The organism is Streptomyces tendae, from assembly GCF_014650435.1.
Taxonomy (GTDB): Bacteria; Actinomycetota; Actinomycetes; order Streptomycetales; family Streptomycetaceae; genus Streptomyces; species Streptomyces tendae.
The window spans coordinates 729,796-785,930 of sequence record NZ_BMUY01000002.1 but is presented as its reverse complement, the minus strand read 5'-3'; the positions used below and the strand labels follow the sequence as shown (position 1 = coordinate 785,930).

General features: G+C 71.6%; 49 protein-coding genes, 10 tRNA genes, 1 other RNA gene and 1 riboswitch (1 of these 61 running past the window's edge). Of the genes, 26 read left to right on the top strand and 34 right to left on the bottom strand.

What is annotated here, in order from left to right:
- On the top strand, nucleotides 1-471 hold the final stretch of the coding sequence (gene lhgD, locus IE258_RS08710; protein ID WP_189741024.1) for an L-2-hydroxyglutarate dehydrogenase. It extends 759 nt beyond the left edge of the window; 471 of the gene's 1,230 nt are visible here — the last part of the coding sequence; its start codon lies beyond the left edge, outside the window; it ends in the stop codon at nucleotides 469-471.
- 52 nt (nucleotides 472-523) lie between these two features.
- Here lhgD and IE258_RS08705 read toward each other — a convergent pair whose 3' ends face one another.
- Entirely contained in the window at nucleotides 524-934 is a 411-nt protein-coding gene (locus IE258_RS08705; protein ID WP_189741021.1) for a Dabb family protein, read from the bottom strand.
- A 118-nt stretch (nucleotides 935-1,052) separates the two neighbouring features.
- Here IE258_RS08705 and trmB point away from each other — a divergent pair, with 118 nt between their 5' ends.
- Together trmB and IE258_RS08695 are read left to right on the top strand one after the other, a co-directional pair.
- Nucleotides 1,053-1,868 carry a tRNA (guanosine(46)-N7)-methyltransferase TrmB gene (gene trmB, locus IE258_RS08700; protein WP_159330667.1) on the top strand — a complete coding sequence of 272 codons (816 nt, stop codon included), beginning with the start codon at nucleotides 1,053-1,055 and terminating at the stop codon, nucleotides 1,866-1,868.
- A gap of 10 nt (nucleotides 1,869-1,878) precedes the next feature.
- Nucleotides 1,879-3,273 carry a PrsW family intramembrane metalloprotease gene (locus IE258_RS08695; protein WP_189741018.1) on the top strand — a complete coding sequence of 465 codons (1,395 nt, stop codon included), beginning with the start codon at nucleotides 1,879-1,881 and terminating at the stop codon, nucleotides 3,271-3,273.
- A gap of 40 nt (nucleotides 3,274-3,313) precedes the next feature.
- On the opposite strand, the gene IE258_RS08690 is transcribed toward IE258_RS08695, so the two are convergent.
- The 6 genes from IE258_RS08690 to IE258_RS08665 all read right to left on the bottom strand — a co-directional run bounded on the left by IE258_RS08690 (nucleotide 3,314) and on the right by IE258_RS08665 (nucleotide 8,952).
- A complete protein-coding gene (locus IE258_RS08690) occupies nucleotides 3,314-4,258 on the bottom strand; it encodes an aldo/keto reductase (RefSeq protein ID WP_189741014.1) in 945 nt (314 codons plus the stop codon).
- A gap of 176 nt (nucleotides 4,259-4,434) precedes the next feature.
- Nucleotides 4,435-5,478, bottom strand: a complete 1,044-nt coding sequence (locus IE258_RS08685; RefSeq protein ID WP_189741011.1) for a M23 family metallopeptidase — start codon at nucleotides 5,476-5,478, stop codon at nucleotides 4,435-4,437.
- Nucleotides 5,479-5,489: 11 nt separating this feature from the next.
- Nucleotides 5,490-5,647: riboswitch (cyclic di-AMP (ydaO/yuaA leader) on the bottom strand.
- Between the two features lie 224 nt (nucleotides 5,648-5,871).
- Nucleotides 5,872-7,092 (bottom strand): PP2C family protein-serine/threonine phosphatase, encoded by a 1,221-nt coding sequence (locus tag IE258_RS08680; RefSeq protein WP_229891988.1) that lies wholly within the window; start codon nucleotides 7,090-7,092, stop codon nucleotides 5,872-5,874.
- Between the two features lie 217 nt (nucleotides 7,093-7,309).
- Nucleotides 7,310-7,383, bottom strand: a tRNA-Met gene (locus IE258_RS08675).
- 70 nt (nucleotides 7,384-7,453) lie between these two features.
- Nucleotides 7,454-8,584, bottom strand: coding sequence for a dihydrofolate reductase family protein (locus IE258_RS08670; protein ID WP_189741006.1), 1,131 nt, complete (start codon nucleotides 8,582-8,584; stop codon nucleotides 7,454-7,456).
- Between the two features lie 68 nt (nucleotides 8,585-8,652).
- On the bottom strand, nucleotides 8,653-8,952 hold the full coding sequence (locus IE258_RS08665) for a hypothetical protein (RefSeq protein WP_189741003.1): 300 nt from the start codon (nucleotides 8,950-8,952) through the stop codon (nucleotides 8,653-8,655).
- A 405-nt stretch (nucleotides 8,953-9,357) separates the two neighbouring features.
- Between IE258_RS08665 and IE258_RS08660 the strand changes: the two genes are divergently transcribed.
- Both IE258_RS08660 and IE258_RS08655 read left to right on the top strand, forming a co-directional pair.
- Nucleotides 9,358-9,648, top strand: a complete 291-nt coding sequence (locus tag IE258_RS08660) for a winged helix-turn-helix domain-containing protein (RefSeq protein ID WP_189741000.1) — start codon at nucleotides 9,358-9,360, stop codon at nucleotides 9,646-9,648.
- 46 nt (nucleotides 9,649-9,694) lie between these two features.
- Nucleotides 9,695-10,654: a MerR family transcriptional regulator gene (locus tag IE258_RS08655; protein WP_189740997.1), complete on the top strand. Its 960-nt coding sequence runs from the start codon at nucleotides 9,695-9,697 to the stop codon at nucleotides 10,652-10,654.
- Here the strand turns inward: IE258_RS08655 and IE258_RS08650 are convergent.
- From IE258_RS08650 to IE258_RS08640, 3 genes are read right to left on the bottom strand one after another with little or no spacing between them, the layout of a single operon-like run.
- Nucleotides 10,635-11,021, bottom strand: coding sequence for a hypothetical protein (locus IE258_RS08650; RefSeq protein WP_189740992.1), 387 nt, complete (start codon nucleotides 11,019-11,021; stop codon nucleotides 10,635-10,637). The genes IE258_RS08655 and IE258_RS08650 overlap by 20 nt on opposite strands.
- A 6-nt stretch (nucleotides 11,022-11,027) precedes the next feature.
- A complete protein-coding gene (locus IE258_RS08645; protein WP_189740988.1) occupies nucleotides 11,028-11,420 on the bottom strand; it encodes a hypothetical protein in 393 nt (130 codons plus the stop codon).
- Between the two features lie 11 nt (nucleotides 11,421-11,431).
- Entirely contained in the window at nucleotides 11,432-12,112 is a 681-nt protein-coding gene (locus tag IE258_RS08640) for a TetR/AcrR family transcriptional regulator (protein ID WP_189740986.1), read from the bottom strand.
- 116 nt (nucleotides 12,113-12,228) lie between these two features.
- Between IE258_RS08640 and IE258_RS08635 the strand changes: the two genes are divergently transcribed.
- Nucleotides 12,229-12,900 (top strand): CatB-related O-acetyltransferase, encoded by a 672-nt coding sequence (locus tag IE258_RS08635; protein WP_189740983.1) that lies wholly within the window; start codon nucleotides 12,229-12,231, stop codon nucleotides 12,898-12,900.
- Nucleotides 12,901-12,917: 17 nt separating this feature from the next.
- Nucleotides 12,918-13,664 carry an SAM-dependent methyltransferase gene (locus IE258_RS08630; protein WP_189740980.1) on the top strand — a complete coding sequence of 249 codons (747 nt, stop codon included), beginning with the start codon at nucleotides 12,918-12,920 and terminating at the stop codon, nucleotides 13,662-13,664.
- Nucleotides 13,665-13,704: 40 nt separating this feature from the next.
- On the opposite strand, the gene IE258_RS08625 is transcribed toward IE258_RS08630, so the two are convergent.
- From IE258_RS08625 to IE258_RS08605, 5 genes are all read right to left on the bottom strand, one after another.
- Nucleotides 13,705-13,777, bottom strand: a tRNA-Lys gene (locus tag IE258_RS08625).
- A 130-nt stretch (nucleotides 13,778-13,907) separates the two neighbouring features.
- On the bottom strand, nucleotides 13,908-15,443 hold the full coding sequence (locus tag IE258_RS08620; protein ID WP_159330680.1) for an amino acid permease: 1,536 nt from the start codon (nucleotides 15,441-15,443) through the stop codon (nucleotides 13,908-13,910).
- 129 nt (nucleotides 15,444-15,572) lie between these two features.
- Nucleotides 15,573-17,771 (bottom strand): DEAD/DEAH box helicase, encoded by a 2,199-nt coding sequence (locus IE258_RS08615; RefSeq protein ID WP_189740977.1) that lies wholly within the window; start codon nucleotides 17,769-17,771, stop codon nucleotides 15,573-15,575.
- Between the two features lie 327 nt (nucleotides 17,772-18,098).
- Nucleotides 18,099-18,659, bottom strand: coding sequence for a hypothetical protein (locus IE258_RS08610; RefSeq protein WP_189740974.1), 561 nt, complete (start codon nucleotides 18,657-18,659; stop codon nucleotides 18,099-18,101).
- A 130-nt stretch (nucleotides 18,660-18,789) separates the two neighbouring features.
- Nucleotides 18,790-19,140, bottom strand: coding sequence for a metallopeptidase family protein (locus IE258_RS08605; RefSeq protein ID WP_011029427.1), 351 nt, complete (start codon nucleotides 19,138-19,140; stop codon nucleotides 18,790-18,792).
- A gap of 71 nt (nucleotides 19,141-19,211) precedes the next feature.
- Between IE258_RS08605 and IE258_RS08600 the strand changes: the two genes are divergently transcribed.
- The 7 genes from IE258_RS08600 to IE258_RS41135 all read left to right on the top strand — a co-directional run bounded on the left by IE258_RS08600 (nucleotide 19,212) and on the right by IE258_RS41135 (nucleotide 25,922).
- Nucleotides 19,212-20,879, top strand: coding sequence for a metallophosphoesterase family protein (locus IE258_RS08600; protein ID WP_189740971.1), 1,668 nt, complete (start codon nucleotides 19,212-19,214; stop codon nucleotides 20,877-20,879).
- An 80-nt stretch (nucleotides 20,880-20,959) separates the two neighbouring features.
- Nucleotides 20,960-21,032: transfer RNA gene (locus tag IE258_RS08595), tRNA-Glu, on the top strand.
- Between the two features lie 34 nt (nucleotides 21,033-21,066).
- Nucleotides 21,067-21,141, top strand: a tRNA-Asp gene (locus tag IE258_RS08590).
- A gap of 24 nt (nucleotides 21,142-21,165) precedes the next feature.
- Nucleotides 21,166-21,239, top strand: a tRNA-Phe gene (locus IE258_RS08585).
- 118 nt (nucleotides 21,240-21,357) lie between these two features.
- Nucleotides 21,358-25,341: an ATP-dependent RNA helicase HrpA gene (gene hrpA / locus IE258_RS08580; RefSeq protein ID WP_189740968.1), complete on the top strand. Its 3,984-nt coding sequence runs from the start codon at nucleotides 21,358-21,360 to the stop codon at nucleotides 25,339-25,341.
- A 104-nt stretch (nucleotides 25,342-25,445) separates the two neighbouring features.
- Nucleotides 25,446-25,520, top strand: a tRNA-Asp gene (locus IE258_RS08575).
- A gap of 207 nt (nucleotides 25,521-25,727) precedes the next feature.
- Entirely contained in the window at nucleotides 25,728-25,922 is a 195-nt protein-coding gene (locus IE258_RS41135) for a DUF6274 family protein (protein ID WP_159330515.1), read from the top strand.
- A gap of 453 nt (nucleotides 25,923-26,375) precedes the next feature.
- Here IE258_RS41135 and bldC read toward each other — a convergent pair whose 3' ends face one another.
- A complete protein-coding gene (bldC, locus tag IE258_RS08570) occupies nucleotides 26,376-26,582 on the bottom strand; it encodes a developmental transcriptional regulator BldC (protein ID WP_003949541.1) in 207 nt (68 codons plus the stop codon).
- Between the two features lie 533 nt (nucleotides 26,583-27,115).
- Nucleotides 27,116-27,967: a DUF8083 family protein gene (locus IE258_RS08565; RefSeq protein ID WP_189740965.1), complete on the bottom strand. Its 852-nt coding sequence runs from the start codon at nucleotides 27,965-27,967 to the stop codon at nucleotides 27,116-27,118.
- A 239-nt stretch (nucleotides 27,968-28,206) separates the two neighbouring features.
- Here IE258_RS08565 and IE258_RS08560 point away from each other — a divergent pair, with 239 nt between their 5' ends.
- Together IE258_RS08560 and IE258_RS08555 are read left to right on the top strand one after the other, a co-directional pair.
- On the top strand, nucleotides 28,207-29,301 hold the full coding sequence (locus tag IE258_RS08560; RefSeq protein WP_189740962.1) for a Leu/Phe/Val dehydrogenase: 1,095 nt from the start codon (nucleotides 28,207-28,209) through the stop codon (nucleotides 29,299-29,301).
- A 321-nt stretch (nucleotides 29,302-29,622) separates the two neighbouring features.
- Complete coding sequence (locus IE258_RS08555; RefSeq protein WP_159330509.1) at nucleotides 29,623-29,877, top strand: DUF3073 domain-containing protein; 255 nt, start codon at nucleotides 29,623-29,625, stop codon at nucleotides 29,875-29,877.
- 96 nt (nucleotides 29,878-29,973) lie between these two features.
- Here the strand turns inward: IE258_RS08555 and purM are convergent, their stop codons facing one another.
- From purM to IE258_RS08525, 6 genes are all read right to left on the bottom strand, one after another.
- The gene (purM, locus tag IE258_RS08550) at nucleotides 29,974-31,041 is read right to left on the bottom strand and encodes a phosphoribosylformylglycinamidine cyclo-ligase (protein WP_189740959.1); all 1,068 of its coding nucleotides are present in this window, start codon (nucleotides 31,039-31,041) and stop codon (nucleotides 29,974-29,976) included.
- Nucleotides 31,042-31,116: 75 nt separating this feature from the next.
- Nucleotides 31,117-32,643 (bottom strand): amidophosphoribosyltransferase, encoded by a 1,527-nt coding sequence (gene purF, locus IE258_RS08545; protein ID WP_159330505.1) that lies wholly within the window; start codon nucleotides 32,641-32,643, stop codon nucleotides 31,117-31,119.
- Nucleotides 32,644-32,705: 62 nt separating this feature from the next.
- Entirely contained in the window at nucleotides 32,706-33,494 is a 789-nt protein-coding gene (locus IE258_RS08540) for an META domain-containing protein (protein ID WP_229891987.1), read from the bottom strand.
- Between the two features lie 141 nt (nucleotides 33,495-33,635).
- Nucleotides 33,636-34,433: a maleylpyruvate isomerase family mycothiol-dependent enzyme gene (locus IE258_RS08535; protein WP_189740951.1), complete on the bottom strand. Its 798-nt coding sequence runs from the start codon at nucleotides 34,431-34,433 to the stop codon at nucleotides 33,636-33,638.
- Between the two features lie 9 nt (nucleotides 34,434-34,442).
- On the bottom strand, nucleotides 34,443-35,288 hold the full coding sequence (locus IE258_RS08530; RefSeq protein ID WP_189740948.1) for a M23 family metallopeptidase: 846 nt from the start codon (nucleotides 35,286-35,288) through the stop codon (nucleotides 34,443-34,445).
- 100 nt (nucleotides 35,289-35,388) lie between these two features.
- Nucleotides 35,389-35,871, bottom strand: a complete 483-nt coding sequence (locus IE258_RS08525; protein WP_189741201.1) for an ArsR/SmtB family transcription factor — start codon at nucleotides 35,869-35,871, stop codon at nucleotides 35,389-35,391.
- 148 nt (nucleotides 35,872-36,019) lie between these two features.
- Between IE258_RS08525 and IE258_RS08520 the strand changes: the two genes are divergently transcribed.
- Nucleotides 36,020-36,604, top strand: a complete 585-nt coding sequence (locus tag IE258_RS08520; RefSeq protein WP_189740945.1) for a Uma2 family endonuclease — start codon at nucleotides 36,020-36,022, stop codon at nucleotides 36,602-36,604.
- A gap of 63 nt (nucleotides 36,605-36,667) precedes the next feature.
- Here IE258_RS08520 and purL read toward each other — a convergent pair whose 3' ends face one another.
- Genes purL through purS form a run of 3 tightly spaced genes read right to left on the bottom strand, consistent with a single transcriptional unit; the run spans nucleotide 36,668 to nucleotide 39,872 of the window.
- Complete coding sequence (gene purL / locus IE258_RS08515; protein ID WP_189740942.1) at nucleotides 36,668-38,926, bottom strand: phosphoribosylformylglycinamidine synthase subunit PurL; 2,259 nt, start codon at nucleotides 38,924-38,926, stop codon at nucleotides 36,668-36,670.
- Complete coding sequence (gene purQ / locus IE258_RS08510) at nucleotides 38,923-39,603, bottom strand: phosphoribosylformylglycinamidine synthase subunit PurQ (RefSeq protein ID WP_189740939.1); 681 nt, start codon at nucleotides 39,601-39,603, stop codon at nucleotides 38,923-38,925. The genes purL and purQ overlap by 4 nt, the downstream gene beginning before the upstream one ends.
- Entirely contained in the window at nucleotides 39,600-39,872 is a 273-nt protein-coding gene (purS, locus tag IE258_RS08505) for a phosphoribosylformylglycinamidine synthase subunit PurS (protein WP_003974895.1), read from the bottom strand. The genes purQ and purS overlap by 4 nt, the downstream gene beginning before the upstream one ends.
- 350 nt (nucleotides 39,873-40,222) lie before the next feature.
- On the opposite strand from purS, the gene IE258_RS08500 reads away from it, so the two are divergent.
- The 8 genes from IE258_RS08500 (at nucleotide 40,223) to IE258_RS08465 (ending at nucleotide 44,977) form a co-directional block, all read left to right on the top strand.
- Entirely contained in the window at nucleotides 40,223-40,540 is a 318-nt protein-coding gene (locus IE258_RS08500) for a histone-like nucleoid-structuring protein Lsr2 (RefSeq protein WP_159330493.1), read from the top strand.
- 195 nt (nucleotides 40,541-40,735) lie between these two features.
- Nucleotides 40,736-40,807, top strand: a tRNA-Gly gene (locus IE258_RS08495).
- An 80-nt stretch (nucleotides 40,808-40,887) separates the two neighbouring features.
- Nucleotides 40,888-40,960 (top strand) — tRNA-Gly (locus IE258_RS08490).
- A gap of 144 nt (nucleotides 40,961-41,104) precedes the next feature.
- Entirely contained in the window at nucleotides 41,105-42,109 is a 1,005-nt protein-coding gene (locus IE258_RS08485) for an ABC transporter ATP-binding protein (protein ID WP_189740936.1), read from the top strand.
- Nucleotides 42,106-42,921, top strand: a complete 816-nt coding sequence (locus IE258_RS08480; RefSeq protein WP_189740932.1) for an ABC transporter permease — start codon at nucleotides 42,106-42,108, stop codon at nucleotides 42,919-42,921. The genes IE258_RS08485 and IE258_RS08480 overlap by 4 nt, the downstream gene beginning before the upstream one ends.
- A gap of 48 nt (nucleotides 42,922-42,969) precedes the next feature.
- Nucleotides 42,970-44,253 carry a sensor histidine kinase gene (locus tag IE258_RS08475; protein WP_189740929.1) on the top strand — a complete coding sequence of 428 codons (1,284 nt, stop codon included), beginning with the start codon at nucleotides 42,970-42,972 and terminating at the stop codon, nucleotides 44,251-44,253.
- A complete protein-coding gene (locus IE258_RS08470) occupies nucleotides 44,250-44,864 on the top strand; it encodes a response regulator transcription factor (RefSeq protein ID WP_189740925.1) in 615 nt (204 codons plus the stop codon). The genes IE258_RS08475 and IE258_RS08470 overlap by 4 nt, the downstream gene beginning before the upstream one ends.
- A gap of 37 nt (nucleotides 44,865-44,901) precedes the next feature.
- A tRNA-Gly gene (locus tag IE258_RS08465) sits at nucleotides 44,902-44,977 on the top strand.
- A 71-nt stretch (nucleotides 44,978-45,048) separates the two neighbouring features.
- Here the strand turns inward: IE258_RS08465 and IE258_RS08460 are convergent.
- The 6 genes from IE258_RS08460 to ffs all read right to left on the bottom strand — a co-directional run bounded on the left by IE258_RS08460 (nucleotide 45,049) and on the right by ffs (nucleotide 54,021).
- Nucleotides 45,049-45,948, bottom strand: a complete 900-nt coding sequence (locus IE258_RS08460) for a phosphoribosylaminoimidazolesuccinocarboxamide synthase (RefSeq protein WP_189740922.1) — start codon at nucleotides 45,946-45,948, stop codon at nucleotides 45,049-45,051.
- 107 nt (nucleotides 45,949-46,055) lie between these two features.
- Complete coding sequence (locus IE258_RS08455; protein ID WP_189740919.1) at nucleotides 46,056-47,531, bottom strand: N,N-dimethylformamidase beta subunit family domain-containing protein; 1,476 nt, start codon at nucleotides 47,529-47,531, stop codon at nucleotides 46,056-46,058.
- A 201-nt stretch (nucleotides 47,532-47,732) separates the two neighbouring features.
- Nucleotides 47,733-49,805, bottom strand: coding sequence for a hypothetical protein (locus IE258_RS08450; protein ID WP_189740916.1), 2,073 nt, complete (start codon nucleotides 49,803-49,805; stop codon nucleotides 47,733-47,735).
- A gap of 333 nt (nucleotides 49,806-50,138) precedes the next feature.
- A complete protein-coding gene (gene purD / locus IE258_RS08445) occupies nucleotides 50,139-51,389 on the bottom strand; it encodes a phosphoribosylamine--glycine ligase (RefSeq protein ID WP_189740913.1) in 1,251 nt (416 codons plus the stop codon).
- Between the two features lie 96 nt (nucleotides 51,390-51,485).
- On the bottom strand, nucleotides 51,486-53,879 hold the full coding sequence (locus tag IE258_RS08440) for a DNA polymerase III subunit gamma and tau (RefSeq protein WP_189740908.1): 2,394 nt from the start codon (nucleotides 53,877-53,879) through the stop codon (nucleotides 51,486-51,488).
- Nucleotides 53,880-53,924: 45 nt separating this feature from the next.
- Nucleotides 53,925-54,021: signal recognition particle sRNA small type (gene ffs / locus IE258_RS08435), an RNA gene on the bottom strand.
- A gap of 73 nt (nucleotides 54,022-54,094) precedes the next feature.
- Here ffs and IE258_RS08430 point away from each other — a divergent pair.
- A tRNA-Ser gene (locus tag IE258_RS08430) sits at nucleotides 54,095-54,182 on the top strand.
- 62 nt (nucleotides 54,183-54,244) lie between these two features.
- Here IE258_RS08430 and IE258_RS08425 read toward each other — a convergent pair.
- Entirely contained in the window at nucleotides 54,245-55,525 is a 1,281-nt protein-coding gene (locus tag IE258_RS08425) for a tyrosine-type recombinase/integrase (protein WP_189740905.1), read from the bottom strand.
- 78 nt (nucleotides 55,526-55,603) lie between these two features.
- Nucleotides 55,604-55,837 carry a helix-turn-helix domain-containing protein gene (locus IE258_RS08420; protein ID WP_125538610.1) on the bottom strand — a complete coding sequence of 78 codons (234 nt, stop codon included), beginning with the start codon at nucleotides 55,835-55,837 and terminating at the stop codon, nucleotides 55,604-55,606.
- Between the last annotated feature and the right edge of the window lie 298 nt (nucleotides 55,838-56,135).

The following is a 56,135-nucleotide window of genomic DNA, read 5'->3' as shown; positions in this document are numbered from 1 at the left end:
GTGCCGGACCCGGCGTTCCCGTTCCTCGGAGTGCATCTGACCCGGGGCATCGACGGCGGTGTGCACGTCGGGCCGAACGCGGTGCCGGCGCTGGCGCGCGAGGGGTACGGCTGGGGCGTGGTGCGCCCCCGTGAGCTGGGCGCGACCCTGGCCTGGCCGGGTTCGTGGCGGATAGCGCGGCGGCACTGGAGGTACGGCGCGGGCGAGCTGCGCCGGTCGCTGTCCAGGAGCGCGTTCACGGCGGCGGTCCGCAGGCTGCTGCCGGCGGTGACGGAAGGCGACCTGGTCGCCGCCCCGGCAGGGGTGCGAGCGCAGGCGGTGCTGGCGGACGGCACGCTGGTGGACGACTTCCTGATCAAAGAGGGCGCCCACGCGGTGCACGTCCTGAACGCACCGTCGCCCGCGGCGACCGCCTCCCTGCCCATCGGCCGCGAGGTGGCGCGCAGAGCGCTGGCGATGCTGGCGGACTAGGGACCCCCGGCCCCCCGCCCGCCCGGCAGGCAGGCCACCGGGCAGGCGCGGGCTAGTCGCGCCCGGGGGCGCTGCTGCCCTCGTACGAGCCGAGGCCCTCGATCAGGGTGACGAGGGCCGGGTCCCCCGCGAAGCGCTCGGCGTGGATCTGCCGGATGCGGTCGGCCGTGGCCGGGTCCTCGTCGTCGGTCAGGTCGTGGGAGACCATGTTGCGCACCAGCGGCAGCCCGATCTCGTCGACCTGCCGGTGCAGCGGGGCGTGCATGTAGGCCCGGTAGCCCTCGATGTCCTCGACGGCGAACATCGCGCCGTAGTCGAAGTCGCCGCCCACGTCGCGCCCGACCGTCCAGTACGTGACGGCATCGATCTCGCGCCCCATCCTGCGGAGCATCTCCAGTGCTTCCTCGACCTTGTCCCGGGGTGCGTCGGGTCGCATGGCAAGGCGGATCTGGTGGTGAATCACGGTGTCTCTCCCCACGGTACGACTGCCGCTTGACACTTCAGCCATTCGCTGACGTTACAGAGTCTAACTACACCTACAAGCTGTCGCAACCACGTGCGCGGTCTAAAATCGACGCATTGTGTCTGACTCCCACCACACCCCCGAGGCCGCATCCGCCTCCCTGCGTCACGTCCGCGCCAAGGGCGAGCCCCGTTTCCCCGACGGCCCGAAGGCCGATCCCGCCGGTTCGCACTTCGAGCGGCGGATCCGCAGCTTCCAGCCCCGGCGGAGCCGGGTGACCGCCGGCCAGGCGGACGCGCTGCAGCGGCTGTGGCCGGTATGGGGGCTGGACATCGACGGACAGCGGGTCATCGACCTCGCCGAACTCTTCGGCAACGCCCGCCCCGTGGTCCTGGAGGTCGGCTTCGGCATGGGCGAGGCCACCGCCCGGATGGCCGCCGCCGACCCGGACACCAACATCCTCGCCGTCGACGTCCACACCCCGGGCCAGGGCAACCTGCTCGGCCTCGCGGAGCGACAGGAGCTGTCCAACATCCGGGTGGGCAACGGCGACGCGATCATCCTGCTGCGCGAGATGCTCGCCCCCGACTCCCTCGCCGGCCTGCGCGTCTACTTCCCCGACCCGTGGCCCAAGAAGCGGCACCACAAGCGGCGGCTGATCCAGCCGGAGTTCCTGTCGCTGGCCGCGACCCGGCTCGCCCCGGGTGCCGTGGTGCACTGCGCCACCGACTGGGAGCCGTACGCCGAGCAGATGCTCGACGTGCTCACCGCGCACCCCGACTTCGAGAACACCGTGCCCGGCGGCGGATTCGCGCCACGTCCCGAACACCGGCCGCTGACCCGTTTCGAGGGCCAGGGACTGGACAAGGGTCATGTGGTGAACGACCTGCTCTTCCGTCGCGTACAGCACAAGGAGCTGCCCCCCACCGGTTAGGGTCCATGCCGTGGCCACCTGTCCCCCGTATCCGACCCGTGCGCACCGGCATACGCACTGGTGGCAGCGCTCCTGGGTGCGTTACGGCGCGCTGATCACCCTGCTCGCGCTCTCCGGCCTGGTGATCCTGGCCCTGGTGCGCGAACAGACGGGTACGCAGGGGTTCCTGGTGGGGTTGGGCCTGGCGGTGCTGCCGGTGCCGCTGCTCATAGCCGCCTTCCGCTGGCTGGACCGGGTGGATCCCGGCCCCTGGCGGAACCTGCTCTTCTGCTTCGCCTGGGGGGCCTGCGCGGCGGCGCTGATAGCGATCGTCGCCAACAGTTTCGCGACGCGCTGGATAGCGACCGCGACCGCCGACCCGGCCGGCGCGGACACCCTGGGCGCCACGGTCATAGCCCCGGTCGTCGAGGAGTCCGCCAAGGCCGCCGCCGTCCTCCTCGTCTTCCTGTTCCGCAGGCGGGACTTCACCGGCATCGTCGACGGCGTGGTCGTCGCCGGGGTCACCGCCACCGGCTTCGCCTTCACCGAGAACATCCTGTACCTGGGCACCGCCTTCGGCACCGACCAGCTCACCGGCGACAGCGGCATCGCCTCCGTCACCGCGGCGACCTTCTTCGTGCGGGTCGTGATGTCGCCGTTCGCGCACCCGCTGTTCACCGTGCTCACCGGCATCGGCTTCGGGATCGCCGCGCTCTCCACGGGCCGGCACCACCTGCGCCGGGCCCTGCTCCCGCTGGCCGGGCTGCTGCTCGCGATGGGCATGCACGCCCTGTGGAACGGCTCGGCCGCGTTCGGCGAGTACGGCTTCTTCGCCGTCTACGCGGCGTTCATGGTGCCGTCCTTCGGCCTGCTGACCTGGCTGGTGATCTGGACCAGGCAGCGTGAACTGGGCACCGTACGGGCCGAACTGCCCGCGTACGTCCTGGCGGGATGGCTCACGCCCGTGGAGCCGTACGCGCTGGGCTCGATGCGGGCCCGCCGCATCGCCCGGCAGTACGCCCGCCGGCACGCGGGGAAGGAGGGGGCGCGGGCGGTGGCGCGGTACGAGGCGTGCGCGACCTCGGTGGCGTTCCTGCGGCAGCGCGGGCGCCGCGGCAGGGCGGGCGCCGACTTCACCGTGCGGGAGCGGGCGCTGCTGGAGGCCCTGTGGCACCTGCGGGGCGTGGCCCGCCCGGCGCTGGACTACGCGGCCCGGGCCACGGCCCCGCCGCCGCCCCTGCCTCGGCCGCTACCGCCGTGGGGGTATCCGTACGGCGGGCCGCACGGTGCGTACGGCCTCCGTACGGATGCCCCCAGTCCCTACGCCCCGCAGGCCCCCTGGCCCCCCTACGCCACACAGGCCCCGCACGATCCGTACGTGCCGCCGTACCACCCGTACGCCCCGCCCGGCCCGCACCGTCCGTAGGTCCCACCGTCCGTAGGTCCGCGACGCGACGGCCGCACGCTCAGGCGGACGCCTGGGTGAGCCTCCCGACCTCGTCCTCCGTCAGGCTCAGCTCGGCCACGCCCAGCAGGGCCGGCAGCTGCTCCACCGTGCGCGCGGACGCGATCGGCGCCGCCACCGTCGGCCGGGCGGCCAGCCAGGCGAGGGCGACCGTGGCGACGGGGGCTTCGTGGGCCGCGGCGATCTCGTCCAGGACGGCCAGCACCCGGCGGCCCCGCTCCGTCTCCAGGTGCTTGGCCGCGCCGCCCGCCCGCGGGCTGTCCACGTCCGTGCCGGGCCGGTACTTGCCGGTGAGGAAGCCGGCCGCGAGGGCGTAGTACGGCACGGCGGCGAGACCGGCCCGCTCGGCGAGGTCGCGCAGCTCGCCCTCGTACGTGTCGCGGGAGACCAGGTTGTAGTGCGGCTGGAGGGCGACGTACCGGGCGAGGCCCTCGCGGTCGGAGAACTCCAGGGACGCCGCGAGCCGTTCGGCGGAGATGTTGGAGGCGGCGATGTACCGCACCTTCCCGGCCTTCACCAGCTCGTCCAGCGCGCCGATGATCTCCTCGACCGGCACCTCGGGCTTGTCGAAGTGGGTGTAGTAGAGGTCGATGCGGTCGGTGCCCAGGCGGCGCAGCGAGGCGTCGGCCGCGGCCTTGATGTTCGCGGCGGACAGACCGGGGTACTGGGGGTGCTGGCTGACCTTGGTGGCGAGGACGACGTCGTCACGGTTGCCGCGGGCCGCGAGCCACTGGCCGAGGACGGTCTCGGACTCGCCGCCGCTGTTGCCGTCGACCCAGGCGGAGTAGGAGTCGGCGGTGTCGACGAAGTTGCCGCCCGCCGCCGTATAGGCGTCCAGGACGGCGAAGGACTCGTTCTGGTCGGCGGTCCAGCCGAAGACGTTGCCGCCCAGGGCGAGGGGGAAGACCTCGAGGTCGGAGGAGCCGAGCTTGCGCAGAGAAGTCATGTACGGAGTCAACAACCGCGCCGGAGCAGACCATCCCGGCACGCACCCGCACGCACGCAAAAACCCCGCAAACCGGCAGCCCTGACGTCGGGGGGTTGCCGTCAGGACCGCCGGGGATCAGCGGGGCGAATCAGGGGACGGGCTGAGCGGGGTGGCGCGGATCAGGGCGGCCCGGATCAGGGAGTGAGCCCCTTGCTCTGCAGCCAGGCCATCGGGTCGATGCCAGTGCCGCCATCGGTGTGGACCTCGAGGTGGAGGTGGGCGCCGGTGACGTTGCCGGTGGCGCCGACGCGGCCGATGACATCACCGGTGGTGACCTTCTGGCCGACGCTGACGTTGATGGAGGACTGGTGCGCGTACCAGAGCTCGGTGCCGTCGTCGAGGGTGAGCACGGTCTTGTAGCCGTACGACCCGTCCCAGCCGGCCGACGTGATGGTGCCCCTGTGCACCGCCTTGAGCAGCGTGCCCGTGGGGGCGGCGAAGTCGAGGCCGGTGTGGTGGCCGGAGGACCAGAGGGAGCCGGCCTGGTTGAACGTGGAGGAGATCGTGTACGAGGAGGTCGGCAGCGTGAACTGCTTGGCCAGCTTCGCGAGCCGCTCGGCCTCCGCCTTCTTCGCGGCCTCCTCCTCCGCCTTCTTCTTGGCGGCGGCGGCCTTCTCCTCGGCCTCCTTCTCCGCCTTGGCGGCGGCTTCCTGAGCCTTCTTCTCGGCCGCGGCCTGAGCCTCGGCGGCCGCCTTGGTCTCGACCTGCGCCTGCTGCTGCTCGGCCTGCGCCATGATCCGGGCCCGCAGCGACTCGCCGGCGTCGGCGGTGCCGGTGCCCTCGGCGCTGTCGGCGGCGACGGCCTGGGTGATGCCGCTGAGCGGGGTGGCGGAACCCTCGGGCTCCGACTCCTCGTCACCGCCGGGCATGAGCGAGCCGACGTTCGGCAGGTCCGGCATGGAGATGGACACCGGCGGCTTGCCGGTCTGCGCGCTGGCCATGCCGCCCGCGCCGACGGCGGCTATGACACCGACGCCGAGGACGGTGGAGCTGCGGGCGAGCCCGCCGCGCTGCTTGGCGACGCGGTGCCGGCCGCGCACGGGGCGGATGGAGTCCGCGGTGGGGTTCCACTCCTCCCAAGGGCCCTCTTCGGCGCGCGGGGCGTCGTAGCCGAAGGTGTCGGTGCCGTGCCCGGTGGGCACGAACGGGGCCTCGGGGGCAGGCCGGTTGGACGCCACGTGGGCGTACTCCTTTCCTTCCTTCTCGCCTACCGGGTTAGCTGACGGGTTCGGAGCAGGAAGGTCTCCTACGGGTGTCTGACGACCGTGTCTCCACGGCGTCATACGCCCGATTCACCCCAATGTGGTGGTTCCCCGGTTCCCTTGCGGGATTCGGCGCGTGCGCACGGAGCCGCCTTCTGTGACGGCTGGGACGACCGCGCTGCGTTATCGAACGTTAATAGACGCGAGGCTCCGATTCCAAGCCGTTCCTCTTGATCATTAACGAAAACCGCCGGGACGTAGCCCTCACGACCGGTGAAAACCGGGCGAGTTGACCCTGCTTCAGTATTCCCCTTCACGCAAGGTTTTCCTGACGGTGTATCAGTTGTTATGCGGAGGGGGGTCGCCCTGTCACGGCTCGTGACAATGATCATGGTCGCCGCGCCGGGGCCGCCGTACGGCGAGCAGCGCCATGTCGTCCGCCATGCCGCCCCCGGAGTGCCGGCGCACGTCCTCGGCGAGGGTGTCGAGCAGGGTCGCGGGATGCGGGAAGGCGCGGCCGGCCAGCCGCGCCTGCGGATCGTAGAACTCGCCCTTCGCGTCCCGGGCCTCGGTCAGTCCGTCGGTGTACAGCAGCAGCGTGGCCCCACCGGGGAAGGCGACCTCCTCCGCCCGGTCGGGCCACACACCCAGCTCGCCCATGCCGAGCGGCAGCGCCGACTCACGGGCGGGCAGGGGTCCGAGAGTGCCGTCGGCGTAGAGCAGCAGCGGCGGCGGATGGCCGCGGTTGACGATGCGGACCGTCCCGCCGCCGTGCGGGAGTTCGGCGAGCACGGCGGTGGTGAAGCCCTCGAAGGCGTCCAGCCCGTCGCGCCGGGTGCCCTCGCGCGCCAGCGCCCGCTCCAGGCGCTGCGCCACCGCCTCCAGCGTCGCCTCCTGCTCGGCGGCCTCCCGGAAGGCGCCGATCACGACGGCGACGGCGGCCACCGCACCCATGCCCTTGCCGCGCACGTCCCCGACGATGAGCCGGACGCCGCGGGCGCTGTCCTGCACCGCGTACAGGTCGCCGCCGATGAAGGCGTCCGCCTGCGCGGCCTCGTAGCAGACGGCGATCTCGAAACCCGCGATCCGCTCGGCGGGCTGGGGCAGTACGGCGCGCTGGGCGGCCTCGGCGATCTCGCGGACCGAGACGAGGCGCTCACTGCTGCGCCGGACCAGGCCGTTCACGATGACGGCCAGCACGGCGACCGTCGCGATGGTGATCAGCTCGGTGAGGGAGTCGACGTAGTGGATGACGCCCTTGCCGAGCTGCAGTCCGATGACCGCGACGACCACGGCGACGCCGGTGAGCGCCGTGCCGCGCCGTGAGTAGAGCGGGGCGGCGACCAGGGGCGCGGCCGTGTAGAGGGGACCGGCGGTGAAGTACCTCGGGGTGAAGATGTCGTACAGGATGGCGACGACGATCAGCAGCACGGGGAGCGCGCGCACGAAGGCGCGCCCGTACCCGGGCCGCCGGCGTGGTGGCCCCGGCGGCGTGGGCTGGGGCTCGTCGTCGAGACCGAGGCCGGGGTCGGGCACGGGATCGCCGGGGAGTCGGCCGCCGGCTCTGGCGTACGCTCCCTCGTCGTCCACGTCACCTGGCCGCACCACTCGTCTCCCGCCGCCCCGTACGTCCGCGCCGGCACGTCCGCGCCGCTTGCCGTCCCGGACTCCAGGTTTCCGGGAGCGGGGACGGGCGGCGAGCGGTGAGGGGCCGACCGGATGACACGGAACAGCACACACGGAAGGAACATCCGCGGAAACGCACCGAGGGCCGGAACCCTTTCGGATTCCGGCCCTCGGCCTTCAGTAGCGGGGACAGGATTTGAACCTGCGACCTCTGGGTTATGAGCCCAGCGAGCTACCGAGCTGCTCCACCCCGCGTCGTTGTGTTCACCACTGTACGTCATCCCGGGGGCGGAATGCACATCCGTATCTCCCCGCCCCTGTCCACCTACCCCTCGAGGTGGCGGTTGGGCGCCTTCGCCCGCTCCGCGTACTCGGCCAGTACGACGACGGCGGCGCCCCCGGCGGTGAGCACCCCGCTTCCGTCCGCTCCCGCCACGAAGGTGTCCGGCTCCCGCCAGGCCGTGACGACGCGGCGCACCCCGGCGTCGAGGATCAGCCGGGCGCAGGGCGCGGGCCGGGAGGCCCGACGGGCGCAGGGCTCGAGACTGCTGTAGACGGTGGCGCGGGCGAGCCGAGGGTCGTCCGGGGCGACCTTCGCGAGCGCGGCCTCCTCGGCGTGCACGACCGGATCACCGCCCTCCCGCGAGTACCCCCGGGCCAGCTCGCTCCCGTCGGCGGCGACCACGACCGCCCCCACGCTGAACGCCGTGTCCGACGGCGGACACAGCTCGGCCAGCTCACAGGCGAGGGCCAGCCAGTGCCGGTCGGCGGCGACGACGCGGTCACCGGTGCCGGGCGCGGTCGGCAGGTACCGCATCAGCACCACATCCTCGATCCGCCGCGACTCCACCAGCCGCAGCCGCCCGCCCTGATAGCCACCGGGCCCGAACAGCCGGGGCGCGGCCGGGTCCCCGACCAGGAGCGGCGCGAGAACGAGCTGCAGCTCGTCGGCGAGTTCCTGCTGGAGCAACTGGGTGTGGACGGTCCCGCCCCCCTCGACCATGAGCCGCCGCACGCCCCGCCGGTCGTGCAGGTACTCCAACGCCGCCCGCCAGTCGAGGTCCGGCCCCAGGGACACCACCTCGGCACCGATCCCGAGCGCGCGGGCCCGCCGGGCGCCGTCGTCCGTGGTCAGCAGCACCTTCTCCCCGCCCGTGTGCCAGAACCGCGCCGCCGGGTCCAGCTCGCCGCTGCCGCTGACGGTGACCTTGAGCGGGTACTCCGCCAGCCCGTCCGCGACCCGTGCCGCCCGCCGCTCGGCCGAGTTCACCAGCAGCCGCGGATTGTCGGCCCGGATCGTCCCGGCCCCGACCAGGATCGCGTCCACGGAGGCCCGCACCTCGTCGACCCGGTCGAAGTCGGCGGGGCTGGACAGCAGGAGGCGCTCGGGGCCGGTGTCGTCCAGGTATCCGTCGAGGGAGACGGCGGCGGAGAGCAGGACGTGGGGAAGGGGCATGGGTGGCACTCCGGGAGGCAGACGGGCGGCGGGTTCCGGCGGCCACACACTAGGCGCCGCTGCTGGTCCTACGGTTCACCGTGGTCCATGGCCAGGCGCCGGCCCCTCGACTCCGCCACCCGCAGCGCGTCCGCGAGGCACTCGGTCAGACGGATCGCCGTGTACCGGACCTCGGCGTTCGGCGACACGGGGTCGTCCAGGACGCCGCGCGCCGAGCGGAGTACGTCCAGCCCCACGGCGAGCTGCCGGGCCTCCGTCTCGTCGGCCAGCCGGGACACGAATCCGCCGCCGTCGCCGGGAGCGAGGAAGCAGGGCTTGCCCTCGGCCGACAGCCAGGGCAGCAGCCGTAGCGCGGTGTGCGGTGTCATCACGCGGCCGCCCTTCGCATGCCAATGACGTGCTGGTCGAGGTAGGGGCGGATCAGGCGAGAGGCGGCTCCGTCGAGGGGGAGGTGACGGCAGTACGGGGAGTGGTGGAGGGGGAGGCTCGCGAGGACGGTGGGGTGAGTGGTGCTCCGGACTCGATGGCGGGGGCCGCCTGCCCGGTGGGTTCCGGTGCCTGGACCCAGGAGAAGGGTCAACCAGTGGGCGATGCGGTGGATAAGGTCGTGCATGTCGACGCTCCTTGTAAGCGTTGGCCGTGCCCCGGGGCCCTGCCAGGCCGCCGGGGTCTCTCATGGATGACTGTGCACTCGGACGCATTAGGTAGCAATAGGAAGCATACGGATGCACCCATACGTGGTAGAGCGCTAGTCGTCGCTTTAACGTGCAGGCATGGCTGACGAGCGCGACTGGAGACCCGACCTGGCAAGTCACGTCTACGTGTACGTGCAGGTCGTGCACCACATCGCCGAAGAGATTCGGACGGGACGACTGCCCGTTGGCGCACGTCTCCCTGCGGAACGTGATCTCGCCGAGCAGTACGGCGTGGCCGTAAATACCGTCCGTCGGGCGGTCCGAGAGCTGCGCGAACAAGGACTCGTCATCACTGTGCCCATCAAGGGAACCTTCGTGCGCGCAGAGAAGCCCTCCTCGAACGGCCCCGAGGCCAAGCCCTCCGGCTGACGCACTGCCTTGACTCTCCAGTGGCTGGAGACCGCAGGGTGGGCTCATGAACGGCGCGACGCCCCCGCACTCGATCGGTGAACTGTCGGCCCGTACCGGCGTGTCCGTACGGACGATCCGGTTCTACTCGGACACCGGGCTGCTGCCGCCCACCGACCGCACCCCGGCCGGATACCGCCGCTACGACGACGCGGCCCTGGGCCGGCTCCACCTCATCGGCGTCCTGCGGGAACTGGGCGTCGACCTCACCACGGTCCGGCGCGTACTGGACGGCGGCCTCTCCGTCGCCGACGTCGCCGCCGCGCACGCCGACGCCACCGCCCTGCAGATCCGCGCGCTGCGGCTGCGGCACAGCATGCTGCGGCTCGTCGCCCGGCGCGGCTCCAGCCCCGAGGAGACAGTTCTCATGCACCGGCTCACCCGCCTCACCTCCGACGAACGACGGCGCGTGGTCGCCGACTTCATCGCCGCACTGGAGGCCGGCCCGCCGCAGGCCCGCGACGCGGTCGCCGCCCTGCGCACCGCACTGCCCGAACTCCCCGACGAACCGTCCGACGCCCAGCTCGCCGCGTGGGTGGAGCTGGCCGAACTCGTCGCCGACGACGACTTCCGCGGGCGCATGGCCCGTGCGCCCCTCCCACCCGCCGACGAGGACGTGTTGCCGGAGGTGGCCCCCGAGGCGGTGGCGGAACTCATCCCCTTCGTACGGCGGACCGTCGCCGAGGCCAGGGCGGCGGGCATCGACCCGGAGGGCGACGATGCCTCCCCGGTCGTCGACGCCGTCGTGGCGCGCTTCGCCGCCGTACTCGGTCGCCCGGACGGCCCGGAGCTGCGGGAGTGGATGGCCGAGCGGTTCGAGGCGGGACACGACCCGATCGTCGAGCGGTACTGGCGCCTGGTGTGGACCGTCAACGACTGGCAGGTGGTCCCCGGCCACCTGCCCTTCCAGCCGTGGATGGTCCAGGCCCTCGGCCGGTCCGGCCGGGTCAGCCCCAGTCGCCGTTGACCCACGCGAGCAGGCGGGCGCGCTTTTTGTAGGAGCAGGGGTCGTAGTCGGCACCGGCCGTGTCGTACGTCTGCGGGCCGCCCCGGAGGTCGTACCCGTAGTCGCTGGGGCCGTACTCGCCGTCCCGGTAGCCGTCCAGGTCGTCGGCCCACTCGAGGAGACCGAAGTCCAGGAACCCGAGGCTTCCGAGGTACCGGCCGGGGTCGGCCGGTTCCACCGGCGCGGGGCGGCCGTCCGTCCCGGCGGTGAGCCGGTCCTCGATACAGCCGTCGGACCGCACGGGCTGGCCCAGCCACCATCCCGCCAGGAACACGGCGTACAGAGCGGTGACGACGCCGAGCCGGCGCAGGGTCATCCAGGCGGGCATCCGGCTCTACTCCCCGTCGCCGTCGAACCAGGCTCGGAGGCGAGGGCGTTCGCCCATGTCGTTGGTGCAGGCGACGGCGTAGGAGGTCACGGTCAGGGACATGACTTCAGGGGTCTGCACCGTGTAAGCGTCTGCGAGCGAGCTATGACCCGGATACGCCGACGGCGGCGGGATCGGACTGTACGCAGGCGCGGGCGTGGGAGACGGTTCGGGGCGGTACCGCTCGGCGACCCGGTCGATGGTGGCCTGGTCGACGCGGCACTCGGGGGTCACGGGCTGCCCCAGGTACCAGCCCGCGACGAACACGCCGTAGACCGCGGCGGCGGCGCCGAGGCGGCGCGGGGTGACCAGGCAGGGCCGTAAGTCAACCAGTCCGTTTTCGGGGGGAGTTGCGCTCATGCCGGGGGACTCTACCCGTCGGATCGACGGTCCCCCGGCCCCGCGTCCACGTCCCGGCGTACGGCGAAAGCCCCCGCGGTGGCCGCCAGCACCGCGGCCTCTGCCGCCCGTTCCGGAAGCAGTGGGTCGGGGTCGGCGCGCAGGAGGACCACCTGGTGGTAGAGCGGGGCCGTGGCGGCGATCAGCAGACCGCGGGCGTCCAGGTCCGTTGCCTCTCGTGCGGGGAGTTCGCCCCGTTCGACGGCGCGCTCCACGAGGATCTCGCACTGCGCGTACCGGTCCGCCCACAGTCTCGTCTGGGCCCGCGCGGCCTGCTCGGAGTGGAACGACGCGGCCATCAGGGCGACGGCGAAGGACGGCCGTACGACGAGGGACTCCTGGATCTCCCGGTTGAGGGCCGTCAGGTCGCCGCACAGGGAGCCGGTGTCCGGCGGCTGCCAGTCCGTCTCGCCGGCGGCATCGATGACGTCGACGAGCAGCCCGCCCACGTCACGCCAGCGCCGGTAGACCGTGGTCCGGTGAACTCCCGCGCGGGCGGCGACCCCCTCCACGGTGAGTCCTTCATGGCCGGTCTCGGCGAGTTCGGCACGCACCGCGTCGAGGACCTGGGCGCGGATGCGGGCGGTACGACCACCGGGACGGCGCTCGGGCGCCGCGACCGCGGGGTCCGTCGCACCTGTCGAATCCGTCATCGGCCGCCCCCGTCCGGTTGATCGATTATCCGGTTGATCCATGCGACTGGCTCGTGCCACCCTCTTAACGCTACACCTGTCGCACTAGTGGTCCGCCGAGAGGATCCGCCTTGCCGATGCCCGCTGCCCCCGCCGATCCCACGGTGCTCCACCCGATGCCCGAGCAGCCCCGGGTCGTCCTGCTCAAGCCGTTGGTGCGGTCCCCGCTGATCGAGGTCGGCGAGTTCTCGTACTACGACGATCCGGACGACGCGACCGCCTTCGAGACCCGCAACGTGCTGTACCACTACGGGCCCGAGAAGCTGGTGATCGGGAAGTTCTGCGCCCTGGGGACCGGCACCCGCTTCATCATGAACGGCGCCAACCACCGCATGGACGGCCCGTCCACCTTCCCCTTCCCCACCATGGGCGGCTCCTGGGCCGAGCACTTCGACCTGCTCACCGGCCTGCCGAACCCCGGGGACACGGTGGTGGGCAACGACGTCTGGTTCGGCAACGGCGCCACCGTGATGCCCGGCGTCCGCATCGGCCACGGCGCGATCGTCGCCACCGGAGCCGTGGTGACGAGCGACGTGCCCGACTACGGCATCGTCGGCGGCAACCCGGCCCGTCTGATCCGCACGCGCCACCCGGAGCAGGACATCGCGCGGCTGCTCGCGGTGGCCTGGTGGGACTGGCCCGTGGAGCACATCACCGAGCACGTAAGGACGATCATGTCGGGCAGCGTCACAGAGCTGGAGCAGGCCGCCGCGCAGAGCGGGCGGGACACCGGCTCTGCGCAGGCATGACGGAAAGGAACACGGTCATGGACCTCCCCCGCATCTTCACCATCCGTAAGAGCAGCCACCGGATCCACAATCCGATCACCGCGGAGAAGTTCGCCGCCCTCGGCGCATCGCTCCACCTCGCCCCCGGGACCCGCGTGCTCGACCTGGCCAGCGGCTCGGGCGAGATGCTGTGCACCTGGGCGCGCGACCTCGGCTTCACGGGGACCGGGGTGGACATCAGCACGGTCTTCACCGAGCAGGCCCGGGCTCGCGCCGCCGAACTCGGCGTCGCCGACCGGGTCGAGTTCCTGCACGGCGACGCCGCCGGCCACGTCGCGGACCGGCCCGTCGATCTGGCCGCCTGCGTCGGCGCCACCTGGATCGGCGACGGTGTCGCCGGAACTGCCGCACTGCTCGACCGGAGCCTGCGCCCCGGCGGCCTGATGCTGATCGGCGAGCCGTACTGGCGGCAGACCCCGCCGGACGAGGAGACCGCCCGGGCCTGCCACGTCACGTCCGTCACCGACTTCCTGCCCCTCGCGGACCTGATCGAGCAGTTCCAGGAACTCGGGTACGACGTCGTGGAGATGATGCTGGCCGACCAGGACAGCTGGGACCGCTACGCCGCCGCCCAGTGGCTCAACATGCGCCGCTGGCTCGACCGGAACCCGGACGACGAACTCGCACCCCAAGTACGGGAGGAACTCACCACCGAGCCCGCCCGCCACGCGCGCTACGGCCGCGAGTACCTCGGCTGGGGAGTCTTCGCCCTCATGAAGCGCTGAGACCCCAGCCCGTTCGTGCGACGAGCTGGGGTCCGACGAGTAGGCCCTGTGGGACTCGAACCCACAACCAATGGATTAAAAGTCCACTGCTCTGCCAATTGAGCTAAGGGCCCAGGCGGGGTGCCGCGCGGTGTTGCGCGCGCGGTGTTGCGTGATGTTGCCACACCGAGCATAGCCCGACGCGGCCGGGACGCCGATCGGGTATCGGGGTCACGGCCGCGTCGGAGGGCGTGGGGCCCTGGGCTACGGGTCCACCGGCTCGGGGGCGTTCGCCCGGGCGGCCACGCGGGCGCGGGTGCGTTCGTGCTCGGGGTTGAGGAACCAGTGCCGGGCCGAGGCCAGCCACCAGGTGGCGGCGAAGCCCAGGACGACCAGGACGGCGACGGGCGCGTAGTTGAAGGTCTCCCAGGTGACCGGGGAGACCTGCGGCAGCATGAACAGGACCGTGATGACGCCGACCCACGTCACCGCGACCACGCCCACCGGCTGCGACCAGCGGCCCAGGTGCCACGGCCCGCGTTCGAAGGCGGCGCCCTTGCGAACCCGGAGGAGCGTCGGGATGACGTAGGCGATGTAGAGGCCGATGACCGCGATCGACGTCACGGCGGCATATGCCGTGACGTTGATGAGGTAGGGGAGGCCCAGGACCAGGGCGGCCAGGGCTGCGAGCCAGACCGCCGCGACCGGTGTGCGGGTGCGCGGGTTCACCGAGTGCCAGATGTGGGAGTACGGGAGCGCGCCGTCCCGGGAGAAGGCGTAGATCATGCGGCTGTTGGCCGTCACCGACGCCATCCCGCAGAAGAGCTGGGCCCCGATGACGACGAGGAGCAGCAGCTTGCCCGCCGTCGCGCCGAGGGCGTCGAGGAGGATCTGCGCGGGAGGCGCGCCCGTCGGGGACGTCAGCGCGCCGTCGTAGGACTGGATGGCGAAGGTGAAGCCGAGGAGGAGGACGAAGCCCGCGATCCAGGAGGTCCAGATGGAGCGGACGATGCCCTTCGGTCCGGCCGTGGACGCGTCGTGCGTCTCCTCGGTCATGTGGGCGGAGGCGTCGTAGCCGGTGAAGGTGTACTGGGCCATCAGGAGACCGATCAGGACGACGTACGCCCCGCTGCTCCAGCCCGTGTTGTTCACGAACTCGCCGAAGACGAAGGACGCCGACTGGTGGTGGTCCGGCGCGAAGGTCAGCGCGCCGACGATGACCGCGACGCCGAGGACGTGCCACCACACGCTCACGCTGTTCAGCAGGCCGACGATGCGGACGCCGAAGGTGTTCAGCAGGCCGTGCAGGATCAGGATCGCGGCGAAGAGCAGGATCGTGCGGCCCGGCGTCACCTCGAAGTCGAACTGCAGGTTCAGGTAGGCGCCCAGGAAGGACGCGGCGCCGAAGTCGATGCCGGCGGTGACCGCGACCTGGCCCAGCACGTTGAACCAGCCTGTGAACCAGGCCCAGGCCGCCGCCGTACGCGGGGGCGCCAGGCGGTGCGCCCAGAAGTACAGGCCCGCCGAGGTCGGGTACGCCGAGCAGATCTCGGCCATCGCCAGGCCGACGAAGAGCGTCATCAGGCCGACGGCGACCCAGCCCCAGGTGATGACGGCAGGGCCGCCCGTGTTCATGCCGAAGAGATAGAGGGTCAGGCAGCCCGACAGGACCGAGATGATCGTGAAGGAGACCGCGTAGTTGGAGAACGCCGACATGCGGCGGGCCAGAACCTGGGTGTAGCCGAGCTGGGCCAGCCGTTCCTCGTCCGACAGCCCACTCGCCTTGGCGTCATCTGTCATGCCCCCAGCAATTCCCTCGCGAGGAGCGTGACATGCGTCACTCCGTGGCCGAAACCTGACCGCAACGCGAAGCGCCGTGGCCCCCACCGGATGGGGTGGGGGCCACGGCGCGTCTCAGGTGCTCAGGCGTCAGCCGTTGCGCTTCCAGCGCGGCTTGTCGTCACGGCGGCCGAAGGACGAACCGCGGTGGTCGTCGCGGCGGCCGTACGGACGGTCGTGACCACCCGAGCGGAAGCCGGGGCGGTCGCCCTGACGGTCGCGGTTGAACGGACGGTCGCTGCCACGGTGCCCACCGCGCTCGCCGCGGTCGTCACGACGCTCGAACGAACGGCCGCCCCGGTCGTCGCGGCGGAAGCCACCGCGGTCACCGCGGTCGTCACGGCGCTCGAAGGACCGCCCACCGCGGTCGCCACGGTCGTCACGGCGGTCGAACGAACGGCCACCGCGGTCGCCACGGTCGTCACGGCGGTCGTCGCGGCGGAAGCCACCACGGTCGTCACGACGCTCGAACGAACGACCACCGCGATCGCCACGGTCGTCACGACGCTCGAACGAACGACCACCGCGATCGCCACGGTCGTCACGACGCTCGAACGAACGACCGCCCCGGTCACCACGGTCGTCACGGCGCTCGAACGAACGACCGCCCCGGTCACCACGGTCGTCACGGCGCTCGAACGAACGACCACCGCGGTCACCACGGTCACCGCGGTCGTCACGCCGGTAGTCGCGACGCTCGTACGAGCGCTCGCGGTCGTTGCCGCCGCGCTCCGTCTTCTCCACGTCCCGGGCGCCGGGCTGCTCGGGCAGCGAGACCTCGGCCTCGGAGGTCGCGGCGGCCACCTCGGCCAGTACCGTCTCCGGGTCCTCGCCGCGCTCCCGCGCGACCCTGGCGACCAGGCGGTCCGCCTCCTCGCGCAGCTCGGTGGCACGGCGCTGGGCCCGCTCCAGCTCCTTGGTGAGCTGGCCGACCTCGCGCTCGGCCTGCTGCGCCGCGTTGCCCGCGGACTCGGCCTGGACCTCGGTCATCGACCGGGCGCCGGTGATCTCGGCGACCTCGGGGTCGAAGGCGGCGCCGCCCTGGATGATGTGGCGCGTGGCGTCGACGCCCGCGTCCTCCATCAGCCGGAAGATCTGGCGGCGCTGGTGCGGCAGGGAAAGCGAGACGACGGTGCCGGTGCGGCCGGCGCGCGCCGTGCGGCCCGCGCGGTGCAGGTAGTCCTTGTGGTCGCCGGCCGGGTCCACGTTCAGGACCAGGTCGATGCCGTCGACGTGGATGCCGCGCGCGGCGACGTCGGTGGCGACCAGGACGTTGACGTAGCCGTCCTTGAAGTCGGCCAGCGTGCGGGTGCGCGCGCCCTGGGTCATGCCGCCGTGCAGCGCGTCCGCCTTGGCACCGGCGTCGCGCAGCTGCTCGGCCACGCGGTCGGCGCCCAGCTGGGTGCGGACGAAGATGATGGTGCGGCCCTTGCGGGAGGCGATGGCCGCGGTGACCGGCGCCTTGTCCTTGGGCTTCACGACCAGGATGTGGTGCGACATGGTCGTCACCGCGCCCTGGGCCGCGTCGACCTCGTGGTGGACGGGGTCCTTCAGGTACCGGTCGACGAGGGTCTTGATCTCGTTCTCCATGGTGGCGGAGAACAGCATCCGCTGGCCGCCGGCCGGGACCTGGTCGAGCAGCTCGGTGACCTCGGGCAGGAAGCCCAGGTCGGACATCTGGTCGGCCTCGTCGAGGACCGCGATCTGCACGTTCTCCAGGGAGCAGGCGCCGCGGTTGATGATGTCGCGCAGCCGGCCCGGGGTGGCGACCAGGATGTCGACGCCGCGCTCGAGGGCGTAGATCTGGTTGCCCATGGAGGTGCCGCCGCAGACGACCTTCATCTTCAGGCCCATGACGTCGCCGTACGGCTGGAGCGCGTCGGCGACCTGCATGGCCAGCTCGCGGGTCGGGGTGAGGATGACGGCGCGGGGCTTGTGCTTCTCGGTGCGGCCGCCGGCCAGGGTGGCCAGGGTCGGCAGACCGAAGGAGAGGGTCTTGCCGGAGCCGGTGCGGCCCCGGCCGAGGATGTCCTTGCCCGCCAGCGCGTCCGGGATGGTCGCGGCCTGGATCGGGAAGGGGGTGGTCACGCCGTTCTGCGCGAGCTTGCGCACGACGCCCTCGGGCAGACCGAGGTCGGCGAACGTCGGCTCGGGAGCCTCGGTGGCCGAGCTGGCCTCCGCGGCCTCGGTGGTCGTGGAGGCGTCCACGGTCTCGACGGCCTCCGGCGCACCCTCGACGCCCTCGGCGTTCTCGGGCACGACGACGTGATCAGTACTGGTCATGGACATGCGAATGCGAAACCTTCCGGAGTCTCTCGTCGGCACGCGCCCGTCAACTCCGTGAATCGCGATTCGCAATACGACCGCCTCGATGCGGTCCACCACGGCAAGGGGAGAGTACGCGCCACACGGCGCGCTCTGCGGTGGCGCCGGGCAAATGGGATCAAACGATCTACCACCATACGCACCCCCCACCCCCGAAGGCAAACCGGCAGCACATGCCCAGCTCAGCGCCCCGCCGTCGCCCCGCGCGGCCCCGCGCCGCCACCCCACTCGGCACCCCGTCGCCATCCGGCTCCCCAACCCGTCGCCATCCGGCTCCGCGACCCGTCCGTCCTACGCCGGTGTCCCGGCCGCCGGGGCCGGCTCCCGCTGCTCGAGCTGGGTCCCGGGAGGCTCGTGCGCGGACGAGGACGGCTCGGCCACCGTCGGGTCCGGCGTCGGGGAGGCGGGCGGCTCCTCGGTCCGCGTCGGCTCCGGCTCGGCCGTCCGGGTGGGCTCGGCCGGGGGCGTCCGGGTGGGCTCGAGGTCGTGGTCGCCGCCGTCCGGCGGCGGGGCCCCGGTCGGGCGCGCGGCCGCAGGCTCCGAGGCGGACCCGGCACCGCCCTTGCCGCCCTTGCCGCCCTTCCCCTTGCCGTCGCCCTCGTCCCGGCCCTTGCCCTTGCCCTTGGCCTTCTTCCCCTTGCCGTCACCCTCGTCGGCCGCCGCCGCGTCGTACCCGGCGTTCCCTCCGGAGACCGCGGGTCCGCCGTCCGGCACCGCGCCGCCCCGTTCCCCGGCGGAGTGCGACGGCCCGGCGCCCCCGCCGGACTCGTCGCCGACGCTCATGCAGCCGGCGGCAGCGGCGACGGCCAGGGCGGTGGCGGCCAGACGGACGGGTACGTACAAGGGGCGCACGGGCGGCCACCTCCGGGGGTCAAGGAGTCGACGTGCCCAACTCCCGTCACCCACATGAGGACACGCGCACGGCGAGGCGGACTTGACCCGGGCGCGTCACCCGTACCCGACGCTCACCCGTACCCGAGCCTCACCCGTACCCGAGGGAATGCAGCCGTGCGTCGTCGATCCCGAAGTGGTGGGCGATCTCGTGAACGACCGTCACCTCGGTCTCGGCGACCACGTCTTCGCGCGTCGCGCAGAACCGCAGCGTCGGCCCCCGGTAGATGGTGATCCGGTCGGGCAGCACGCCCGCGTACCACTCCCCGCGCTCCGTCAGCGGCGTCCCCTCGTACAGCCCGAGCAGCTCGGGATCGTCCGCCGGCGGTTCGTCCTCGACGAACACCGCGACGTTGTCCATCAGCCGCGTCAGCTCCGGCGGGATCCGGTCCAGGGCTTCGGCGACCAGTTCCTCGAACTCCTCGCGCGTCATCTCCAGCACAGGACCATTGTCGGGTACGACCGTGGAGTACGACCCGCATATCCGCCCCGGGCCACGGGCATACGGGACCAATGGCCCGCGTCCCCGCCGCAGCCCTGCACGCCCTGGCCGAGGTGATGAACCCCATCCGCAACGCCCCGCGCATCCTCACCCGCCGGCACCGCGACCGGCTCGCCCGCCGGCACCGGCCCCCGTCCGCCGCTCCCGAACTCGCCGCCGCCCGCTCCCGCCCGTGGTCCCGTGCCGCGGGCCTGGTCGCCGTCGTCGTGCTCGGCGCCTGGCTGGGCCTGCTGGTCGTCGGCAACGTCCGGGTCCCGGTCGGGCCCATGGACACGACGATGACCCTGCGCCCCTCACTGGCCGGCGGCACGAAGATCAACGTTTCGCCGCTGGGCGCCCTCCAGCTCGACAGCCACGTCGCCCCGGTGCGCCTCGACGTCAACGTCGACCAGCTGGACCCCGCCCGCGCCCAGGCCCTCGTCGACCACCCCGAGCGCCTCTCCGGGCTCCAGGACGAGGTCGCCCAGGACGTCGAGCACGGCACGCTCGACCTCGCGGTCCGCTCCTGCGTGGCCGTGGTCACCGGTGCCACCGCGCTCGGCCTCGCCGTCTACCGCCGGCCCCGGCGCGCCCTCGCCGCCGGGGGCCTCGCCCTCACCCTGCTGGTCGCCTCCGGCGGCACCGCGTACGCGACCTGGAACCCCGACTCGGTCCTGGAGCCGAAGTTCTCCGGACTGCTCTCCTCCGCGCCCTCGCTGGTCGGCAACGCGCGCAGCATCGTGACCGAGTTCGACGTCTACCAGAAGGAGCTGGCCCGCCTGGTGACCAACGTGACCAAGCTCTACGACGTCACCTCGACCCTCCCCGCCTACCAGCCCGACCCGACCACGATCCGCGTCCTGCACGTGTCGGACATCCACCTGAACCCGGCGAGCTGGAAGATCATCGCCTCGCTGGTGCAGCAGTACAAGGTGAACGTGATCGTCGACTCCGGCGACACGATGGACCACGGCACGGCCGCCGAGAACGGCTTCCTGGACCCCGTCGAGGACCTCGGCGCCCCCTACGTCTGGGTCCGCGGCAACCACGACTCCCGCGGCACCCAGGAGTACCTGAAGCACCTGAAGAACGTGCACGTCCTGGACGACGGCCACGCCCGCACCGTCGCAGGTCTGCGCTTCGCCGGCATGGGCGACCCGCAGTACACCCCCGACCGCTCCAAGGCGGACGGTGCCGAGGCGTCCCAGGAACTGGCCGGCGCCCGCCTCGCCTCCGCCCTGCGCGACCAGCGCGCGGCCGGCACCCCGGTCGACATCGCCATCGCCCACGAGCCGTCGGCCGCCCGCGAGGTCGACGGCGATGTGCCCCTCGTCCTCGCGGGGCACCTCCACCACGAGGACATGGAGGTCATGAAGTACGGCACCCGGCTGCGCGTCGAGGGCTCCACCGGCGGCAGCGGGCTGCGCGCGGTCGAGGGCAAGTACCCCGACCCCATCCAGGCGTCCATCCTCTACTTCGACCGGGACACCCGGCGCCTCCAGGCCTGGGACGAGATCGAACTGGGCGGCCTGGGCCTGACGACGGCCGAGGTCAGCCGCCATCTGCCGAAGGAGAACCAGCCGGGCGCCACTCCGTCCCCCTCCGCCACCAGCCCCTCTCCCTCCGGCACCGGCCCGTCCTCCTCCGGCACCGGCGCCTCCCCCACCGCCCCGAGCAGGCCCGTCCCCAGCACTCCGTAAACCGTTTTGGCGATACCTCCCGCCATCCCATATGCTTCTCACGTCCCCGACGCGCTGCGAAGCGCCCAGGCGGGCCGATAGCCCTCATCGTCTAGCGGCCTAGGACGCCGCCCTTTCAAGGCGGTAGCACGGGTTCGAATCCCGTTGGGGGCACGCAGTACATGTGCGACACTGTCGTACGAAGCTTGGTCCTGTGGAGCAGTTTGGAGTGCTCGCCACCCTGTCAAGGTGGAGGCCGCGGGTTCAAATCCCGTCAGGACCGCTGAGGTTTCACGTGAAACCTCGCGGCTGGGTAGCTCAGTTGGTACGAGCGATCGCCTGAAAAGCGATAGGTCGCCGGTTCGACCCCGGCCCCAGCCACAGCAAAGGCCCCGATCTTCGGATCGGGGCCTTGTTGTAGTTGCCTGCGTTGCCTGTGCGGACGCCGCGGCAAAAGCGTTCGCCAGGTTTTTCCCGAGGATGAGATCCTGGAATCCGTATGTCTACGCACCCTGCCCCCGCCCTCGGCACCCTCGCCCCCCGGCTGACCGAGCTGTCGCTGCGCGACGCGCACCGGCTCGGCCGCAGGCTGGAGGGTGCGCGGAAGATCCGTAAGCCGGAGGCCCGCGCCGCCGTCCTCGCCGAGATCGAGACGGAGGTGGCCAAGGCCGAGCAGCGCATCGGTGAGCGCCGGGCGCGCGTGCCGGCCGTCAGCTACCCCGAGCAGCTCCCGGTCAGCCAGAAGAAGGACGAGATCGCGGCGGCCATCCGTGATCACCAGGTCGTGATCGTCGCCGGTGAGACGGGGTCCGGCAAGACCACCCAGATTCCGAAGATCTGTGTCGAGCTGGGCCGTGGCGTCCGCGGCATGATCGGGCACACCCAGCCCCGCCGGATCGCCGCGCGCACGGTCGCCGAGCGCGTAGCGGACGAGCTGGACACCCCGCTCGGGGAGACCGTCGGCTGGAAGGTGCGGTTCACCGACCAGGTGAACCCACAGTCCACCTTCATCAAGCTGATGACGGACGGCATCCTGCTCGCCGAGATCCAGACCGACCGCGAGCTGCGCGCCTACGACACGATCATCATCGACGAGGCCCACGAGCGGTCCCTCAACATCGACTTCCTGCTGGGCTACCTCGCCCAGCTGCTGCCGAAGCGTCCCGACCTCAAGGTCGTCATCACCTCGGCGACCATCGACCCCGAGCGGTTCTCCCGGCACTTCGGCGACGCCCCGATCATCGAGGTCAGTGGGCGGACGTACCCCGTGGAGGTGCGCTACCGGCCGCTCCTGGAGGAGGACGGGGACGACGCCGACCGGGACCAGATCACGGCGATCACCGACGCCGTCGAGGAGCTGATGGGGGAGGGCAAGGGCGACATCCTCGTCTTCCTCTCCGGCGAGCGCGAGATCCGGGACACGGCCGACGCGCTGGAGAAGAAGAAGTACAGATTCACCGAGGTACTGCCGTTGTACGCGCGGCTCTCGCACGCCGAGCAGCACCGCGTCTTCCAGCAGCACACCGGGCGCCGGATCGTGCTGGCGACCAACGTCGCCGAGACCTCCCTCACCGTGCCGGGCATCAAGTACGTCATCGACCCCGGCTTCGCCCGTATCTCGCGCTACAGCCACCGCACCAAGGTCCAGCGGCTGCCCATCGAGGCGATCTCGCAGGCCAGCGCCAACCAGCGCAAGGGCCGCTGCGGCCGTACGTCCGACGGCATCTGCATCCGGCTGTACTCCGAGGACGACTTCGAGGCCCGCCCGGAGTTCACGGACGCGGAGATCCTCCGGACCAACCTCGCCTCCGTCATCCTGCAGATGACCGCGGCCGGCCTCGGCGACATCGAGAAGTTCCCCTTCATCGACCCGCCGGACCACCGCAACATCCGCGACGGTGTGCAGCTGCTCCAGGAGCTGGGCGCGCTCGACCCGGCGCAGAAGGACGTACGCAAGCGGCTGACCGACACCGGCCGCAAGCTCGCCCAGCTGCCCGTCGACCCGCGGCTGGCCCGGATGGTGCTGGAGGCGGACAAGAACGGCTGTGTCCGCGAGGTCATGGTCATAGCGGCGGCCCTGTCCATCCAGGACCCGCGGGAGCGCCCGGCGGAGAAGCAGGCGCAGGCCGACCAGCAGCACGCCCGGTTCAAGGACGAGAGCAGCGACTTCCTCGCCTTCCTCAACCTCTGGCGGTACGTGCGCGAGCAGCAGAAGGAACGCGGTTCGTCGTCCTTCCGCCGGATGTGCAAGCAGGAGTACCTCAACTTCCTGCGCATCCGCGAGTGGCAGGACATCTACACGCAGCTGCGCACCGTCGCCAGGCAGATGGGCATCCACCTCAACGACGAGGAGCACCCCGCACCCGACGACCGCGTCCACGTGTCCCTGCTGGCCGGGCTGCTCTCGCACGTCGGCATGAAGGACGTGAAGGACGCCGGAGGGGAGGGCGGGAGGAGCACGGGGAAGAACGAGTACCTGGGCGCGCGGAACGCCAAGTTCGCGATCTTCCCGGGCTCGGCGCTCTTCAAGAAGCCCCCGCGTTTCGTGATGTCCGCGGAGCTGGTGGAGACCTCCCGGCTCTGGGCCCGCGTCAACGCCAGGATCGAGCCGGAGTGGGTGGAGCCGCTCGCCGGGCACCTCCTCAAGCGCACCTACAGCGAGCCGCACTGGGAGAAGGACCAGGCGGCGGTGATGGCGTACGAGAAGGTCACGCTCTACGGCGTGCCGATCGTGGCCCAGCGCAAGGTGAACTACGGGCGGATCGACCCCGAGGCCAGCCGCGAGCTGTTCATCCGCAAGGCCCTGGTGGAGGGCGACTGGCGCACGCACCACAAGTTCTTCGCGGACAACCGCAAGCTCCTGACCGAGGTCGAGGAGCTGGAACACCGGGCCCGGCGCCGGGACATCCTGGTCGACGACGAGACGCTGTACGACTTCTACGACCAGCGGGTGCCCGAACACGTCGTCTCCGGCGCGCACTTCGACTCGTGGTGGAAGCACAAGCGGCACGAGCAGCCCGACTTCCTCGACTTCGAGCGCGAGATGCTCATCAACGAGAAGGCGGGGGCGGTCACCAAGGACGACTACCCGGACTCCTGGCGGCAGGGGCCGCTGAAGTTCCGGGTGACGTACCAGTTCGAGCCGGGCGCGGACGCCGACGGTGTGACCGTGCACGTACCGCTCCAGGTGCTCAACCAGGTCACGGACGAGGGCTTCGACTGGCAGATCCCGGGCCTGCGCGAGCAGGTCGTCACGGAGCTGATCCGCTCCCTGCCCAAGCCGGTCCGCCGCAACTACGTGCCCGCGCCGAACTACGCCCAGGCGTTCCTGGACCGTGCCGTGCCTCTCCAGGAGCCGCTGACGGTGACCATGGCGCGGGAGCTGAAGCGCATGGTGGGGGTGCCCTTCGACGCCGAGGACTTCGACTGGGCGAAGGTCCCCGACCACCTGAAGATCACGTTCCGGATCGTCGACGAGCGCCGTCGCAAGCTGGCCGAGGACAAGGACCTGGAGGCGCTGAAGCTGCGGCTGCGCCCGAAGGCGCGCAAGGCGTTGTCGCAGGCCGCGGCCGCCACCGCGGAGCGCAGCGGCGGCGAGTCCCTGGAGCGCTCCGGGCTGACGGACTGGACCATCGGCACACTGACCCGGGTCTTCGAGACCCGCCGGGCCGGTCAGCCGGTGAAGGCGTACCCGGCCCTCGTCGACGACGGCCCGAAGGCCGGCACCGTCTCCGTCCGCCTCTTCGACACCGAGGCCGAGCAGGCGCAGGCGATGTGGAAGGGCACCCGTCGGCTGATCCTGCGCAACATCCCGGTCAACCCGGCGAAGTTCGCGTCCGAGAAGCTGACCAACCAGCAGAAGCTGGGCCTGTCCGCGAATCCGCACGGCTCGATCCAGGCACTCTTCGACGACTGCGCCATGGCCGCGGCGGACAAGCTGATCGCGGACTTCGGCGGCCCGGCGTGGGACGAGGAGTCGTACCGCAAGCTCTACGACAAGGTCCGCGCGGAGATCGTCGACACGACCGTCCGCACGGTGGGCCAGGTGCAGCAGGTGCTGGCGGCCTGGCAGGCCTGCGAGCGCCGTCTGAAGGCCGTGCGCAGCCCCGCCCTGCTGGCGAACCTCCAGGACGTGCGGGGGCAGCTGGACGCGCTGGTGAAGCCGGGCTTCGTCACGCAGGCCGGGATCAAGCGGCTGCCCGACCTGATGCGCTACCTGGTCGCCGCCGACCGCCGGCTGCAGCAGATGCCGACGGGCGTGCAGCGGGACACGTCCCGCATGGAGAAGGTCCACGAGATGCGGGACGAGTACGCGTGGCTCCTTGAACAGATGCCGCAGGGCCGCCCGGTGCCGCAGCAGGTGCTGGAGGTCCGCTGGATGATCGAGGAGCTGCGGGTCAGCTATTTCGCCCACGCGCTGGGCACGGCGTACCCCGTCTCCGACAAGCGGATCGTGAAGGCCATCGACGCGCTCGCCCCCTGACACAGCCGTGACGACCCCTGCACGGAGGGTGAGTTCGACCGGCGGCCCACCCTCCTGTACAGTCTCTTCTCGCAGCGCAACGCACAAAAAGCGCCGCGAAACCTGGTCCTGTGGAGCAGTTTGGAGTGCTCGCCACCCTGTCAAGGTGGAGGCCGCGGGTTCAAATCCCGTCAGGACCGCAACAGGGAAGCCCCGCACCGTATGGTGCGGGGCTTCCCCCTTTGCCTGCGCCGTTCGGTGCGGGCAACTTCCCCTGCTGGTTGACCTTCAGGCCGCCAGAGGCCCTCAGCGGCTCTCAGTCGCCCTCTCGCGGCCTTGACGGCGTCACTTTCGCTCGGTACTCCAAAGACAGGGCACATCCCCCGTAGGACCCCTGGAGGTGGCGTATGGCGACATCGGTCAGGCACGAGACGCGGGCCCTGCTCCGCGCGCATCTGTCGGCCGCGTCGTCGTACCGTCACGTGACGCGCCACTGCCCGATCTGTCACCGGCTCCTGCGACTGGCACTGGACTCGCCGGCGCCACAGTCTGCGACGGGCCGTCAAGAGGGCGTCGAGGACGGGAGCGCGCCCACGGCGTGACCCCGCGAGCCCCAACACCCTTGCCCGGCAGACCTCCTGGAGGCCACGCCTCCAATAGCGCACGGGCGTCCGGCCCAACAAGCGCCGTGCGGTGTGACGGGTGTCACCGCATGAGTTTTTGAAACGGAGGCACTTACACCTCTCCTACAACTGATCAATTTAATATGTGCAATTGCACCAGCTCGACGGTGCTCGCACAGCAGATCCGACACCGCCCCCCAGACTCCGACAAGCCCGCTCACAGAACCGGGCGCGGGACGCGGCGGAGGACACGGAAGAGGACACGGAGCAGGACACGGGAGGGGCCACAAAAAAATCGCGCTGGACCCGGCGGAGTCCAGCGCGATCAACGACGCACCTCTGTTGGGGCAGGGACGGCGTCGCTTGGAGCTGTGTGGTCCAGGCGCCCCGACAGGTTGGGGGACCTGCCGTTCTGCCCGGTTATTCAGTTGTTCAGGCCTCGCTGCGCTGCTGCGGAATGCCCGCGAGCAGAGCGCGGACCTCGGCCTCGCGGTAGCGGCGATGCCCGCCGAGCGTGCGGATCGACGTGAGCTTGCCGGCCTTCGCCCAGCGCGTGACCGTCTTCGGGTCGACGCGGAACATGGTGGCGACCTCAGCCGGGGTCAGCAGCGGCTCGGCATCAGGGGTGCGAGCGGTCATGAGCGGCCTCCTCGGGAGAACCGAACCTTCTCGGTTCATTCCTCTAAATTCTGCACCTTGACCCGCGTTGCCCGAAATGGCGGACGCGAGTCGAGTCGGTTATAGGACGAACGGCTTGTCCTCGGCACTACAACTACACCATCTGTCCAGCCGCGTCGGCCAAACCGATGGAATTGCCCTCCCAGGTGTTCATCAGCGACGGAAGCCGATGGACCATGCCATAGCGGACAGTCACGCCACTGTGACGATCAGTCACAGGGACGATCAGGAGTCACCAGACCCCCCAAAGCGTGCAATGCTGAGATTCCACCCACAGTGCACCACAGCAGGACGGAAGGAGCCCTCCCCGGGCTCCTTGTCCTATTTTGGCATGAGGAGGGGGAAGGGGCGCAAGAGTGATGTACGTGCGGTCCGTCACGCTTGACGCATACGCCCGGATCGGGACCTACGTCCCTTGTCGACAAGGGATCAGCCCATCCCGAACACGTGTCGGAGCGGAAGACGAAACCCCACATCGGGCGGTACGTCAAACGTCAGTTCGCGGAACGCCGGTCCCGGACCGCCCGCCAGCGCTCCACCAGCCGCCCGTACGCCGCCCCCGCGGCGACCCCGTCGCCGTGGCGCAGGGCCTCGATCCCCTCGGCCACGTCCGCCGCGGAGTGGTCCGCCTCCAACTCCCCGGCGGGCAGGGCGTGCACCAGCCCGCCGTAGTCCAACTCGACCAGTGAACGCGGGTGGAACTCCTCCAGCCAGCGCCCCACGTCCACCAGGCCGTCGATGAGCGGCCCCTCGTCCACGGCCTCCCGCAGGGCCCGCAGCGCCCGGGCCACCCGCCGGCGGGCCTGCACCATCGGCGTGCGGTAGCGCAGCACCGGCGCGGCCGCCGCCTCGCCGTCGCCGCCCTCGTCGTACTCCCGCTCGGCGTCCGAGACGAGCACGAACCAGTTGATCGGCACCTGCCAGGTGGCCGTACGGATCCAGGGGCGGGCGTCCGGGTTGCGCTCCAGCCAGCGCTCGTAGTCCTGCGCGCTCTGGCGGCGTACGACGGGTGGGATCAGGGCGTCCAGGACCGGCTCCGGGAAGTCCTCGGCCAGCTCGCCCAGGGCCTGCCAGCCGCGCAGCCGGGTCCGCCAGGGGCAGACGCAGACCACGCCGTCCACCTCGGTCACGAAGGCGTCCGCGCTCTCGTGCACCGGCACCGCCACCGGCGGGGTGGGCAGCAGGTCGGCCAGGGAGCGGCGCAGCTCGTCCTGGTAGGAGGGCCGGTCGGGGCGGCGGGCGTAGCGGGTCCAGTGGGCGCGTTCATCGTCGGGGAAGGCCGCCAGCGGCTCGTACACGCGCAGGTACGCCGCGTACGGGACGATCACCGAGGACACCTTGGGCACGCCTGCTCCCTCCCCCGCGCACCGACGCGAAAACCTGCGAGAACCTGCGGAAACCTGAGGCAACGGATCACAAACGCGCGAGAACCTCTGCAAATCGTCGCATGCCCGTACTCCGTGCGGAGGTGATCCTGAGCACTGTGCGGCGGGCCGGTACCCCCAGGCTCTAATCTCGTGCCACAGTCCCCGCCACCTTCACGGGGCCTGCCACCCATCGCCGCACCTACACAGGAGTCACCACCGTGACCGACGTAAACGGCGCACCTGCTGATGTACTGCACACCCTGTTCCATTCGGACCAGGGGGGTCATGAGCAAGTCGTGCTCTGCCAGGACCGTGCCAGCGGTCTCAAGGCCGTCATCGCCATCCACTCCACCGCCTTGGGCCCCGCGCTCGGCGGCACCCGCTTCTACCCGTACGCGAACGAGGCGGAGGCCGTCACCGACGCGCTGAACCTCGCGCGCGGGATGTCGTACAAGAACGCCATGGCCGGTCTCGACCACGGCGGCGGCAAGGCCGTGATCATCGGTGACCCGGAGCAGATCAAGAGCGAGGAACTGCTCCTGGCCTACGGCCGGTTCGTCGCCTCGCTCGGCGGCCGCTACGTCACCGCGTGCGACGTCGGCACCTACGTCGCCGACATGGACGTCGTGGCCCGCGAGTGCCGCTGGACGACCGGACGCTCCCCGGAGAACGGCGGCGCGGGCGACTCCTCCGTGCTCACCTCCTTCGGCGTCTACCAGGGCATGCGGGCCGCCGCCCAGCACCTGTGGGGCGACCCGACGCTGCGCGACCGCACCATCGGCATCGCGGGCGTCGGCAAGGTCGGCCACCACCTGGTCGAGCACCTGCTCGCGGAGGGCGCCCACGTCGTCGTCACGGACGTGCGCAAGGACGTGGTGCGCGGGATCACGGAGCGGCACCCGTCGGTGGTCGCCGTCGCCGACACCGACGCGCTGATCCGGGTGGAGAACCTGGACATCTACGCGCCCTGCGCACTCGGCGGCGCGCTGAACGACGACACCGTGCCGGTGCTGACCGCGAAGGTGGTGTGCGGCGCGGCCAACAACCAGCTCGCCCACCCGGGTGTGGAGAAGGACCTCGCCGACCGCGGGATCCTCTACGCGCCGGACTACGTGGTGAACGCAGGCGGTGTCATCCAGGTCGCCGACGAGCTGCACGGCTTCGACTTCGACCGGTGCAAGGCGAAGGCCGCGAAGATCTACGACACCACGCTGGCCATATTCGCACGTGCGAAGGAGGACGGTATTCCGCCGGCCGCAGCGGCCGACCGGATCGCCGAGCAGCGGATGGCGGAGGCCCGTACCCGCCGCTGATCCGGCGGCCGTACGGGGGTGGCCCGGAAGGACTCCCGCAGGTTTGACGGGTACCCGTCGGGGGGCAGTTGGAGAGAACTCTCACTTATCCCGGCGGGTCGACCGTCGAAAGGTGGTTAAAATCGCCTTTGACCAGCGAGGACGGGGCGCCTCGACGGTCCTGTGCAGGGCCACGTGCTGCGGGCGACGTACCGTATGGGCGTGGGCTCAGGTACCGTGGAAGCCCTACGGACCGGTCTCTCTGCGGAGAGCCCGTTCCGGACCATGAACGCGTGTCAAGACTCTGGGGCCGTCGAGCCCCGTCGTTGAGGGGGTCGAGCCATGGGGCGCGGCCGGGCCAAGGCCAAGCAGACGAAGGTCGCCCGCCAGCTGAAGTACAACAGCGGTGGGACTGATCTCTCCCGCCTGGCCGAGGAGCTGGGCGCATCGCCGTCGAATGCACAACCGCCGAACGGCGAGCAATTCGAGGACGATGAGCAGGACGACGACGTGTACGCACGTTACGCCGACCTCTATGAGGACGACGACGAGGACGAGGACGGCCAGTCCCCGTCCGCACAGCGACGCGGCGCTTGACCTTGCACTGAACACCTTCCCGGTCGGTGACCTCTGTCACCGACCGGGTTCTGTGCTACCCAAGTCACCCGCGTCACCTGCGGCATCCGCGGCAGCTCAGACGGCGTAGTCGCCCACGAGCGCCGCGCCCGTCCCGTGCTCGCCGCGGTCGGTGATCTCGCCGGCCACCCAGGCGTCCACGCCGCGGTCGGCGAGGGTCGTCAGGGCCACGTCCGTCGACTCCTCGGGCACGATCGCGATCATGCCCACGCCCATGTTCAGGGTCTTCTCCAGCTCCAGGCGCTCCACCCGGCCGGTCCGGCCGACGAGGTCGAAGATCGCGCCCGGGGCCCAGGTGGAGCGGTCGACCACGGCGTGCAGGCCGTCGGGGATCACGCGGGCCAGGTTGGCCGCGAGACCGCCACCGGTGACGTGGCTGAAGGCGTGGACCTCGGCGGTGCGCATGAGGGCCAGGCAGTCCAGGGAGTAGATCTTGGTCGGCTCCAGCAGCTCCTCGCCGAGGGTGCGGCCGAGACCGTCCAGGTGGGCGTCGAGCGCCAGGCCGCCCTCGTTCAGCAGGACGTGGCGGACCAGCGAGTACCCGTTCGAGTGAAGTCCGGAGGATGCCATGGCGATCACCGCGTCACCCGTACGGATGCGCTCCGGGCCGAGCAGCCGGTCGGCCTCCACGACGCCCGTACCGGCGCCGGCGACGTCGAAGTCGTCCGCGCCCAGCAGGCCGGGGTGCTCGGCCGTCTCGCCGCCCACCAGGGCGCATCCAGCCAGCACACAGCCCTCGGCGATGCCCTTGACGATCGCGGCGACACGCTCGGGGTGGACCTTGCCGACGCAGATGTAGTCGGTCATGAACAGTGGCTCGGCGCCGCACACCACGATGTCGTCCATGACCATGGCGACCAGGTCGTGGCCGATGGTGTCGTAGACGCCGAGCTGCCGGGCGATGTCGACCTTGGTGCCGACGCCGTCGGTGGCGGAGGCGAGCAGCGGGCGCTCGTAGTTCTTGAGGGCGGAGGCGTCGAAGAGGCCGGCGAAGCCGCCGAGGCCGCCGAGGACCTCGGGGCGCCGCGTCTTCTTGACCCATTCCTTCATGAGCTCGACGGCGCGGTCGCCCGCCTCGATGTCGACGCCGGCGGCTGCGTAGCTGGCACCAGTTGTGTCAGGCATGACGATGAGAACCTTCGTGTCGTTCGGCAGGGAGGCCGGGGAAACCGGGAAACCGGGAAGCGGGCAAGCGGACGGCTACGGGCGACGGATGGCGTCGGCGGCGGCCGTACCGGCGGGCCCGGCGGCCAGCTCGGTCTCCAGGAGCTGCTTGCCGAGCAGCTCGGGGTCGGGGAGCTCCATCGGGTACTCGCCGTCGAAGCAGGCACGGCACAGGTTGGGCTTGGCGATGGTGGTCGCCTCGATCATGCCGTCGATGGAGATGTACGCCAGCGAGTCGGCGCCCATCGAGGTGCCGATCTCCTCGACGCTCATGCCGTTGGCGATCAGCTCGGCGCGGGTGGCGAAGTCGATGCCGAAGAAGCAGGGCCACTTCACGGGCGGGGACGAGATCCGGATGTGGATCTCGGCGGCGCCCGCCTCGCGGAGCATGCGGACCAGGGCCCGCTGGGTGTTGCCGCGGACGATGGAGTCGTCGACGACCACCAGCCGCTTGCCCTTGATGACTTCCTTCAGGGGATTCAGCTTCAGGCGGATGCCGAGCTGGCGGATGGTCTGTGAGGGCTGGATGAAGGTCCGGCCCACATAGGCGTTCTTGACCAGTCCGTTACCGAAGGGGATGCCGGAGGCTTCGGCGTACCCGATCGCGGCGGGGGTGCCGGATTCCGGGGTCGCTATGACGAGATCGGCCTCCGCGGGGGCCTCCTTCGCCAGCCTGCGGCCCATCTCGACGCGCGAGAGGTAGACGTTGCGGCCGGCGATGTCGGTGTCCGGGCGGGCCAGGTACACGTATTCGAAGACGCAGCCCTTGGGCTTCGCTTCCGCGAATCGCGACGTTCGCAGGCCGTTCTCGTCGATGGCGACGAACTCGCCGGGCTCTATCTCCCGGACGAAGCTCGCACCGCAGATGTCGAGGGCGGCGGACTCGGAGGCGACCACCCAGCCGCGCTCGAGGCGGCCGAGCACCAGCGGGCGGATGCCCTGCGGGTCGCGGGCCGCGTAGAGGGTGTGCTCGTCCATGAAGACGAGGGAGAAGGCACCGCGCACCTGGGGCAGCACCTGGCCGGCCGCCTCCTCGACGGTCAGCGGCTTGCCGTCCTCGTCGACCTGACCCGCGAGCAGGGCCGTGATCAGGTCCGTGTCGTTGGTCGCCGCGACGCGGGTGGAGCGGCCGTCCTGCTTGGGCAGGTCGGCGACCAGCTCCGCGAGCTGGGCGGTGTTGACCAGGTTGCCGTTGTGCCCGAGCGCGATGGATCCCTGCGCGGTGGCACGGAACGTCGGCTGGGCGTTCTCCCACACGGAGGCACCGGTGGTCGAGTAGCGGGCGTGACCGACCGCGATGTGACCCTGGAGCGAACCGAGCGAGGTCTCGTCGAAGACCTGGGACACCAGGCCCATGTCCTTGAAGACGAGGATCTGGGAGCCGTTGCTGACCGCGATTCCCGCGGATTCCTGGCCCCGATGCTGGAGGGCGTACAGCCCGAAGTAAGTGAGCTTTGCGACCTCTTCGCCCGGAGCCCAGACACCGAAGACGCCGCAAGCGTCCTGGGGGCCCTTCTCGCCGGGAAGCAGATCGTGATTGAGTCGACCGTCACCACGTGGCACGCCATCGAGTGTAGGCGAGATCGACCACTGGTCCGAATTGGGGATGGCGGCTCACTCGTGGATCACTGCTCCGCGACGGCCCGGACCGTGGCGCCGTCTTCGCTGGTCAGCGTGATGGTTTCATGATCGATCCGATACTGGACCTGGCCGTCGAAGAGGCCCAGCAGCCGCTTCTCGGCGTCCATGAGTGAGCCTTCGCACATCATTCGGGTGGTGGACGGGGCGCCGAGGGTGATACGCCCGTCGCTGACGGTGGCCCCGGCGTTGACGCGGTTGCAGGGCAGCCGCCCGGAGACGGTCTTCGCGTCCCGGTCGAAGGTGAGGTGGGCGCGGCCCTTGCCGGCCTTCTGGCCCGGGGCGTCCACGAGCCACTTCGTGCCGTACAGGGACGCGTCCTCGGACCTGCTGAGCCGGACGGTGTCGCCGTCGGCGGTGGTGAGGGTGAGCCGCTCGCCCTCGTTCTCCGTGGTGAGCGAGCCGGTGGTGAGGGCGCGGCCGAGGGACTTCTCGAAGCCGGCGGGGGTCTTGGCGCATGCCTTCTCGGTGAACATGGCGTCGCTGAGCCGGACGCGCCGGTCGTCGCCCGCGCCTTCGACGTCGGCTCGGGCGCTGAAGCTGTTGCAGCCGGTGCTGCCCGCGGCCTCGCCGCCGTCGTCGATCCGTACGTGTGCCTCGTCCGGCGCGCGGTGGGTGGTGCCGTCGACGGTGACGCTGTCGATGCTCCACCGGACGCCGGTGATGGGCTCTCCGGCCGCAGCCGCGGAACCGCTGCCGCCGCCGTCGGCCTTCTCGCTGCCGCAGGCCGCGGCGAGCGGGGCCAGCGCGGCGACGGCCGCCACGGTCAGGGTCACGCTGGACCGCTGCTTCCGACCGCTCTTCCTGATCTTCCCGGTCTTCGTGCTCTTCCCTGTCTTCCTGCTCTGCCTGTACATGCCGATTCGACGGAGCCGGGGAAGATCCGGTTCCCGTCCGCTCCCCCTGCGGCGCCGCCCTCAGCTCAGCAGCGGCAGCAGCGCTCCGAGGTCCGCCCGTTCCCCGCTCGCCCTCACCTTCGCCGCGTGCAGGGCGTCCTTCCAGGTCAGCCGCCCGGTGGCGAGCCGGACCCAGGTCAGCGGTTCGGTCTCGACGACGTTGGGCGGGGTGCCACGGGTGTGCCGGGGACCCTCCACGCACTGCACGACCGCGTACGGCGGGATCCTTACCTCCGTCGAGCCGCCCGGTGCCTTCGCGGCGAGCGCGTCGGCCAGCAGCCGGGTCGCGGCGGCGAGTGCCTGCCGGTCGTACGGGACGTCGAGGCCGGGCACCGCGGCGTTCAGGTCGTCGGTGTGCACGACCAGCTCGACGGTCCGGGTGACGACGTAGTCGGCCAGCGGCAGGGCCCCCGCGCTGGTGGGGAGCAGCCTGCTCCCGGGGTGGGTGTCGAGCCGCTCGGTGAAGCGCCGCTCCGCCTCGGCGAGGTGGGCGTCGAGGTCGGGGTGCTCGGCGGCGAGCCGCCGGGCCGTCCCGGCGATGGCGTCCGCGTCGGCCGCGATGGCGAACGGCCAGTCGAGCAGCCGGCCGTCCTGCCGCAGTGGCTCGGGCTCCCCCAGCAGCCGGTCCACGGCGGTCAGCGCCCTCCCGACGTGCGCGACCAGCTCCCGCACGCTCCACTCCCCGAGCCGGGTGGGCAGGGCGAGCTGCTCGGAGCTCAGGCCGCGGACGGCCGCCCGCACGTTGCCGAACTGGGCGAGAACGGCGGCGCGGGTGCGGGCGGGGTCGTAGGCGCGGGGGCGTTTTCTGGCCGGAGGCATGCGGTGAGCCTATGCGGGCGAGATGGCCGACGAGGGCGTCTCGAAGATCTCGCCGTTGCGCGGGACGCCGATGCCGGTCCAGGTGAAGGGGACGCCCCGCGCACTGTCCGGGTCGGGGCCGTCCATCAGCTGGAAGTGGACGTGCGGCTCGGTGGAGTTGCCGGTGTTGCCGCAGCGGGCGAGCACCTGGCCGGCGCGGACCCGGTCGCCCTCGCGCACGGTGAAGGAGCCCCGCTGCACGTGGGCGTACAGGGCGTGAACGCCGTCGCCGAGGTCGAGGACGAGGTGGTTGCCGACGATGCGGCGGGCGCCGGCCAGCTCGCGTACCGAGCCCTCGACCAGCATCAGGTACAGCAGTGCGGGCAGCGACGTGCGGCTCAGGTGGTCGCGCTGGCCGTCGTCGGCGCGTACGACCGTGCCGTCGGCCACCGCGAGGAGCGGGGCGCCGAACGCCGGGAAGTCGCGGCTGCGCCGGGCGAGCGGCCACAGGGCTCGGAAGCCGGGGCGGGCGCCGGGCTCCGGCTCGGCGACGAGGTCGATGGCGAAGGTCTGCCCGTAGGCGTGGACGCCGTGGCTCGGGGTGCGGTCGGCCGGGCTGTTCAGCGCGGACCAGCGGCCGGTGACGGGCGGGGCGACCTCGACGGGCTCGCGGGACCTGCCGGGCGCGTCCGGGGCTCCGCCGTTCCACCGGTTGACCACGGTGATCAGGGCGTAGGCGAGGACCAGCGGCAGGAAGACGCTCCACCACGGATACCCCGGGTCGAAGAGGACGCCGACGACCACCAGGGCCAGGAAGGCGAGCTGCAGCACCCGGAAGGCGATCATGGCGAGCTTGCGTGCGGACGGTACGGACATCGTTCCCCCTTGCTTGTGCCGGACGTGACGGTCCTGACATGCCTGACTGTCCTGGCGGACCTGACTGTCCTGGCGGACCTGACTGTCTTGGCGCTCCCCTTCAGTTCCGCGCGGTCGACAGCGCCACCAGCAGCGGTACGACCCGCCCCGGCGGCACCTCGTGGCGGCCCCGGCCGGTGGTGTGCAGCCAGCCGGCGCCGGTGAGCTGGCGCAGGTGGTGGTAGATCTGGCCGGTCGTGCCCATCCCGTCCAGCTCCGCCAGCTCGGCGGCGGTGCGTCGCCCCCCGAGCACCTCCCTCAGCAGCCGCAGCCGCACGGGATGCCCCAGCGCGGCGAACACCTCGGCGGACTCGGCCCAGTCGGCGTCCAGCAGCCCTTCGGTCAGCGCGCCGTGCTGCCAGACGTACTGCTCCCCGGCCGGCAGGCGCACCGAGCCGGTGAAGAGGACACCTCCCGCCGCGGCCCCCAGCTCGGCGAGCTGCGCCTTCAGGCCTTCGAGGGCCCAGAGGTCACCCTCCCTGGGACCGGAGGCCGGCCGGTCAGCGGCTTCCAGGGCGGCGAGGCGCCGCTCGATGTCGGCCACGCGTTGTTCCAGTTGCTCCACGAGTACGACATTACGTAGCTACGTAATCCCGCGCAAGCGTCACTCGCACGTGTGTCTGGTCGCGAAAGGCGGCCCGGGAGGACCGCGGCCCTGGAAACACTGGTCCGCGCCTGGAAGGAGGTGCAACATGACGGTTATGGCCGAGCACACGTCTCAGATGTCGGTGGACGAGTTCGAAACGATCGCTTCCGCCGCTCCCGAGACCGTCACGTTGGAGTTCATTGACGGACGGATCGAGGTCAAGCCGGTGACGGACGGGGACCACAACAGCATCGTGTCCTGGCTGGCCAAACGTTGTATGCAGGCGCGGCCGGACCTTGACCTGTACCAGACACAGGGGCTACGGGTCGACGCGTACCGGCAAAGCAGGGCGCGGCCGGACGCCGTGCTCGCTCCCGAGGCCCACTTCGCGGGACACGGCGAATGGGCCGAACCGGACGGAGCCCTCATGGTCGTCGAGGTCACGTCGTACGACTCGGACACGGACCGGCGTGACCGGCACGAGAAGCCTGCCGCGTACGGGCAGGCGGGGATTCCGGTGTACCTGCTGATCGACCGGGACACCTGCACGGTCACGGTCCACAGCCGCCCGAACCGGCGAGTCGGTGGCTATCGCGACATCCGCCTCACGGATTTCGGCGAGACAGCGGTCCTCCCGGCCCCGATCGGCATCGAACTCGACACGGAGATCCTCAAGAACTACGTGCGCTGAGACGACGGGGTCCCGCCCGGAACCCACCGGACGGGACCTCAGACGCTCTGGGAGCTGCGACTACTACGCCAGCAGCCCCGGGATCGTCCCCTCGTGGGCCTCGCGCAGGTCGGTCAGGGGGAGGGTGAACTCGCCCTGGACCTCGACCGCGTCGCCGTCGACCACGCCGATGCGGGTGACCGGCAGGCCGCGGGCGCCGCACATGTCGTTGAAGCGGACCTCCTCCGAGCGCGGGACGGCGACGACCGCACGGCCCGCCGACTCCGAGAAGAGGAAGGTGAAGGCGTCGAGCCCGTCCGGCACGACCAGACGCGCGCCCTTGCCGCCCAGCAGCGCCGACTCGACGACCGCCTGGACCAGACCGCCGTCGGACAGGTCGTGCGCGGAGTCGATCATGCCGTCGCGGGAGGCGGAGATCAGGATCTCGCCCAGCAGGCGCTCGCGCTCCAGGTCGACCTTCGGGGGCAGGCCGCCGAGGTGGTCGTGGATCACCTGGGACCAGGCCGAGCCGCCGAACTCCTCACGCGTGTCGCCCAGCAGGTACAGCAGCTGGCCGTCCTCCTGGAAGGCGACCGGCGTGCGGCGGGCCACGTCGTCGATGACGCCGAGGACCGCGACCACCGGGGTGGGGTGGATGGCCGCCTCGCCGGTCTGGTTGTAGAGCGAGACGTTGCCGCCGGTCACCGGGGTGCCGAGCTGGAGGCAGCCGTCGGCCAGGCCGCGGACGGCCTCCGCGAACTGCCACATGACCGCCGGGTCCTCCGGCGAGCCGAAGTTCAGGCAGTCGGAGACCGCGAGCGGCTTCGCGCCGGTCGTGGCGACGTTGCGGTAGGCCTCCGCCAGCGCCAGCTGCGCGCCCGTGTACGGGTCGAGCTTGGCGTAGCGGCCGTTGCCGTCGGTGGCGATGGCGACGCCGAGGCCGGACTCCTCGTCCACCCGGATCATGCCCGAGTCCTCGGGCTGGGCGAGGACGGTGTTGCCCTGCACGAAGTGGTCGTACTGCTGGGTGATCCACTGCTTGGACGCCTGGTTGGGCGAGCCGACCAGCTTGAGGACCTGGTCCTTCAGCTCGTCGGAGGTGCCCGGCCGGGGCAGCTTGTTCGCGTCGTCGGCCTGGAGGGCGTCCTGCCAGTCCGGGCGGGCGTAGGGGCGTTCGTAGACCGGGCCGTCGTGGGCGACGGTGCGCGGGTCGACGTCGACGATCTTGCCGCCGTGCCAGAAGATCTCCAGCCGGTCGCCGTCGGTGACCTCACCGATGACGGTGGCGATGACGTCCCACTTCTCGCAGATCTCCAGGAAGCGGTCGACCTTCTCCGGCTCCACCACCGCGCACATGCGCTCCTGCGACTCGCTCATGAGGATTTCCTCGGGCGAGAGGGTCGAGTCGCGCAGCGGTACGTCGTCCAGGGTGACGCGCATGCCGCCGGAGCCGTTCGACGCCAGTTCGCTGGTCGCGCAGGACAGGCCCGCCGCTCCCAGGTCCTGGATGCCGACGACCAGCTTCTCCTTGAACGCCTCCAGGGTGCACTCGATGAGGAGCTTCTCCTGGAAGGGGTCGCCGACCTGCACGGCGGGGCGCTTCGACGGCTTGGCGTCGTCGAAGGTCTCGCTCGCCAGGATCGACGCGCCGCCGATGCCGTCGCCGCCGGTGCGGGCGCCGTACAGGATGACCTTGTTGCCCGCGCCGGACGCCTTCGCGAGGTGGATGTCCTCGTGCCGCATGACGCCGATGGCACCGGCGTTGACCAGCGGGTTGCCCTGGTAGCAGGCGTCGAAGACGACCTCGCCGCCGATGTTGGGCAGGCCCAGGCAGTTGCCGTAGCCGCCGATGCCGGCCACGACGCCCGGCAGGACGCGCTTGGTGTCGGGGTGGTCCGCGGCGCCGAAGCGCAGGGGGTCGACCACGGCCACAGGACGGGCGCCCATCGCGATGATGTCGCGGACGATGCCGCCGACGCCGGTGGCCGCGCCCTGGTAGGGCTCCACGTACGACGGGTGGTTGTGCGACTCGACCTTGAAGGTGACCGCGTAGCCCTGGCCGACGTCGACGACACCGGCGTTCTCGCCGATGCCGACGAGCATCGCCTCGGACTCGGGGGCCTTCTCGCCGAACTGGCGCAGGTGCACCTTGCTGCTCTTGTACGAGCAGTGCTCGGACCACATGACGGAGTACATGGCCAGCTCCGCCCCGGTGGGGCGGCGACCGAGGATCTCGACGACCCTCTCGTACTCGTCCTTCTTCAGGCCCAGCTCGGCCCAGGGCAGCTCGACGTCGGGGGTCGCGGTCGCGTGCTCGACCGTGTCCAGAGGCGTCCGGCTCATGCGTTGACCAGCTTCTTGAGGATCGAGGTGAAGAACGGCAGACCGTCGGTACGGCCCGTACCGATCAGCGACTCGACGGCGTGCTCGGGGTGCGGCATGAGGCCGACGACGTTCCCGGCGGCGTTGGTGATGCCGGCGATGTCGTTGAGCGAGCCGTTGGGGTTCATGTCCAGGTAGCGGAAGGCAACCCGCCCCTCGGCCTCCAGCTCGTCCAGCGTGCGCCGGTCGGCGACGTAGCGGCCGTCCATGTTCTTCAGCGGGATGTGGATCTCCTGGCCGGCGGTGTAGTCGCTGGTCCAGGCGGTGTCCGCGTTCTCCACCCGCAGCTTCTGGTCGCGGCAGATGAAGTGCAGGTGGTCGTTGCCCAGCATGCCGCCGGGCAGCAGGTGGGCCTCGGTGAGGATCTGGAAGCCGTTGCAGATGCCCAGCACCGGCAGCCCGGCCTTCGCCTGGTCGATGACGGTGTCCATCACCGGCGAGAAGCGCGCGATGGCGCCGGCGCGCAGATAATCGCCGTACGAGAAACCGCCGCACAGCACCACGGCGTCGACCTGCTTGAGGTCCTTGTCCTTGTGCCAGAGGGCGACGGGTTCGGCGCCGGCGACACGGATCGCGCGCTGCGTGTCCCGGTCGTCGAGAGAGCCGGGGAAAGTGACGACGCCAATACGAGCGGTCACTTCGCCGCCCCCGCGACTACGTCTTCGGACTCGACCTTGACGGTGAAGTCCTCGATCACGGTGTTGGCGAGGAAGGATTCCGCAAGATCATGGATGCGGGCGAGGGCGGCGTCGTCGACCGGCCCGTCCACTTCCAGTTCGAATCGCTTTCCCTGGCGGACGTCCGAGATCCCTTCGAAACCCAGTCGCGGCAGTGCGCGCTGCACCGCCTGGCCCTGGGGGTCGAGGATCTCCGGCTTGAGCATGACGTCGACTACGACGCGTGCCACTGGCACTCCCGGTGTGTGGTGCTGAGCAGGTTCCTTCAGACTACCCGTACAAAATTTCTACGCGCGTAGCCTTGGAGGAAACTACGTGAGCCCAGTCACGATTCGGCATCGGGAGGGGGTGGCCGCGAAAAGCTTCGGGAAAGATCCGGGATCGATCGCAGTCACCTATTGCGCAGGGGACACGCGGGCAGATTTAGTCGGTCTTCCCATTGCAATGCCGGGCACTGTACAAATGAAATGCCATTAGCCGATACTTTGCCCAATTACAGGCGAACAGTCGGCATCACCGCGGCGTCCTGACACGTTCTGGCACGTCATCGCGGAGATGCCGCACGAAGGGACCGATATTCGTGGCGCAGCGTGTCGTGGTCACTCTCTTTGACGACATCGACGGCTCGGAAGCGGCGGAGACGATCGCCTTCGGAGTCGACGGCCGGATGTACGAGATCGACCTGAACGAAGCCAATGCCCGGAAACTGCGCAAGTCGCTGGAGCCGTACGTCTCGGCCGGCCGCAAGCGCTCCCGGTCCGGCAAGGCCTACCGGCAGACGGAGGTCGCCCCCGACCCGGCGGCGGTCCGCGCCTGGGCCCAGGCGAACAAGATGGACGTGCCCGCGCGGGGCCGGATCCCGAAGAAGGTGTACGAGGCGTTCGCCGAAGCGCAGTGAGCCGACCCCGGCCGGGAGGGTCCGGGCCCGGCGAGGAGGGTCTGGCCCCGGCCAGGAGGGTCTGGCCCCGGCGAGGAGGGGCCGACGGCCGCTCAGCCGCCCCTCGCGGCAACCGACTTGCGCGGCACCCCGGGTGATCAGCTAAAGTCTGGAGCACGCCGAGGGGCGAAGCCGAAAGGCCCAGCTCACGGACACGCGGGTGTAGTTCAGTAGTAGAACATCCCCCTTCCAGGGGGAAGGCGCAGTGTGCAATTCCTGTCACCCGCTCTGCATCGTCGTACCGGCCACTCGATTGGATCAGGTAGGCTGGTGCTCGCACCGATCGGTGAAAGCCGGTCGGGGGCAATGCGGACGTAGCTCAGTTGGTAGAGCGCAACCTTGCCAAGGTTGAGGTCGCGAGTTCGAGCCTCGTCGTCCGCTCGGGAATCAGACCCCGGTCCTCCAGGACCGGGGTCTTTTCGTATGCCCCGGCCCGGTGCCCCGCGGACCGGCTCTGACATTTGTCATGCCGGGTGATGACGGGCCGCACTGTCGTCCCGCCCCGCGCGCCGGAATGCTCGAAGCATGCAAACGAACGAGCACGAACACGTGATTGAGGTCACCGACCTTCGGCGTGTGTACGGGGGCGGGTTCGAGGCCGTGCGCGGGGTCGACTTCTCCGTGCGCCGCGGTGAGGTCTTCGCGCTGCTCGGCACCAACGGCGCCGGCAAGACATCGACGGTCGAGCTCCTGGAGGGGCTCGCCGCTCCGGCCGGGGGCCGGGTGCGCGTCCTCGGGCACGACCCGTACACCGAGCGGGCCGCCGTACGTTCCCGCACCGGGGTCATGCTCCAGGAGGGCGGCTTCCCCTCCGAGCTGACGGTCGCCGAGACGGCCCGGATGTGGGCGGGGTGCGTGAGCGGCGCCCGGCCGCCGGCCGAGGTGCTGGCGTTGGTCGGCCTCGAGTCCAAGGCCGACACCCGCGTGAAGCAGCTGTCCGGGGGCCAGCGGCGCCGACTGGACCTGGCACTGGCGCTGCTCGGCGACCCAGAGGTGCTCTTCCTCGACGAGCCCAGCACCGGCCTTGACGCCGAAGGCCGCCGGGACACCTGGGAGTTGGTGGGCGCGCTGCGGGACGCCGGTACGACGGTGCTGCTGACCACGCACTACCTGGAGGAGGCCGAGAACCTCGCCGACCGGCTCGCGATCATGCACGAGGGCCGGATCGCCGCCACCGGCACCCCGGCCGAGGTGACCGCCGCACAGCCGTCCCACATCTCCTTCGAACTGCCCGACGGCTACTTCGTCGGCGACCTGCCGCCGCTCGCCGAACTGGGCGTGAACGACCACGAGACCGACGGCCGCGCGGTGAAGCTGCGCACCCGGGAACTCCAGCGCGCGGCCACCGGCCTGCTGGTGTGGGCCGGACAGGCCGGAGTGGAACTGCGCCGCCTGGACGTGCGCTCGGCGTCCCTGGAGGAGGCGTTCCTCAGCATCGCCAAGGAGGTGTCCGCGAGGACGCCCGGCGGCACGACCGGAACCGGGAAGTCGAAGAAGTCGGGGAAGACGAAGAAGGAGTACGCGGCATGAGCGCCACGGACACACCGGCCCGCACGAAGCGCGCCGCCGGGAGCGCGGCCACGACGCCGGCGGGCCGCATGACCGCCCTCGCCCGCGCCGAGATGATCCTGCTCGGACGGAACAAGGGCACCGTCTTCGCCGCGCTGTTCATCCCGTTCGTGATGCCGTTCAGCGTGCGGGCGGGCGCCGAGGAGATGGACCTCGGCAAGGCCGGGCTGACCATCGGCACCCTCGTGCTGCCCGCCGCGATCGGCTTCTCCCTGCTGTTCGCCGTGTACTCGGCCCTGGTCGGCGTCTTCGTCGTCCGGCGCGAGGAACTCGTCCTCAAGCGGCTGCGCACCGGCGAGCTGCGGGACGTGGAGATCCTCGCCGGGTCCGCGCTGCCCGCCGTCCTCAGCGGGCTGGTGCAGTCCCTGCTGCTCGCGGTGGGCTGCGTGGCGCTGCTCGACCTGTCCGCGCCGTCGGCACCGCATCTGACGGTCCTCGGGCTGCTGCTGGGCCTGCTGATGTGCGCCGCGCTCGCCGCGGTCACCGCGAGCTTCACCAGGACCGGTGAGAGCGCGCAGGTCACGCCGTTGCCGTTCACGTTCGTCTCGATGTTCGGCTCCGGCCTGTTCATCCCGCTGGACCTGCTCCCCGACCGGCTGGCCTCCGTGTGCGAGCTGCTGCCGCTGACGCCCGTCATCACCCTGGTGCGCGGCGGCTGGACCGGCGACCTGTCGGCGTCCGACGCGCTCGGCGCGCTGGCGACGGCGGTGGCCTGGACCGTGCTCGCGGTGTTTGCTGTACGGCGGCGGTTCCGCTGGGAGCCGCGGCACTGACGTACAGGACGTGCGAGGACGTACGAGGTGAGTGGGAGCGGCGGACGGATGCGCAGGCCGGGCGGATGGTGGCGGGTCAAGAGCACGCCGGAGAAGGTGGAGACGTACACGCGGTGGTCGTTCCACTTCTTCGGGATCATCGAGATCCTCGCGCTGGGGGTGACCGCCTACGGGCGGACCGGTGTCGGGCTCGCCACCGCGCTGTGCCTGCTGGTCACCGCGCACGCCGCCGTCTGCATGCTGGTCTCGGCCCGGGCGCTGGACTGGACGCGCGGGCGGCGGCCGCAGCCGGTGCGGCAGATGTGGGCGCTCGTCGTCGTCTCCGCCGTCGTCTCGACCACCGCGGTCGTGATCGCGGAGCGCGGACCGTCCGGTGAGGTGGAGACCGCGGCGGGCTCGGTCTACGGCGGGGTCCTGTGCTACGCCGCCGGGGTCATCACGCTCGGGGTGCGGGGGTGGCGGCGCAGGGTCGCCGTCGTCGGGGCCTTCGCGGTGGGCGCCGGGCTCCTGACGTTCCCGCTGGAGATGCCCCTGCTCGCGTCGGTCGTGCTGGCCGGCCTGGTGATGGTGACCGGCGGGTTCCTCGCCGTCACCTCGATCTTCTCCCTCTGGCTGCTCAACGCGGTCTACGCGCTCGACGACGCCAAGGAGACCCGGGTCAGGCTGGCCGTCGCCGAGGAGCGGCTGCGGTTCGGCCGGGACCTGCACGACGTGATGGGCCGGAACCTTGCGGTGATCGCGCTCAAGAGCGAGCTGGCCGTCCAGCTGTCACGGCGGGGCAGGCCCGAGGCGGTGGAGCAGATGATCGAGGTGCAGCGCATCGCCCAGGAGTCGCAACGAGAGGTCCGGGACGTCGTGCGCGGCTACCGGGAGGCCGCCCTGGAGGTCGAACTGGCCGGCGCCCGGGGTGTGCTCTCGGCGGCGGGCATCGTCTCGGAGGTCACCGGTGAGACGGCCGGTCTGCCCGCCGAGGTGCAGTCGGCGCTCGGCTGGGTGGTGCGAGAGGCGACCACGAACGTGCTGCGGCACGGGGACGCGAAGAAGGTCGCGGTGACGGTGCGGATGTCGGAGGGGCGTGTAGTGCTGACGGTGGAGAACGACGGCGTGGCGGAGACGACGGAGGATGGCCTCCCGGGCGGCCCCGGCGGTCCAGGCCGCTCGGCCGGTACGGGCGGTACGGGCGGCTCGGGACTCTCGGGGCTGCGCGAGCGGCTCTCCGCGGTGGACGGGACCCTGGAGGCGGGGCCCGTCGGCAGGGGTGTCTTCCGGCTGACGGCCGAGGTGCCGCTGCCGGCCGCCGCTGCCGGGGCCGCGCTGGGGGTCGCGTCGTGACGACGACCGTCCGCGTCCTGCTCGCCGACGACGAGCACCTCATCCGCGGGGCCCTGGCGGCCCTGCTGTCCCTGGAGGACGACCTGGTCGTCGTCGCCGAGGCGGCCACCGGCCCCGAGGCCCTGGCGATGGCCCGGGCACACGCACCGGACGTCGCCGTACTGGACCTCCAGATGCCCGGCGCCGACGGTGTGAAGGTCGCCACATCGCTGCGGGTCGAGCTGCCCGCCTGCAAGGTGCTGATCGTGACCAGCCACGGGCGCCCCGGCCATCTGAAGCGGGCGCTGGCGGCGGGAGTGCGCGGGTTCGTCCCCAAGACGGTCAGCGCCCAGCGGCTCGCCGAGCTGATCCGCACGGTGCACGCCGGAAACCGGTACGTCGACCCCGAGTTGGCCGCCGACGCGATCTCCGCCGGGGACTCGCCGCTGACCGCGCGCGAGGCCGAGGTGCTGGAGCACGCCGCCGACGGGGCGCCCGTCTCGGAGATCGCCGAGCGGGCCGCGCTCGCCGAGGGGACCGTACGGAACTACCTGTCGTCGGCCGCGAGCAAGCTCGGTGCGGAGAACCGGCACGCGGCGGTGCGGCTCGCGAGGGAGCGCGGTTGGGTATAGTGGCTGTCGCGCCACGGAGAAATCCACGGCCCGCAGTGCGAACGTAGCTCAGTTGGTAGAGCGCAACCTTGCCAAGGTTGAGGTCGCGAGTTCGAACCTCGTCGTTCGCTCCAGATGAGAAGCCCCCGGTTTTCGGCCGGGGGCTTCTTCGTGTGCGGCCTGCCGCCGCTGTGTCCGTCCGCCGCTACGACCAGCTCTGGCCGGTCAGCAGCTCGTACGCCTCCACGTACTTGGCGCGGGTGGCGTCCACGACCTGCTGCGGCAGCGGCGGCGGGGGCTGCTCGCTCTTGCGGTCCCAGCCGGACTCGGCCGAGGTCAGCCAGTCCCGCACGAACTGCTTGTCGTACGACGGCTGCGCGCGGCCCGGCTGCCACCGGTCGGCCGGCCAGAAGCGGGAGGAGTCCGGGGTGAGGACCTCGTCGGCGAGGACCAGGTCGTCCCCGTCGAAGCCGAACTCGAACTTGGTGTCCGCGAGGACGATGCCGCGCTCGCGGGCGATGTCCCGGGCACGGGAGTAGACGGCGAGGGTCGCCTGGCGCAGGGCGGCCGCGGTGTCGGCGCCGACCTGGCGGGCGACCTCCTCGTAGGAGACGTTCTCGTCGTGCTCGCCGACCTCGGCCTTGGTGGCGGGGGTGAAGATCGGGGCGGGCAGCTCCGAGCCGTCGACGAGGCCCTCGGGCAGGGCGAGGCCGCAGACGGTGCGGGTCTGGTCGTACTCCGCCAGGCCGGAGCCGGTGAGGTAGCCGCGGGCCACGCACTCCACGGGGACCATCCGCAGCGACTTGCAGACCAGGGCGCGGCCCTCCCAGTCGGCGGGGGCGCCGGGGGGCAGCTCGGTGCTCAGCACGTGGTTCGGGGCCAGGTCGGCGAGCTGGTCGAACCACCACAGGGAGAGCTGGGTGAGGACCCGGCCCTTGTCGGGGATCTCGGTCGGCAGCACCCAGTCGTAGGCGGAGATGCGGTCGCTGGCGACCATCACGAGGTCGCCCGCCTCGTTCCGGTACAGCTCGCGCACCTTGCCGGTGTGCAGGTGCACCAGACCCGGAACCTGGATCGGTTCGGGCTTTTCAACGAATCCGGACACGGTTCCTCCCCGTGGTTCTGAACAATACGTCGATTGTCCCGTACGTCGGGGGGAGGGCGACGAGCGGGGCAGGGGCGGGGGCGGGGGCGCGGCACGGGGGGCGCGGCTCAGTCCCGTTTGCAGATGCGGTCCAGGAGGTTGGCCGTGGCGCGCTGGACGCGCGGGTCGACGTGGCCGGGGCGGTCCAGGGCCGGGGACCAGGCGAACGTGCCGGACGCGAAGACCCAGGCGCCCGACGGGGCCCGGTACAGCGAGGTCTCCTGGTGCCGCCGGACGCCGTCCACGTCCGGGTACGGGGAGTGGGCGAGCAGGACCCGCTCGTCGTGCTCGGGGAGCGCGGTGCGCGGGAAGTAGCGGTCGGCCTCGCCCGCCACCAGGTCCTCGATCTCGTCGCCCTCGTGCGCTCCGGTGGCGTCCCAGAGCCAGTGACCGGCGTTGCGGACGATCATCGGGTGCGGTTCGGGGACGCGGCCGGCGTACTGGATGCCGAGCAGCTGCTGCTCGGGCCGGTCGATCTCCCGCCACAGCGCGGGGCGGCCGGGCCCCTTGCGTTTGCGGCAGGTCAGCAGCCGGTCGGGGGCACCGGACGGGGAGGGGGCCAGCTCGACCTGCCAGTACATGGTGTTGGCGGAGAGGAAGACCAGGGACGTGCCCCGGTCGCGGGCGAGTTCCGCGGAGCGGCGCATGGGAGCGGACCAGTACTCGTCGTGGCCGGGGAAGACCAGCCCCCGGTAGCGGGCCGGGTCGACGCGGCCGGAGTGCAGGTCGCGGGCGTCGGCGTAGGCGAGGTCGTAGCCGTAGCGCTCGGCGAAGCGGATGAAGTCGTAGGCGTGGCCGACGTGGAGGGGCAGCCCGGCGCCCGCGTACGGGCGGTCGAAGGAGACGGTCGTCGCGGCGTCCGCCTCACCGAGGAGCCGGCCCTCCTCGTCCCAGGCGTGGTACAGGCTGGCGCCGGTGCGGCCGTCCTCCGGATAGAGGTTGTACGCCTGCCAGGTGACGTCCGGCAGGAGGAGGAGCAGGTCGGCGGGGTGGTCGTCGCGGACCGTGAAGGGGACGTGGGAGCGGTAGCCGTCGGCGGTGGTGAGGACGGCGACGTACGCGCCGATGGTCCAGTACGACGGGATCTGCAGCCGCCACGACAGCCACCAGTGGTGGCAGGAGACCGTGCGGTCGGCGGTGAGCGGCGGGGGCTGGACGATGCCGGACAGGCGGGGACTGGTGGTGATCTTGGCGGCGCCGTCACCGCCGTAGTGCCCGATCCGGTAGACGTCGACGCTGAACTCCTGCGGCGGGTCGACGGTGACGTGGAAGTCGATGGCCTCGCCCGGGGCGGCGGCGCCCGTCGCGGTGAAGCCCTTGATCTGGCGGCGGACGTCGTCCGCGGCGCGGGGGCCGCCACCGGAGCCGGTGCGGGCGCCCGTGGGTGTGCTGTCCTGGTCCGCGTACCAGGCGACCACCTGGCCGGTGTCGCCGAAGTACGTCTCGCCGCCACGCAGCCAGGGGACCGGTCCCTGTCCGAAGGGGTCCGTCACGGCGTGCGCGAGTGCTCCCGACTCCCAACGGCGGATCTGCTCGGGCCCCATGGGACAGTCCCCTCCCTCGTGCCCCCGTGGTCGTGCGTATGACGAACGCCTTTGCCATGTGCGCGATCGGTCCCAGCACATCACATTTCGCACGCGGGCTGTCACTGTTCGTTGCGAAGTGGCCGAAAGTGGAATGAGGCAGTCCGATTCGCCGGGTGGAGGCGGCGGACAGAGGTTCTGCGGACAGAGGTTCTCCGGGTGTCAGACCAGGCGCACCGGCTTCTCCGGCCGTATGCCCAGCTCGGTCATCCAGGCGCGCAGCGGGCCCGGGTCGCCGGTCTCGACGAGGCTGAGAACACTGGGCGCCAGGTCAGCGGTGCGGGCGCCGTCGAACAGGAGCGACGGCCCGTCGAGCCAGTCGAGCGCGGGGGCCGCGCCGGCGGTGTCCATCGCCGCGCAGCACACCATCGCCGTGATGTGCGCGGTGAGGATCTCGCGCCCGGTGCGCGGCGGCTGCAACGGCAGCAGGGGGAGCGCCCGGTCGTCCCAGAGGGCGGCGTCGGGACCGGCGGCCGGTCCCGGGGCGGAGGAGGGTGCGCGGGCTCCGGCGGGCCGCGCCTCGGCCTCCTCGCGGGCCAGCTGAGCCGTGAGCCCGGCGGCCAGGGCGGCCCCACGGGCCGTGGTGTCGGCGAGGTCGTCCTCGTCGTCCTCGGCGCGGATGGTGGGCACGGGGGTGGCGTGGTCGCCGTACGGCGGATGCGGGGCCCCGGGGTCGCCATACGGCGGATGCGGGGCGTCGGGGTCGCCGACCGGCGGGAGTGAGGCGCCGGGATCGCCGTACGACGGACGCGAGGCGTCGGAGTCGCCGAACGGACGACGCGACGCGTCGGGGTCCTCGTAAGCGGGTTGCGGGGCGTCGGTGGGGGCGTCGAGGTCGGCCGGCGGGGTGGCCGGGCCGTTTTCGGTCTCGGTGGCGGCGCGGGCGTCGGACCCGGCGGCGCGGGCGTCGGACCCGCCGGTGAGGGGGGTGGTGCTCGCGGCGTCCGGGGTGGTGAGGTGGTCCAGGACGCGGGCCAGGGTCGGGCCGTCCGTGCCCGGCGCGGCGCCCTCGGCGGCGCGGCGGACGCCCAGGGTGTCCAGCACCCGATGCAGGCGGGCCGCCTCCGTGCGCCAGGTCCGGTCGACGACCTCCTCGGGATACTCCTCCCAGCCCACCGGCGACCAGTGCGCACCGGTCTCGGCCGGACCGCCGTGGAAGAGGCGCGCGGCGAGGAGCGAGACCGCCTCGTCCATCACCCCGGGCTCCTCCAGCAGGTCACAGGCGGGACGCTCCCCCAGGCGGGAGGCGAAGCCCTCGGCCAGGCGGTCCCGGCGGGACAGCTCCGTGAGGGCCGCGACGACACCCACGTCCAGCCGCGAGGGCCAGCGGCCCATCCGCCAGGCGGGCAGCGCCACCCGGGTGAGCAGCCGGTCCCAGCCCGCGTACGCGAGCCCGACCTGCTCCTGCGCGACGATCCGCAGACCGTAGTCCACAGCCTGTGCACGCTCGGCGGCCGCGGCGGCGACCCCGCGCTCCATCTCGGCCGCGTGCCCCCGGCAGCTGCGCAGCAGAAGCCGGGACGCCCAGCCGAGGCCCGCGCACGCCACCCGGGACAGGGGGTCGCGCCGGCCCGCCGAGGCCACCGCGACGGCGGCGTCCAGGCCCCGTATGAAGCGCCTGGCCGCGGCTATGTCGGGGTGCGCCGAGGGTCCCGTACCTGCGACGACCGGGGCGAGGACGGCGCGCAGCTCGCCCACCCGCATCCACCACAGGAACGGTGAGCCGATGACCAGGACGGGCGCGGTGGCGCTCCGGCGGTGGGCGGGCCCGCCCGGACCCGCCAGGTCGTCGTGGTGCTTCTCCGCGGGCGGCGGGCCGTGGGCCGGGTGGGTGCGGTCCTCCAGCCAGCTGTCGCAGTCCGGGGTGAGCGCTATCGCGGAGGGGGCGGGGACGTCGAGCCGGTCGGCCAGGTCACGCACCATCCGGTAGAGGTCGGGCGCGGACTCCTCGGCGACCGTGACCGTGGGGGTCACGGCGGGCCGGGAGCGGACCACGACCAGGGCGACCCCGGCGGCGGCCAGCAGCACGCACAGCGCGAGGACGGAGACGACCCAGCGCAGGACGTCCCAGCCGCCGCCCGCCAGGTGCCCGGTGGAGCCGCCGACGAGGAGGATCACGGCGGCGGCAGCGGGCAGCAGGGCCACGGCCAGTGCGCGGCTGCGGACCCGCAGCACCGCCAGTGCCCGGGACCGCGCGGCCTGCGCGCCCATTTCCACACCACCGATACCGGTCACGGCCGGACCTCACCCCCTCATCGCTGTCCTGTCTGTCCTGGACGGACCTGCTGCTCTGCTGCTCTTCGGATCGTGCTCACTCCACCCACTGTGGCACCCGGCACCGACATCGCAATGCCGGTGGGCCAAGTGCCGGAATGCTTGCGCGGCACCATAGTTGGGGCCCTCCGCCCAGTCAGCCGTATGGCCCATCGGTCACTCGATGGAATGGCTTTGGGGAAAGGTGGGGACGGACAGCAAAGGTCAGGCCCCGACTCCTGAGACGGAGCCGGGGCCTGTCCGGTTCGGTTCGGTTCGGTCAGGTGACCGGAGAGCCGCGAGGAAGCTGCGGGGTTACGCGCCCGCCGCCTTCGCCGCGATGTCGGTGCGGTACTGCGAGCCGTCGAGGCCGATGCGGGCGACGGCCCGGTAGGCACGGTCGCGGGCCTCGGTGAGGTCGGTGCCGGTGGCCGTGACGGACAGGACGCGGCCCCCGGCACTGACGACGGCGTCGCCCTCGGCGCGGGTGCCGGCGTGCAGCACGTAGGCGTGCGGGGCGTCCTCGGCGGCCACCGCGTCCAGGCCGGTGATCGGGTCCCCGGTGCGCGGGGTGCCGGGGTAGTTGTGCGAGGCGACGACCACGGTGACGGCCGCCTCGTCGCTCCAGCGCAGGGGCTCGAGGTCGGCGAGATTGCCGGTGGCGGCGGCCATCAGCAGACCGGCGAGCGGGGTCTGCAGACGGGCCAGCACGACCTGGGTCTCGGGGTCGCCGAAACGGGCGTTGAACTCGATCACGCGCACCCCGCGCGAGGTGATCGCGAGGCCGGCGTACAGGAGCCCGGAGAACGGGGTGCCGCGCCTGCGCATCTCGTCGACGGTCGGCTGGAGCACGCTCTGCACGACCTCGTCGACCAGCTTCGGGTCGGCCCAGGGCAGCGGCGAGTACGCGCCCATGCCGCCGGTGTTCGGACCCTCGTCGCCGTCGAGGGCGCGCTTGAAGTCCTGGGCGGGCTGGAGCGGGCGGACGTTCTCGCCGTCGGTGACGGCGAAGAGGGAGACCTCGGGGCCGTCCAGGAACTCCTCGACGACCACGCGGTCGCAGGCGTTCGCGTGCGCGCGGGCCGCCTCGACGTCGTCGGTGACGACGACGCCCTTGCCCGCGGCCAGCCCGTCGTCCTTGACGACGTAGGGCGCGCCGAAGGCGGCGAGGGCGGCGTCGACCTCCGCGGGGTTCGTGCAGACGTAGGAGCGGGCCGTGGGCACGCCGGCGCCGGCCATCACGTCCTTGGCGAATGCCTTGGAGCCCTCCAGCCGGGCGGCCTCCGCCGACGGGCCGAAGACCGGGATGCCCGCCTCGCGCACGGCGTCGGCGACCCCGGCGACCAGCGGCGCCTCGGGTCCTACGACGACCAGCTCGGCGCCGAGCCCGGTGGCCAGCGCGGTGACGGCCGCGCCGTCGAGGGCGTCGACCTGGTGCAGTTCGGCGACCTCGGCGATACCGGCGTTGCCGGGTGCGCAGTGCAGCGCGGTGACGTCGGGGTCGAGGGACAGGGAACGGCACAGGGCGTGTTCGCGGGCGCCGCCGCCGATGACAAGGACCTTCACGGGGTGAAGCCTAATGGGAACGGGCCGATGCGGTTTGTGCGGGCTTCCGAACGGGCCGGGCGCGGAGACTTGTGCCTTCCTCCAGGTCCGGCGGGCCTACTCGTTCGCGATCTCCTCGACCACCGTGGCGCCCAACTCGCGAACCAGCAGCTCCTTGCCGGACAGGGCCGACTCGTCGAGGTCCGGGTCGTCGTCCTCGGGGGTGTCGTCCTCGGGGGAGACCGGGGGCGGCTCGGGCGCCGAGGGCCGGGGGGCGGGGGCGGGCGCCGGGGCCGGTGCGGGGGCCTGGGGCGGCGCGGCGGGCGTGGCCGCGGGCGACGACGGCCGCTGAGCGGGCGCGCCCCCGCCGAAGCCCCCTCCACCACCGCCACCGAAGCCACCGCCACCGGATCCGCCGAAGCCGCCGGAGGGACCGCCGGCGGGCGGGGCCGCGGAGCCGCCGCCGGAGGGGTCGACGACCGCGTCGATCTTCCACTGCACGTTGAACTGCTCGGCCAGGGCCTGCCGCAGTACGTCCTCGCTGCCGCTGCTCACGAAGTTGTCCCGGGCGCCGGCGTTGACGAAGCCGAGTTGCAGGGAGGTGCCGTCGAAGCCGGTGACCTGGGCGTTCTGGCTGAGCAGGATCCAGGTGAACCGGCGGCGGTTCTTGACGGCTTCCAGGATGTTGGGCCAGAGCGAGCGGGGGTCGACCCCGGCGGCACCTGGCGGCGGGGAGGCGGGCGCGGACGCCGGAGCGGGAGCGACCGGCGCGGGAGCCGAAGTCGGGGCCGAAGTCGCGGCGGGCGCTGCACTGGGACCGGAGCCGGGACTGGAGCCGGGACCGGAGGAGGCCGGTGTCCGGGACTGTCCACCGCCCGCCGGGGCCGCCGTGGGCCATCCGCCGGGGCGGCGCCCGCCGCCCGCGGGAGCCGCGGTCGGCCAGGCACCGGGCGCGGGCGCCGAGCCGGGGGCGGCACCGGGTGGCGGCGTGGCAGGTGAAGGCGCGGCAGGTGGGGGTGGTGCGGCGGGCGCGGGAGCGGCGGAAGAAGGCGCGGGCTGCGGGTGCCCACCGTCGGCGGGAGACCCACCCGCGTCGGATGCGTAACCGGAACCGGCACCGCCACCATCACCGGACCCGGCAGCCGCAGCCGCGTCGCCGTACGGGCCGCCGCCCTGCGCACCCGCCGGGGCACCGGCGCCTGCGGGCGCGCCCCGTACCGCCGCACGGGCCGCGGCGGGCCCGCCGCCCGGCGGAACCGGGGCCGTGGCGGGCGCCGCCCCCGCCGCACCGGCGTGCGCCTCGGGCCCGGGCACGTACCCCATGGCGGGCGCGCCCGCACCGGCCGAGAACTGCACCCCGCGCTCGATCCGGTCCAGCCGGGCCATCACCGACCGCTCGTCGCCGTACGCGGCGGGCAGCATCACGCGCGCGCAGATCAGCTCCAGCTGGAGGCGCGGCGAGTGGGCGCCGCGCATCTCGGTCAGTCCCTCGTTGACGATGTCGGCGGCGCGGCTCAGCTCGGCGGCGCCGAAGGACTGCGCCTGGGCCTGCATCCGCTCGACGACGTCGGCAGGGGCGTCGATGAGCCCCTTCTCCGCGGCGTCGGGCACGGCGGCGAGGATCACCAGGTCGCGGAGGCGCTCCAGCAGGTCGGTGACGAACCGCCGCGGGTCGTTGCCCCCCTCGATCACGCGGTCCACGACCCCGAAGGCGGCGGAGCCGTCCCCGGAGACGAAGGACTCGACGACGGAGTCGAGCAGCGAGCCGTCCGTGTAACCGAGCAGGGCGGTGGTCATGTCGTACGTCACACCGTCGGCGCCGGCGCCCGCGAGCAGCTGGTCCATGACGGACATGGAGTCACGCACGGACCCCGCGCCGGCCCGCACCACGAGCGGGAGCACGCCCTCCTCGACCGCGATCCCCTCGCGGCCGCACACGTCGGCGAGGTAGTCGCGCAGGGTGCCGGGCGGCACGAGCCGGAAGGGGTAGTGGTGGGTCCGCGACCGGATGGTCCCGATGACCTTCTCGGGCTCGGTGGTCGCGAAGATGAACTTCAGGTGCTCCGGTGGCTCCTCGACGACCTTCAGCAGGGCGTTGAAGCCCTGCGGGGAGACCATGTGGGCCTCGTCGATGATGTAGATCTTGTACCGGCTGGAGGCGGGCCCGAAGAACGCCTTCTCGCGCAGGTCACGGGCGTCGTCCACGCCACCGTGCGAGGCGGCGTCGATCTCGATGACGTCGATCGACCCCGGCCCGTTCCGGGCGAGGTCGCGGCAGGACTGGCACTCGCCGCACGGGGTCGGCGTGGGGCCCTGCTCGCAGTTCAGACAGCGCGCCAGGATCCGGGCGCTGGTCGTCTTGCCGCAGCCGCGCGGACCGCTGAACAGGTACGCGTGATTGACCCGGTTGTTCCGCAGCGCCTGCTGCAGCGGGTCGGTGACATGCCCCTGCCCGATGACCTCGGCGAAGGACTCCGGGCGGTAACGGCGGTAGAGCGCGAGAGACGACACGCATACGAGGTTATAGGCGCCCACCGACAACCGGACCGCCCGCAAACGAGACGCCCCCCACGCACCCGCCAGAGCCGACCTACCCTTGCTGCCTTCCGGCCCTGGGGGAGTTCAGTCAGATAGCGCCGCGTGAGGGGCTGGGCCACACGTTACCCGATGTGGGGGCCTCAGAACGAGTTCGCAAGCACTCCCCGGCGTCATGTAATGTTCTCGGCGGAGGATTCGCCTAGAGGCCTAGGGCGCACGCTTGGAAAGCGTGTTGGGGGCAACCCCTCACGAGTTCGAATCTCGTATCCTCCGCCAGTGCCTCACCGGGCACGATGTCGAAGGGCCCCCTGGAAACAGGGGGCCCTTCGACGTTGTCCTTACGCCTCGTTGTCCTGGTCTTTGTCCACAGCGAGGTTTTCGGGGGCTCCCCAGATGGCGCGCTCGATCTTCCGGGCCGCCTCCTTGAGCATGGGATCGGTCACGTGCAGGTACCGCGCCCGCATCCGGGCGGCGCCGCCCGGCTCCCAACCCATGATCTGGTCGATGACCCGGTCCGGGACCCCGAGCAGCATCAGCACGGTGCCGGCGGTGTGCCGGGCGTCGTGCAGCCGCCCGTCCCGGACGCCAGCGTCTTCCAGCAGCCGCTTCCAGTCGTGGTAGTCCGTGTTCGGGCTGAGCGGCCCGCCCAATGGCTTGGTGAACACGTACTCGGACTCGGTCCACAGGTTCCCGGCCGCCGCGCGCTCCCGGGCCTGTGCCTCCCGGTGGAGTCGGAGCATCACGACCAACGGGCCCGGGAGCGGTACGGCGCGGCGCCCGGCGCGTGATTTCGTGTTCTTCGTCTCGCGCCGCACCTGCACCCGGTCCGGGCAGTAACCAGCCTTCCGCCCGCAGGGTGAAGCCTCGCCGCACCCGTGCTGGTACTTCGGCCGCAACCGGTTCCGGCGAAGCTTCAGGTACTCGTTGTCCAGGTCCACGTCGGACCACCGCAGGCCGAGCGTCTCCCCCTGCCGCAACCCGAGTGCCAGTGCCAGCATCCAGCGGGCACTGTTCCGGCGCTTGTTCACTTCGAGCAGGAGACTCTGCACCTCGTCGACCGAGTAGGGCTCCACCTCGTTCTCGTCTTCTTCCATCCGGGGAGGCTTCGCCAGCGCGGCAGCGTTCTTCGCCGCGTGGCCCCGTCGCACGGCTTCACCCAGCGCCGTACGGGCGGTCCGGTGAGCCTGGTGCGCGGTGCCCGCCTTGCTGCCGGCGCTCTGCATCCGGCGGTACAGGCTCTCCAGGTGTTCGGGCTCCAGGCGGTCGATGCGGTGCCGACCGATGCCGGGCACGAGGTGCACCCGCACCGCCACCTCGTATCCGTCGTACGTGTTCTCGCTCACGACAGGTTTAGCAATGTTCTCGACCCAGTGCTCAAGCCACTTCGCGACCGTCCACGGCTTGCCGGGCTGCCGCGCGGCCCCCTCGGCACGCTGCTTCTCTAGGCGCCGGACCTCGTCCACCAGCTCCTTGCGCGTGGGGCGCGTCAGGTGCCGGCGGTAGGGCGATCCGTCGTCCTTGTAGCCCATGGGCACACGAGCGTGCCAACGGCCATCCTTGCCCAGGTAGATGGCCGATTCGCCGTTGGCTCGGCGAGTGCGCTTCTTCTCCTCTGTCATTGGCAGTTCCTCCGGTCGGTGCGCAGTAGACAAACCGGAGCGCCGCCCGCGGGTCGGTCGGTGCTCCGGGAGGTGAGATCAGGCGGCGCGCTGTTCGGCGCGGCGGCGGGCGAGGTAGGCGGCGGGTGCATCGGCGGGGACGCGCCGGAGTCCGCCGATGGTCAGGGACTCCAGTTCTCCGGTGCGGATGAGGGCGTAGCAGGTGGTGCGGCCGATGCGGAGGCAGCGGGCGGCTTCTTCGACGGTCAACAGAACGGGGGGAAGGTCGCTGGCCTGGGCGAGTGGTGCGATGTCCACGGTGGTGATGCTCATGGAACGGTCTCCTCTGGACCTGTCCGTCGTGGCGCGGCGGTGTCTGGATCGGGAGTTCGCGTGTGTCCGAGGTGCGGATTTCTGCGTCACTGCGTCAAACACGTCATGCGGGCCTGTGACCTGTGGGTTTGTGTGACTCGGCGGTCTCGGGTGTCTGTCACCGCCGAGGGCATGTGTCACGGGCTGTGACGCGGGTGACGTGGTGTGACGCGGGTTTCGGGCGTCTGTGTCACTCGCGTTCAAGCAGGTCAGGGGCCGTCATTGGGGTGACGGATGACGCGGTGACGCAGGGACTCTC

What these genes read in the sequence shown, in the direction of transcription:
- IE258_RS41135 (WP_159330515.1), top strand. Translation starts at nt 25,728, where the DNA reads ATGGCGACATCGGTCAGGCACGAGACGCGGGCCCTGCTCCGCGCGCAT.
- IE258_RS08475 (WP_189740929.1), top strand. Translation starts at nt 42,970, where the DNA reads ATGCGCAGGCCGGGCGGATGGTGGCGGGTCAAGAGCACGCCGGAGAAG.
- IE258_RS08455 (WP_189740919.1), bottom strand. Translation starts at nt 47,531, where the DNA reads ATGGGGCCCGAGCAGATCCGCCGTTGGGAGTCGGGAGCACTCGCGCAC.
- hrpA (WP_189740968.1), top strand. Translation starts at nt 21,358, where the DNA reads ATGTCTACGCACCCTGCCCCCGCCCTCGGCACCCTCGCCCCCCGGCTG.
- IE258_RS08670 (WP_189741006.1), bottom strand. Translation starts at nt 8,584, where the DNA reads ATGCCCCTTCCCCACGTCCTGCTCTCCGCCGCCGTCTCCCTCGACGGA.
- IE258_RS08555 (WP_159330509.1), top strand. Translation starts at nt 29,623, where the DNA reads ATGGGGCGCGGCCGGGCCAAGGCCAAGCAGACGAAGGTCGCCCGCCAG.
- purL (WP_189740942.1), bottom strand. Translation starts at nt 38,926, where the DNA reads ATGAGCCGGACGCCTCTGGACACGGTCGAGCACGCGACCGCGACCCCC.
- IE258_RS08620 (WP_159330680.1), bottom strand. Translation starts at nt 15,443, where the DNA reads ATGACAGATGACGCCAAGGCGAGTGGGCTGTCGGACGAGGAACGGCTG.
- purM (WP_189740959.1), bottom strand. Translation starts at nt 31,041, where the DNA reads ATGCCTGACACAACTGGTGCCAGCTACGCAGCCGCCGGCGTCGACATC.
- IE258_RS08480 (WP_189740932.1), top strand. Translation starts at nt 42,106, where the DNA reads ATGAGCGCCACGGACACACCGGCCCGCACGAAGCGCGCCGCCGGGAGC.
- IE258_RS08485 (WP_189740936.1), top strand. Translation starts at nt 41,105, where the DNA reads ATGCAAACGAACGAGCACGAACACGTGATTGAGGTCACCGACCTTCGG.
- IE258_RS08420 (WP_125538610.1), bottom strand. Translation starts at nt 55,837, where the DNA reads ATGAGCATCACCACCGTGGACATCGCACCACTCGCCCAGGCCAGCGAC.
- IE258_RS08530 (WP_189740948.1), bottom strand. Translation starts at nt 35,288, where the DNA reads ATGTCCGTACCGTCCGCACGCAAGCTCGCCATGATCGCCTTCCGGGTG.
- IE258_RS08665 (WP_189741003.1), bottom strand. Translation starts at nt 8,952, where the DNA reads ATGACACCGCACACCGCGCTACGGCTGCTGCCCTGGCTGTCGGCCGAG.
- IE258_RS08535 (WP_189740951.1), bottom strand. Translation starts at nt 34,433, where the DNA reads ATGCCTCCGGCCAGAAAACGCCCCCGCGCCTACGACCCCGCCCGCACC.
- IE258_RS08425 (WP_189740905.1), bottom strand. Translation starts at nt 55,525, where the DNA reads ATGACAGAGGAGAAGAAGCGCACTCGCCGAGCCAACGGCGAATCGGCC.
- IE258_RS08630 (WP_189740980.1), top strand. Translation starts at nt 12,918, where the DNA reads ATGGACCTCCCCCGCATCTTCACCATCCGTAAGAGCAGCCACCGGATC.
- IE258_RS08690 (WP_189741014.1), bottom strand. Translation starts at nt 4,258, where the DNA reads ATGACTTCTCTGCGCAAGCTCGGCTCCTCCGACCTCGAGGTCTTCCCC.
- IE258_RS08640 (WP_189740986.1), bottom strand. Translation starts at nt 12,112, where the DNA reads ATGACGGATTCGACAGGTGCGACGGACCCCGCGGTCGCGGCGCCCGAG.
- IE258_RS08650 (WP_189740992.1), bottom strand. Translation starts at nt 11,021, where the DNA reads ATGCCCGCCTGGATGACCCTGCGCCGGCTCGGCGTCGTCACCGCTCTG.
- IE258_RS08660 (WP_189741000.1), top strand. Translation starts at nt 9,358, where the DNA reads ATGGCTGACGAGCGCGACTGGAGACCCGACCTGGCAAGTCACGTCTAC.
- IE258_RS08520 (WP_189740945.1), top strand. Translation starts at nt 36,020, where the DNA reads ATGACGGTTATGGCCGAGCACACGTCTCAGATGTCGGTGGACGAGTTC.
- IE258_RS08600 (WP_189740971.1), top strand. Translation starts at nt 19,212, where the DNA reads ATGGCCCGCGTCCCCGCCGCAGCCCTGCACGCCCTGGCCGAGGTGATG.
- IE258_RS08615 (WP_189740977.1), bottom strand. Translation starts at nt 17,771, where the DNA reads ATGTCCATGACCAGTACTGATCACGTCGTCGTGCCCGAGAACGCCGAG.
- IE258_RS08645 (WP_189740988.1), bottom strand. Translation starts at nt 11,420, where the DNA reads ATGAGCGCAACTCCCCCCGAAAACGGACTGGTTGACTTACGGCCCTGC.
- IE258_RS08635 (WP_189740983.1), top strand. Translation starts at nt 12,229, where the DNA reads ATGCCCGCTGCCCCCGCCGATCCCACGGTGCTCCACCCGATGCCCGAG.
- IE258_RS08655 (WP_189740997.1), top strand. Translation starts at nt 9,695, where the DNA reads ATGAACGGCGCGACGCCCCCGCACTCGATCGGTGAACTGTCGGCCCGT.
- bldC (WP_003949541.1), bottom strand. Translation starts at nt 26,582, where the DNA reads ATGACCGCTCGCACCCCTGATGCCGAGCCGCTGCTGACCCCGGCTGAG.